The 57,332-nt window shown below is 60.0% G+C and carries 49 protein-coding genes, 2 tRNA genes and 1 pseudogene (1 of these 52 running past the window's edge); 28 read left to right on the top strand and 24 right to left on the bottom strand.

Translation table 11 applies throughout. The features are described from left to right. From BN1125_RS19185 to BN1125_RS16930, 8 genes are all read right to left on the bottom strand, one after another. Positions 1–14, bottom strand: partial view of a hypothetical protein gene (locus BN1125_RS19185; RefSeq protein ID WP_156993500.1) — the start only. Its footprint begins 124 nt before the window's first position; only the first 14 of its 138 coding nucleotides appear in the window; its start codon is at positions 12–14; its stop codon lies beyond the left edge, outside the window. Then, positions 7–1,746: a glycoside hydrolase family 9 protein gene (locus BN1125_RS16960; RefSeq protein ID WP_042013726.1), complete on the bottom strand. Its 1,740-nt coding sequence runs from the start codon at positions 1,744–1,746 to the stop codon at positions 7–9. The genes BN1125_RS19185 and BN1125_RS16960 overlap by 8 nt, the downstream gene beginning before the upstream one ends. 114 nt (positions 1,747–1,860) lie before the next feature. Beyond that, on the bottom strand, positions 1,861–2,853 hold the full coding sequence (locus BN1125_RS16955; protein WP_042013723.1) for an ABC transporter ATP-binding protein: 993 nt from the start codon (positions 2,851–2,853) through the stop codon (positions 1,861–1,863). Between the two features lie 11 nt (positions 2,854–2,864). Next, complete coding sequence (locus tag BN1125_RS16950; protein ID WP_042013721.1) at positions 2,865–3,884, bottom strand: ABC transporter ATP-binding protein; 1,020 nt, start codon at positions 3,882–3,884, stop codon at positions 2,865–2,867. Further along, positions 3,881–4,810, bottom strand: a complete 930-nt coding sequence (locus BN1125_RS16945; RefSeq protein ID WP_042013720.1) for an ABC transporter permease — start codon at positions 4,808–4,810, stop codon at positions 3,881–3,883. The genes BN1125_RS16950 and BN1125_RS16945 overlap by 4 nt, the downstream gene beginning before the upstream one ends. 1 nt (position 4,811) lies before the next feature. Beyond that, on the bottom strand, positions 4,812–5,795 hold the full coding sequence (locus BN1125_RS16940) for an ABC transporter permease (protein ID WP_042013718.1): 984 nt from the start codon (positions 5,793–5,795) through the stop codon (positions 4,812–4,814). Between the two features lie 118 nt (positions 5,796–5,913). Further along, the gene (locus tag BN1125_RS16935) at positions 5,914–7,599 is read right to left on the bottom strand and encodes an ABC transporter substrate-binding protein (protein WP_042013716.1); all 1,686 of its coding nucleotides are present in this window, start codon (positions 7,597–7,599) and stop codon (positions 5,914–5,916) included. A gap of 421 nt (positions 7,600–8,020) precedes the next feature. Next, positions 8,021–11,458 (bottom strand): ATP-binding protein, encoded by a 3,438-nt coding sequence (locus BN1125_RS16930; protein ID WP_042013714.1) that lies wholly within the window; start codon positions 11,456–11,458, stop codon positions 8,021–8,023. Positions 11,459–11,707: 249 nt separating this feature from the next. Between BN1125_RS16930 and BN1125_RS16925 the strand changes: the two genes are divergently transcribed. Next, positions 11,708–11,783 (top strand) — tRNA-Gly (locus tag BN1125_RS16925). A 57-nt stretch (positions 11,784–11,840) separates the two neighbouring features. Continuing rightward, positions 11,841–11,914, top strand: a tRNA-Cys gene (locus BN1125_RS16920). A 51-nt stretch (positions 11,915–11,965) separates the two neighbouring features. Here BN1125_RS16920 and BN1125_RS16915 read toward each other — a convergent pair. Continuing rightward, on the bottom strand, positions 11,966–12,259 hold the full coding sequence (locus BN1125_RS16915) for a hypothetical protein (protein ID WP_042013713.1): 294 nt from the start codon (positions 12,257–12,259) through the stop codon (positions 11,966–11,968). Between the two features lie 212 nt (positions 12,260–12,471). On the opposite strand from BN1125_RS16915, the gene BN1125_RS16910 reads away from it, so the two are divergent. From BN1125_RS16910 to BN1125_RS16870, 9 genes and pseudogenes are all read left to right on the top strand, one after another. Further along, positions 12,472–12,672 (top strand): YbfA family protein, encoded by a 201-nt coding sequence (locus tag BN1125_RS16910; RefSeq protein WP_042013712.1) that lies wholly within the window; start codon positions 12,472–12,474, stop codon positions 12,670–12,672. Between the two features lie 434 nt (positions 12,673–13,106). Beyond that, positions 13,107–13,370, top strand: coding sequence for a BufA1 family periplasmic bufferin-type metallophore (locus BN1125_RS16905; protein WP_034523690.1), 264 nt, complete (start codon positions 13,107–13,109; stop codon positions 13,368–13,370). Between the two features lie 72 nt (positions 13,371–13,442). Beyond that, positions 13,443–14,291, top strand: a complete 849-nt coding sequence (gene bufB, locus BN1125_RS16900) for an MNIO family bufferin maturase (RefSeq protein ID WP_042013711.1) — start codon at positions 13,443–13,445, stop codon at positions 14,289–14,291. Further along, positions 14,284–15,036 carry an HvfC/BufC N-terminal domain-containing protein gene (locus BN1125_RS16895; RefSeq protein ID WP_042013709.1) on the top strand — a complete coding sequence of 251 codons (753 nt, stop codon included), beginning with the start codon at positions 14,284–14,286 and terminating at the stop codon, positions 15,034–15,036. Before bufB ends, BN1125_RS16895 begins: the two co-directional genes overlap by 8 nt. Then, on the top strand, positions 15,033–15,476 hold the full coding sequence (locus BN1125_RS16890) for a DoxX family protein (RefSeq protein WP_042013707.1): 444 nt from the start codon (positions 15,033–15,035) through the stop codon (positions 15,474–15,476). Before BN1125_RS16895 ends, BN1125_RS16890 begins: the two co-directional genes overlap by 4 nt. A gap of 97 nt (positions 15,477–15,573) precedes the next feature. Beyond that, positions 15,574–16,056, top strand: a pseudogene (locus tag BN1125_RS16885) (GNAT family N-acetyltransferase). Positions 16,057–16,286: 230 nt separating this feature from the next. Next, on the top strand, positions 16,287–17,531 hold the full coding sequence (locus tag BN1125_RS16880; RefSeq protein ID WP_244268518.1) for a methyl-accepting chemotaxis protein: 1,245 nt from the start codon (positions 16,287–16,289) through the stop codon (positions 17,529–17,531). 161 nt (positions 17,532–17,692) lie between these two features. Next, positions 17,693–18,235, top strand: coding sequence for a DUF3332 domain-containing protein (locus BN1125_RS16875; RefSeq protein WP_042013706.1), 543 nt, complete (start codon positions 17,693–17,695; stop codon positions 18,233–18,235). An 87-nt stretch (positions 18,236–18,322) separates the two neighbouring features. Then, positions 18,323–19,696 carry an HD-GYP domain-containing protein gene (locus BN1125_RS16870; protein ID WP_042013703.1) on the top strand — a complete coding sequence of 458 codons (1,374 nt, stop codon included), beginning with the start codon at positions 18,323–18,325 and terminating at the stop codon, positions 19,694–19,696. A 77-nt stretch (positions 19,697–19,773) separates the two neighbouring features. Here the strand turns inward: BN1125_RS16870 and BN1125_RS16865 are convergent, their stop codons facing one another. From BN1125_RS16865 to BN1125_RS16840, 6 genes are all read right to left on the bottom strand, one after another. Then, positions 19,774–20,832 carry an FUSC family protein gene (locus BN1125_RS16865; RefSeq protein WP_042013700.1) on the bottom strand — a complete coding sequence of 353 codons (1,059 nt, stop codon included), beginning with the start codon at positions 20,830–20,832 and terminating at the stop codon, positions 19,774–19,776. A gap of 62 nt (positions 20,833–20,894) precedes the next feature. Then, entirely contained in the window at positions 20,895–22,673 is a 1,779-nt protein-coding gene (locus BN1125_RS16860; RefSeq protein WP_042013697.1) for a bifunctional molybdopterin-guanine dinucleotide biosynthesis adaptor protein MobB/molybdopterin molybdotransferase MoeA, read from the bottom strand. Continuing rightward, the gene (gene mobA, locus BN1125_RS16855; RefSeq protein ID WP_042013696.1) at positions 22,670–23,314 is read right to left on the bottom strand and encodes a molybdenum cofactor guanylyltransferase MobA; all 645 of its coding nucleotides are present in this window, start codon (positions 23,312–23,314) and stop codon (positions 22,670–22,672) included. The genes BN1125_RS16860 and mobA overlap by 4 nt, the downstream gene beginning before the upstream one ends. Beyond that, a complete protein-coding gene (locus BN1125_RS16850) occupies positions 23,286–23,981 on the bottom strand; it encodes an ABC transporter ATP-binding protein (protein ID WP_042013694.1) in 696 nt (231 codons plus the stop codon). Before BN1125_RS16850 ends, mobA begins: the two co-directional genes overlap by 29 nt. Positions 23,982–24,015: 34 nt before the next feature. Beyond that, on the bottom strand, positions 24,016–24,717 hold the full coding sequence (locus BN1125_RS16845; RefSeq protein WP_005334828.1) for an ABC transporter permease: 702 nt from the start codon (positions 24,715–24,717) through the stop codon (positions 24,016–24,018). A gap of 64 nt (positions 24,718–24,781) precedes the next feature. Beyond that, entirely contained in the window at positions 24,782–25,615 is an 834-nt protein-coding gene (locus tag BN1125_RS16840; protein ID WP_042013692.1) for an ABC transporter substrate-binding protein, read from the bottom strand. Between the two features lie 250 nt (positions 25,616–25,865). Between BN1125_RS16840 and BN1125_RS16835 the strand changes: the two genes are divergently transcribed. Then, positions 25,866–27,221: a sigma-54-dependent transcriptional regulator gene (locus tag BN1125_RS16835; protein ID WP_042013691.1), complete on the top strand. Its 1,356-nt coding sequence runs from the start codon at positions 25,866–25,868 to the stop codon at positions 27,219–27,221. 25 nt (positions 27,222–27,246) lie between these two features. Continuing rightward, positions 27,247–29,349, top strand: a complete 2,103-nt coding sequence (locus BN1125_RS16830; protein ID WP_042013689.1) for a sensor histidine kinase — start codon at positions 27,247–27,249, stop codon at positions 29,347–29,349. A gap of 79 nt (positions 29,350–29,428) precedes the next feature. Here the strand turns inward: BN1125_RS16830 and BN1125_RS16825 are convergent, their stop codons facing one another. The 3 genes from BN1125_RS16825 to BN1125_RS16815 all read right to left on the bottom strand — a co-directional run bounded on the left by BN1125_RS16825 (position 29,429) and on the right by BN1125_RS16815 (position 32,754). Further along, positions 29,429–30,295 carry a helix-turn-helix transcriptional regulator gene (locus BN1125_RS16825; protein WP_156993509.1) on the bottom strand — a complete coding sequence of 289 codons (867 nt, stop codon included), beginning with the start codon at positions 30,293–30,295 and terminating at the stop codon, positions 29,429–29,431. Between the two features lie 15 nt (positions 30,296–30,310). Continuing rightward, positions 30,311–31,168, bottom strand: a complete 858-nt coding sequence (locus tag BN1125_RS16820; RefSeq protein WP_042013686.1) for a formate dehydrogenase accessory sulfurtransferase FdhD — start codon at positions 31,166–31,168, stop codon at positions 30,311–30,313. 104 nt (positions 31,169–31,272) lie between these two features. Beyond that, on the bottom strand, positions 31,273–32,754 hold the full coding sequence (locus BN1125_RS16815; RefSeq protein ID WP_042013685.1) for a HEPN domain-containing protein: 1,482 nt from the start codon (positions 32,752–32,754) through the stop codon (positions 31,273–31,275). 252 nt (positions 32,755–33,006) lie between these two features. Between BN1125_RS16815 and BN1125_RS16810 the strand changes: the two genes are divergently transcribed. From BN1125_RS16810 to BN1125_RS16775, 8 genes are all read left to right on the top strand, one after another. Beyond that, complete coding sequence (locus tag BN1125_RS16810; protein ID WP_042013684.1) at positions 33,007–33,561, top strand: DUF3305 domain-containing protein; 555 nt, start codon at positions 33,007–33,009, stop codon at positions 33,559–33,561. Continuing rightward, on the top strand, positions 33,554–34,147 hold the full coding sequence (locus BN1125_RS16805) for a DUF3306 domain-containing protein (RefSeq protein ID WP_042013682.1): 594 nt from the start codon (positions 33,554–33,556) through the stop codon (positions 34,145–34,147). The genes BN1125_RS16810 and BN1125_RS16805 overlap by 8 nt, the downstream gene beginning before the upstream one ends. Positions 34,148–34,250: 103 nt before the next feature. After that, positions 34,251–35,999: a 4Fe-4S dicluster domain-containing protein gene (locus BN1125_RS16800; protein WP_042013680.1), complete on the top strand. Its 1,749-nt coding sequence runs from the start codon at positions 34,251–34,253 to the stop codon at positions 35,997–35,999. Between the two features lie 10 nt (positions 36,000–36,009). After that, a complete protein-coding gene (locus tag BN1125_RS16795; RefSeq protein WP_042013679.1) occupies positions 36,010–36,630 on the top strand; it encodes a TorD/DmsD family molecular chaperone in 621 nt (206 codons plus the stop codon). A 77-nt stretch (positions 36,631–36,707) separates the two neighbouring features. Then, positions 36,708–36,911 carry a transcriptional initiation protein Tat gene (locus tag BN1125_RS16790; protein WP_026457913.1) on the top strand — a complete coding sequence of 68 codons (204 nt, stop codon included), beginning with the start codon at positions 36,708–36,710 and terminating at the stop codon, positions 36,909–36,911. Between the two features lie 23 nt (positions 36,912–36,934). Then, the gene (locus BN1125_RS16785; RefSeq protein WP_042013677.1) at positions 36,935–39,814 is read left to right on the top strand and encodes a formate dehydrogenase subunit alpha; all 2,880 of its coding nucleotides are present in this window, start codon (positions 36,935–36,937) and stop codon (positions 39,812–39,814) included. Between the two features lie 4 nt (positions 39,815–39,818). Further along, a complete protein-coding gene (gene fdh3B, locus BN1125_RS16780; RefSeq protein ID WP_042013676.1) occupies positions 39,819–40,478 on the top strand; it encodes a formate dehydrogenase FDH3 subunit beta in 660 nt (219 codons plus the stop codon). Beyond that, positions 40,475–41,446, top strand: coding sequence for a formate dehydrogenase subunit gamma (locus tag BN1125_RS16775; RefSeq protein WP_042013674.1), 972 nt, complete (start codon positions 40,475–40,477; stop codon positions 41,444–41,446). Before fdh3B ends, BN1125_RS16775 begins: the two co-directional genes overlap by 4 nt. A gap of 220 nt (positions 41,447–41,666) precedes the next feature. On the opposite strand, the gene BN1125_RS16770 is transcribed toward BN1125_RS16775, so the two are convergent. After that, the gene (locus BN1125_RS16770; protein ID WP_244268515.1) at positions 41,667–42,527 is read right to left on the bottom strand and encodes a substrate-binding periplasmic protein; all 861 of its coding nucleotides are present in this window, start codon (positions 42,525–42,527) and stop codon (positions 41,667–41,669) included. A 175-nt stretch (positions 42,528–42,702) separates the two neighbouring features. On the opposite strand from BN1125_RS16770, the gene BN1125_RS16765 reads away from it, so the two are divergent. Then, positions 42,703–44,418 carry an NAD-dependent malic enzyme gene (locus tag BN1125_RS16765; protein ID WP_042013673.1) on the top strand — a complete coding sequence of 572 codons (1,716 nt, stop codon included), beginning with the start codon at positions 42,703–42,705 and terminating at the stop codon, positions 44,416–44,418. 84 nt (positions 44,419–44,502) lie between these two features. Here BN1125_RS16765 and BN1125_RS16760 read toward each other — a convergent pair whose 3' ends face one another. Both BN1125_RS16760 and BN1125_RS16755 read right to left on the bottom strand, forming a co-directional pair. After that, positions 44,503–44,844, bottom strand: a complete 342-nt coding sequence (locus BN1125_RS16760; RefSeq protein ID WP_042013671.1) for an RT0821/Lpp0805 family surface protein — start codon at positions 44,842–44,844, stop codon at positions 44,503–44,505. Further along, positions 44,841–46,304, bottom strand: coding sequence for a Hint domain-containing protein (locus tag BN1125_RS16755; protein WP_042013670.1), 1,464 nt, complete (start codon positions 46,302–46,304; stop codon positions 44,841–44,843). The genes BN1125_RS16760 and BN1125_RS16755 overlap by 4 nt, the downstream gene beginning before the upstream one ends. A 306-nt stretch (positions 46,305–46,610) precedes the next feature. Between BN1125_RS16755 and BN1125_RS16750 the strand changes: the two genes are divergently transcribed. After that, positions 46,611–47,849, top strand: coding sequence for a uracil-xanthine permease family protein (locus tag BN1125_RS16750; RefSeq protein WP_042013667.1), 1,239 nt, complete (start codon positions 46,611–46,613; stop codon positions 47,847–47,849). Positions 47,850–47,968: 119 nt separating this feature from the next. Here BN1125_RS16750 and BN1125_RS16745 read toward each other — a convergent pair whose 3' ends face one another. Continuing rightward, positions 47,969–48,412, bottom strand: a complete 444-nt coding sequence (locus BN1125_RS16745; RefSeq protein ID WP_042013665.1) for a GNAT family N-acetyltransferase — start codon at positions 48,410–48,412, stop codon at positions 47,969–47,971. Positions 48,413–48,562: 150 nt separating this feature from the next. Here BN1125_RS16745 and BN1125_RS16740 point away from each other — a divergent pair, with 150 nt between their 5' ends. After that, positions 48,563–49,063 carry an SRPBCC family protein gene (locus BN1125_RS16740; RefSeq protein ID WP_042013664.1) on the top strand — a complete coding sequence of 167 codons (501 nt, stop codon included), beginning with the start codon at positions 48,563–48,565 and terminating at the stop codon, positions 49,061–49,063. Positions 49,064–49,268: 205 nt separating this feature from the next. On the opposite strand, the gene glk is transcribed toward BN1125_RS16740, so the two are convergent. Beyond that, on the bottom strand, positions 49,269–50,237 hold the full coding sequence (glk, locus tag BN1125_RS16735) for a glucokinase (RefSeq protein WP_042013662.1): 969 nt from the start codon (positions 50,235–50,237) through the stop codon (positions 49,269–49,271). A 350-nt stretch (positions 50,238–50,587) separates the two neighbouring features. Between glk and BN1125_RS16730 the strand changes: the two genes are divergently transcribed. The 4 genes from BN1125_RS16730 (at position 50,588) to BN1125_RS16715 (ending at position 56,668) form a co-directional block, all read left to right on the top strand. Further along, a complete protein-coding gene (locus BN1125_RS16730; RefSeq protein WP_042013661.1) occupies positions 50,588–51,442 on the top strand; it encodes a MurR/RpiR family transcriptional regulator in 855 nt (284 codons plus the stop codon). A 174-nt stretch (positions 51,443–51,616) separates the two neighbouring features. Further along, positions 51,617–53,056, top strand: coding sequence for a pyruvate kinase (gene pyk, locus BN1125_RS16725; protein WP_042013660.1), 1,440 nt, complete (start codon positions 51,617–51,619; stop codon positions 53,054–53,056). Positions 53,057–53,268: 212 nt separating this feature from the next. Further along, positions 53,269–54,045: a beta cell expansion factor BefA gene (gene befA, locus BN1125_RS16720; protein WP_042013659.1), complete on the top strand. Its 777-nt coding sequence runs from the start codon at positions 53,269–53,271 to the stop codon at positions 54,043–54,045. A 250-nt stretch (positions 54,046–54,295) separates the two neighbouring features. Further along, positions 54,296–56,668, top strand: coding sequence for a YgiQ family radical SAM protein (locus BN1125_RS16715; RefSeq protein WP_042013656.1), 2,373 nt, complete (start codon positions 54,296–54,298; stop codon positions 56,666–56,668). 201 nt (positions 56,669–56,869) lie between these two features. Here the strand turns inward: BN1125_RS16715 and BN1125_RS19180 are convergent, their stop codons facing one another. Further along, entirely contained in the window at positions 56,870–57,196 is a 327-nt protein-coding gene (locus BN1125_RS19180; RefSeq protein WP_156993488.1) for a hypothetical protein, read from the bottom strand. Positions 57,197–57,332 lie beyond the last annotated feature (136 nt).

Raw genomic sequence — 57,332 nt, 5'->3', positions numbered from 1 at the left:
ACGATCTCAATCATGGTGGCCTCCCTGCACGCTCTGCCAAGTGATGGCAAGGGCAAACCAGGCGGCGTGGGGGATCCACTGCTCGCCCCAGCGCCAGTTCTGATCCAGCCGATCCTTGTACTCCTGCGGGATAAAAGCCACGTCGTTTTCGTCATCGAATCCGGCGGTGATGCCGTTGCTGATGCCCCCCTGCGCATTGGGATACCCGGCGGTATAGGCGGGGTTGTTGATGCCGTGGCCCGCCAGCATGCAGGCGTTGAAGGGGTTCTGCCCGAGGATCCAGTCGAGCTGGTGCTGACCGTAAGTGAGCAGCGGCTGGCTCTGGCGGGGGAAGTGACGGGCGCCAGCAAAGGCCATGGTCGCCAGCGAGGCGAGGCGGGCATTCTCCCCCTGCCACCAGTAACCGGACTCGTTGTTGTGGGGCATAAAGAAGCTGACGCGCGGCGCTTCATCCACCCCTTTCACATATTGGCGGGCGAGGGAGAAGGGGTTGCCCGCGCGGGCGCAGAGCGCCAGCTCGGCGGCCAGCGCCTGCTCCACCACGGTTTGTACCCGGGCCTTGTGCCCCTGATCTGGCTCTACGCCCAGATATTCCAGCAGCGCCAGCACCGGCAGCCCCGCCTCGACGGCGTGGTAGTAGGGGCGCGAGCCATCCTCGTTGGCCGACCAGTAGTGACCCAGCTCCGGATGGATGCGCTGGCGGGCGCAGAGTTTGCTGGCGCGGGCTCTCGCCTCGGTCAGCCACTCGCAGCCGAACGTGCGGGTCAGCTCCACTGCCGCCAGCAGGGCGCAGTAGTCGTCGATGATGTTCTCGCAACCATCGTCGAGATAGGCGAGGTTGTGCTCACGTAGATGCAGGTAGCCGCGTTTGGCCGCCTCGGCGTAGCGGCTGGCATCGACGTCGCCGCTGACGCTCTCGCGGGCGGCGCGGGCCAGCGCGGCGATGGCCATGCCACCCCCTTGGCGAAAACCCGCCTGCCAGTTGGCGGACTTGATCCCCTGCTGGGTGGCATAGGCGCACAGCTCGCGCTGGGCGGGGTCCTTGCTCCACTTGTCGAACAGGGTCATGAAGAAGAAGCCCGACTCATCCTGCATCCGGCAGAGGAAATCGGCGCCGTGCAGCGCCTCGTCATTAAGCCGCTTACAGAGGTTTACCCCGTCGATATCACGGCGTGGGGCCAGCAGTTCGCGGCATTTGAGCAGGGCCCACACCACCATGGGGGTCTGCTGGGGATTGAGGTAGTTGGCGTAGGAGAGGTGGCTCAGGTACTTGCTCATGTCGCCGCTGGCATCGAACCAGCCACCGTGCACATCTTTGTGCTGCTCGGTGCCAAACAGGCGGGCGTTGCGGTCGGCTCGATCGAAGGTGCCGCTGGCACGCTGCCCCTTGAAGTAGTGAATGACGTCGGAGAGGCAGCGGCTGGTCAGCAGATCCTGGCCGATAGTGAAGGGGGCGGATGGCACAATACGTTCCGTGGTGCCAGCATGGGTGCTGACGATGACCACTGCCTCCAGCCGATAGTGGCCGGGCTCCTTGAAGGCGGAGAAGTCGGCACGCCAGTAAGCGCGGCCTTGCCAGCCGGGGACGCTACCTGCCGGTTGCAGCGGGGTTTCAAACTGGATCTGGCCATCAGCAAGGCGTTGCAGCCTGACATAGCCGCCGAGATCAGGGGTGGGGGAGGCTTGCAGCAGGGCGACCTTGTGCCCGTTGCACTCGTATCCCACCTGATTGATCAAGAGTTCCATCAAGGTATTACTCCTGTGGTGCACCGCCGGGCGGTGAGGCACATCACGGGGCTGTGGCCACCGCGTAGCGAGGCATGGCCGGACAGTGCTGTCCGGCCGCGATAAGGCTCACTCTCACTCGTAGAGGTAGCAGCGTACGAAGTGGTTGTCGGTAAGCTTGGTGATGGGGGGCAGCGCCTCCTTGCAGCGGGGCATTGCCTGATTGCAGCGCCCGGCAAAGGGGCAACCGCAGGACTCCGGCGTCCAGAGCGGGATCTCCCCCTTGCAGCCCCCCTCCAACTCGGCGTGGATACTCTTCTCGGGGTCTGGCACCGCCGAGATGAGCAGCTGGGTGTAGGGGTGCTGCGGGTGGTGCAGGATCTCGTCCACCTCACCCCACTCCACCATGTGCCCCACATACATCACAGCCAGATCTTCCGCCACATAGCGGGCGGTGGCGATGTCGTGGGTGATGTAGAGCATGGAGACGCCGAGCTCGTTCTTCATCTGCTCCATCAGGTTGAGGATGCCGATGCGAATGGAGACGTCGAGCATGGAGGTCGGCTCGTCCGCCAGCACAACCTCCGCCTCCACCGCCAGATTGCGGGCGATGTTGACCCGCTGGCGCTGGCCGCCGGAGAGCTGGTGCGGATACTTGGCCGCCGTCGCCTTGGCGGGGGTCAGGCCGACCTTCTCCAGCAGGGCGTAGACCATGTCGGGCAGCTCTTTCTTGTCGATCACCTTGCTGTGCAGCAGCAGGGGGCGGGCGATGTGGTGATAGATGGTGTGGGTCGGGTTGAGCGAACCGAACGGATCTTGCCACACCATCTGCACGCTCTGGCGATAGTCCAGCAGGGCGGTGCCCTTGTTGAACTCCTCCAGATCGTGGCCGCGATAGAGGATGCGCCCGGCACTGAGCTTGTACATCTTGGCGATGATCTTGGCGATGGTGCTCTTGCCGGAGCCTGACTCCCCGACCACCGCCAGGGCGCGGCCCCGGTGCAGGTTGAAGGTGATGTCGGAGAGCGCCCGCATCTTGCCACTCTTGATGGCATTGGAGTTGATGGGGAAGTCCTTGTAGAGGTGCTGGACTTCGATGATGGGTGCATCGGTTTTGGCGATTTGCATGACAGACATCCTTAACAGCCAGCGGCCTTGGCCAGATAGATCACGGAATCTTGTTGCAGCCCCTGCTCTTCATAGAGGTGGCAGGCGGTCTGTTGCCCGGGGCGGATCTCGGCCAGTTTGGTGTACTCCTGACGGCAGCGATCGTGCACCTTGTTGCAGCGGGCCTGAAAGCGGCAGCCTACCGGCACCTCCAGCAAGTTGAGCGGGGTGCCCGGGATCCCCTCCAGCACCTTCTTCGGCCCGTGCAGGGGCGGGAAGGAGTTGCCCAGCCCTCTGGTATAGGGGTGCAGCGGCGCGGTCAGGATCGCCTTGGAAGGAGCCACCTCGACCAGTTCACCGGCATACATGATGCCGATGCGATCGCAGAACTCCACCATCAGGGAGAGGTCGTGGGTGATGAACAGAATGGAGAAGTTGAACTTCTCTTTCAGGGCATAGACCTTCTGCAGGATCTCCCGCTGTACCACCACATCGAGCGCCGTGGTCGGCTCGTCCATGATGAGCAGCTCGGGGTTGAGCGCCATGGCGATGGCGATCACCAGTCGTTGGCGCATGCCGCCGGAGAACTGGTGCGGGTAATCCTTGAGCCGGCTCGGGTGGATGTCGACGATGGTGAGCAGCTCCTGGGCGCGCTTGATCGCATCAACGCGGGTCATGCCGGGGTTGTGGGCCAGCAGCACGTCGCAGAACTGCTCCTCCATCCGCAACACCGGGTTCAGGGCGTTCATGGCGGACTGGAACACCACCGACACCTGTTGCCAGCGGTAGGAGCGCAGCCGCTCGTCGTTGTAGTGGAGGATATTCTCCCCCTTGAACAGGATCTCGCCACCGCTGATGTAGGCGGGCGGCTTGTGCAGCCGGGCCACCGAGAAGGCGACGGTGGATTTGCCGCAGCCCGACTCTCCGGCGAGACCGAAGATCTCGCCCTGTCTGATATCGAAGCTCACCGAGTTGACGGCGCGCACGTCGCCATTCTCGGTGATGTAGTCGACGCAGAGATTGCGTACTGACAGCAGGGGATGCTTGTTCATGCTGTCTTCTCCTGTCCTGCTATGGATGTCGCGGCCGGGGTGGCAACTGGCGCGGCGAGTTTCTTCCAGCGGCTCAGTCCTTTGTGGGAGCGCAACTGCGGGTTGGCAATCTCGTCGATGGCGAAGTTGAGCAGGGCCAGACCGGCACCCAGGGTGGCGATGGCGAAGCAGGGGGCCAGGATCTCCCACCAGGCGCCGACCAGAATGGCGCTGGAGGTCTGGGCGTTGTAGAGCATGATGCCCCAGCTCACCACGGTCGGGTCACCAAGCCCGAGGAACTCCAGGGTCGCTTCGGTCACGATGGCGTAGATGATGGAGCCGATGAAGCTCACCCCGATGATGGAGATGAGGTTGGGCAGGATCTCCACCAGAATGATGCGCCAGGCCGGCTCACCCAGCACTTCGGCCGCGATGACGAACTCTTTCTCCCGCAGCGCCAGGGTCTGGGCACGGATGACCCGCGCGCCATAGGCCCAGGAGGTTAACCCTATTATCACGGCAATCACCGTCGGTGACGCCTCCCCGATAAAGCTCGCCAGCACCAGTAGCAAGGGGAGGTTGGGGATCACCAGCACCACGTTCATCAGGAAGGTGAGGCACTCATCCACCAGACCGCCGAAGTAACCGGCGGTGATGCCGATGGCGACCGCCAGGGTACAGACCAGCAGGCCTGCACTGAAACCCACCAGCAGCGAGATGCGGGCACCGTGGGCGAACTGGGCCCAGATGTCGTGGCCCATGCGGGTGGACCCCATTACGAACTCGGCACTGGGGGGCTGGTGGGGGCGGGCCACCCGTTTGGTCGGCTCGTTGCTGGCCAGGAGCGGGGCAAAGATGGCCATCAGCACGAAGGCAACCACGATGGCAAGGCCGCAGGCCGCTTTGCGGTTGCCCAGCAAGATTTTGAGAATGGTCGGCATACGCATCTTATTTGCCTCCTGAACGCAGACGGGGATCCAGGAAGACGTAGAGCATGTCGGCCAGGAAGTTAAAGGTGAGCATGGTGATGGTCATGATGAGCAGCTGCCCCTGAATGAGCGGGTAGTCGCGCGCCAGAATGCCCTGATAGAGGGTCAGCCCCAGCCCCGGGTAGTTGAAGATAACCTCGGTGATGAGGGATCCACCGATGACGAAACCGAGTGCCATGGAGAGCGCGGTGACGCTCGGCAAAATGGCGTTGCGGGCACCGTAGTTGAAGATCACCCGGTTGCTGGAGAGCCCCTTGGCCTTGGCCATGGTGATGTAATCCTCGCCCAGCAGGTTGATCATGTTGTTGCGCATGGTGATGAGAAAGCCCCCCACCTGCACCACGGCCAGGGTCAGCACCGGCATGATGGCGTGGGTCATGATGCTCTTGATGTGTGCCCAGCCCCAATCAGCCTTGATCTCCGGGCTGTAGGCGTAGCCGATGGGCAGCCATTCGAGGCTGACCCCGAACAGGAACAGGGCGAGCAGGGAGACCACCACCGGCGGAATGGCCTGCATCACCAGGGTGAGCGGGGAGAGAATGCTGTCCATCCGGCCGCCGCGATACCAGGCGGCGAAGATGCCGACGATGGAACCGATGGAGAAGCTCAGAATGGTGGAGGTGCCGACCAGAAACAGGGTCCAGCCAATGGCTCGGCCCAGCACGTCAGAGACCTGCTGCGGGTAGAAACGCACCGAGGTGCCGAGATCCCAGGTGAAGACACTCTTCACATAGGTGAGAAATTGAGTGCCGATTGGGCCGTCAACAAAACCGAAGGTGGCTTTGAGGGCTTCCAGGGCGGCGGGTTCCATCATGGCGCCAGCGCGGGCAAACATCACGGAGACAGGATCCCCAGGCATGGCTCGGGGTAACAGGAAGTTGATGGTGGCGGCGACCAGAAAGGCCACCAGGTAGAAGGAAAAGCGTCTCAGTATGAATCCCATGATAGTACCTTTTACTGCAAGCCTGCCCCGCGTCGGGTATAGCTACCCCAACCCCGGCAGAGCCGGGCAAGAAGGGGATTAACGGGGAAGAGGGCCCCCCGCAGGGGGCCGGGATTGTTTAGCTGTTTGGCTTGAGGGACAACACGTGCAGCAGACGCTCAGGGGTGTCCGGGTGGAGCTGAGGCTTGGCGACCGGGTTATCGGCACTGAACCAGCCGTTGAAGCGCTTGGTGCTGTACTCATACCAGGTCGGGTTGTTGAAGACCGGAATGATGGTCTGGTTGGCACCGACACGATCCTGGATGGCGAACATGATCTCCTTCTGCTTGGCCGCATCGGCGGTCTGGGTGAAGTCATCGATCAGCTTGTCGAGCTCGGGGTCCTTGTAACGGGGCGCGGCGAAGCGGTTGCCACGGTCACCCATGTTGCGGGAGTGGAACGCGGTCTCGAAGTACTTGTGCGGGTTGGCACCGGCAAAGTAACCCTGCAGGGCGACATCGAAGTCACCGGTGATCAGGTTCTCGGTCCAGACGGTCGCTTCCGGGGTGGCGGTCTTGGCGTTCAGGCCCAGCGCCTGCAGCCCTTCTACACCAATCTGAACTGTGTTGACCCAGTCGGTCCAGCCGTTCGGTACCAGTACCTTGAACTCGATCTTTTTGCAGCTCGGAGTGTCGAGGAACTTGTCGCCGTCACAATCCTTGTAGCCTGCCTCTTTCAGCAGGGCCTTGGCGGCTTCCAGGTCGAACTTGTTGTACTTGCCGTACTTGGTGTCCACTTCCGGGTTGTTCCAGGAGTCAAAGGCTTTGCCCAGACCTGACGGATACTCGTTGACGGTGGGGTAGCCGTAGCCCGCGATGTCCACCATGGACTGGCGGTCCATCGCCATGGAGAAGGCGCGACGGAAGTTGATGTCGTTGAAGGCTTCGTTGTTGCCCGGGTTCTTGGTCTGGAAGTTGACGTTGAAGGCGACTGTGCCGGAGGCCGGGAACCAGTATTTGTTGTTCTTCGGATCGTTGCCGACATAGAGGCGCTCGATATCCGGTACGAAGGAGCCGAACCAGTCGATGTCACCCTTCATGACGGCAGCCAGCACCTGGTCATTGGTGGCCATTTGCGGCATGCGCAGACAGTCGATGGCGAGGTTGGCGTTATCCCAGTAGTGCGGGTTGCGGCACTGGGTGTAGAGCTGGGCGGAGAAGTTGTCCACCTCGGTGAAGGGGCCGGTACCAACCGGCTTGTCGTTGGTGAAGGCTACCGGATCTTTCACCGATTTCCACTGATGCTCCGGCACGATGGGCACCAGCACCAGATCATTTACCACGTTGGTGTTGACCTCGGTCAGGTCGAATCTGACCTTGTTGGGGGCCAGCTTCTCGACGCTCTTGATCTGGGTCCAGATTGAGCGCTCGTCCAGTGCCTTGTTGGCCTTGACCAGATTAAAGGAGAAGAGGATGTCATCGGCATCAAAGGCTTCGCCGTCAGACCACTTCACGCCGTCACGCAGATCGAAGGTGACGGATTTCAGGTCATCGCTGAACGCATAGTGGGTGGCCAGACGATAGACGGGTTTGCCCCCTTGCATATCGTTGAAGATCACCAGTGGCTCATAGATGAAGTGACGGGTGGTGTGCAGCAAGCCCGCTTGCAGGAAGGGGTTGAAGTTCTTGACCCAGGCGGTTTCCTGTTGTGCGACCATGGTCAGCACGGTTTTATTGTCTGCGGCCATGGCGTTACCGGCAGCGCCGGCAAGCATCATAGTGCCCAGCATTACAGCGGTAGAGATTTTGGATACTTTGGCAAGCATATGTTTTCCTTTCTTATTTTTTGGCATTCCCGAGCCCGAGGGTTCGCCTTGTTTTGTGTGAGCACCGATTTCGCATGCTGAGGAAGTCGGCCCTCCATGTTGGTCGGGCTGTGCACCCTTGTCGTTCTGTTTTCCAACGCCCTTAGCAAACCAGAAGTAACAGGAAAACAACAACTATTGATTTCGTTGTTTTCGTAAAAATTGACGGTGTTACGTCAATCTCGTCAAAATAGATTTTTATCTGTTTAAAATCATTCGCTTAAATTATTTGCTCTTGCGTAAAAAGTGGCTGTGAAAATGGCGTATATGACAAATTTGTGAATTGGATCTGCTCTCGGTTTAGGGGGTTGTGCGGGGCTTTGTTTTGCGTAAAAAGAAACCAGATTGCCAATTGTGATCCGGCGCCCGCTAGGGCGCCGTGTCACGGCTTGCGGTGGGCGAGTTGACGCAGGGTCTGTGCGCTGTGCTGCAACTGCTGGCGCTGGTGGTCATTGAGCGGGCAGTGGCCCAGCACATACTCGGTGGTGGCCACTACCGTCTTCCAGCGTGGCGACTTGGGCAGGGTGTCCAGATTCAGGTATTTGTCGAGGGTACGGGTCTGCGGGCTGGATCTGTCCATATAGACCCGCCACAGCTTGCTCTTCTCTGCCAGCACGATTTTGCCCTTGCCGGTACCCTGCTGCCAGGCATCCAGGGTGAGCTGCATGGTCTCTACCAGCGCCCGGCGCAGCGGCTCGTCATCCTGCTGGCGAATGAGGTCGTCGGCCAGCGAACGGAACTCGCCGCCAAGGCGGCTCAGCTCGCCCAGCAGCTGTTCATCTTCGATGATGGCTTGCCGTGAGAGGTTCTTGAGGGCGTTCTCCAGCGCCATCACCCGATTCTCATCCTGACGCAGCTCGGTACTCAGAGTGAGGGCGAAAGCGGTCTGTCCTCCGAGCGCGATGGGCAGGGCACGGGCGTTGAGCACATCTTTTTGCCCGGCCACCAGAAATTCCAGATTATGTTCCCGCTCGCTGGCGAGATCGGGCCACTGCTGTTGCAGCGGGGTGGCGAGCCACTCATTGAGGGGCTGCCCTTCCATGGCTTCCGGCTCCTGTCCCAGCAGGCGCGCCAGCACCCGGGAAGCAAACAGCACTGTGCCCTGCTCGTCGATAAAGATCATGGGGTCGGCCCCTTCGCCGAGCAGGGCCAGCAGCCGCTGTTGATCCTGATGGAGTCGCTCCTGCAGAGTGAGGCGATGTTCGATCTCCTGCTTCAATAGCCGGTTCTCTACCAGCGAGGCGCGTCCTGCCTTGGCCTCCAGTAGCGCCTTGACCCGGGCAAACAGCTCCTCCTTGCAGAAGGGTTTGACCAGATAGTCGTTGGCTCCGGCTCCAAAGCCCTCCTCGATATCCTTGGGCTGGTTGAGGGCGGTGAGTAGCAGCACCGGCAGCATATCTTTCGGGTGTTGCTCGCGCAGGCGACGGCAGACGTCAAAACCGGAGAGGGTCGGCATCATCACATCCAGCAGGATCAGGTCCACCGGCTCCTCGGCAAGCTTGGCCAGCGCATCGTGGCCGTCACTGCTGGGCAGGATGCGGTAGCCGCAGGGCTGCAGCAGATGGCGCAGGATGTGCAGGTTGATGGGCTCGTCATCCACCACCAGAATGAGCGGCGCCCCGTCGGGGGGAGGGGGCAGATCGTCGCTCTCCCAGTCTGGCAGGATCAGCGGTTGCTGGCGCACCAGCTGATGCTCGATCTGGCGGCTGCCCTGCGTCAGATTGGTCGCTTTGCCGGTGGCAAGGGGCAGGGTAAAGGCGAAGGTAGAGCCGACGCTCGGCTCGCTCTCCACAAACAGCTCGCCCCCCATCAGGTGCACCAGCTGGCGGGTGATGGAGAGGCCAAGGCCTGCCCCCTGCTTGCTCACCTCCGGGCTCATCTGTACCAGCGGCTCGAAGATATGTTCCAGATGGTCGGGGGCGATGCCGATGCCGGTATCCGTGACCTTGATGCGCAGGACGTTGTTCTCGACGATGGCACTGAGCACCACCTTGCCCTGCGGCGTGTACTTGATGGCGTTACCGACCAGGTTATAGAGCACCTGTTCGAGTCGTTGCTCGTCGGCCAGCACCTGCGGCAGTTCAGCCGGGCTGATATCCACCAGGGTGAGGGGTTTGGCCTGCACCAGATGCTGGCAGAGATCCAGCACCAGCCGGATAACTCCTTTGGATGAGACGGGCTGGGGATGGATCTCCAGCTGGCCGTAGCGCATCTGGTGGTAGTCGAGCAGATCGTCCACCAGGCGAGCCAGACCGTCGGCACTCTTGCTGATGAGGCCGAGCTGCTTCTGTTGCCCTTCGGTCAAATCCTGCTGGCTGGCGAGCATCGACTCCGCCATCCCCTTGATGCCGTGAATGGGTGTGCGCAGCTCGTGGGAGGTGTTGGCCAGCAGTTCGTCTTTCAACTTGTCGGCCTGTTGCAGGCTGAGGTTCTGCTTGTGGGTCAGCTTGACTTGCTGTTGCAGCTCCTGGGTTTGCTGCTCGATCAGTTCGATTTTGTCCTTCACCGAACGCTGCATATGACGAAACGCCTCGGCCAGCCGGTCGATATCATCACCGGTACGCTCGATGGCGATGGGGTGATCCAGCGCGCCGTCGGCCACCTGCTCGGCCGCTTCGGTCAGGGAGCGCAGCGGTGCCGTGATAGAGTGGGAGAGCCAGCGGGAGAAGAGGATCAGTAGTAGTACCGAGCCCGCGCCCAGCACAATCACCAGGGTTTCCAGTTGACGAATGGGGCGGTAGGCTTCGCTCACCGAGATTTCTGCGATGAAAGCCCACTCGGTATCAAACACCTCCACCTGGGTGTAGGCAGCCAGCACTTCGTCGTCATGGTAGGAGAGAAACTGGCCGACCCCCTGCTCGCCGGAGAGGGCCTTGGTGATGAGGGGGGGCTGTAGCGGCCGGAAGTTGGGGCTGAAGCTGTTCTCGACGCTGAATTGTGGTGCCAGCCAGGCATCGGCACGCATCCGCTTGTCGGGGCCTATCAGGATGGTCTCGCCAGTGGCGCCGAGCCCCTCGCGCTCAGCCATGATCTGATTGAGCTTGTCCGGTCGCAACTCGAAGATCACCACGCCGCGCACATAGTCGTACTGCATCACGGGGGCGGCCAGGTAGGCGACCACCTGGCCGGTCAGCTCGTTGCGGCCAAAATCGGTGAACTCGAAGATCTGCTGCGGCTTCTGGCCACCGTCGAGGCGGCGTTTGATCTTGGCGAAGGTCAGGCCCAAGCCGCTGCTCTGATAGGGGCCGGAGAGCAGGTTGGTGGCAAAGTTGGCCTGCTTGGTGACCGAATAGACCACATCACCGTTGAGACCCACCAGAAAGATGTCGCTGTAGTGAGACTTGCGCACCATGTCGGCATAGCCGCGATGAAAGCGCTGGTGGACCCGGCCATACATCTCGTCAGCGAGGATAAGCGCCGTGATGGAGGGTTCGATCGCTACCTGACTGTCCGGTTTGCGCAGTTGATCCCAGGAGCCGGGCAGATAGCGGGCCTGGGCGCGGCTGCGGGCCTCCTGCGGCGTGGTGCCCAGCTTCTCGAAGGCTCCGGTAAAGCCATAGAAACGACCGATACTGTTGCCGGCGAAATCCTGCTGGGAGAAGTTGATGATCTGCTCTTTGAGGTTGTTGAAGTAATCCTCGAGCTGACTCTTTTTGATGTTGCGAACGGAGACCAGATGGTTAGAGGTCTGGGTGGTGAGATCCTTTCCGTGGCTGTAGAGGAAGAAGAGGGTGATGACCAAAAATGGCACCATGCCCAACATAAAAAAAGCCAGCATTAACTGCGGCCTGAGTCCACGAAGCGTGAAGATCCCTTTCATCTTGTGATTTTCAATTGAGAATCCGGTTATTAAGCTGCACAAGTCTCGAACGAAAGCGTAATCATTTCAACGGCATTATCCCAAATTCGCCTGGTGGGTCACAGCCGGGTGGAGAGAATTGCAGCAAGGCGTTTAAACCCTGAGCAAACAGTCTGCATCAGGGCTGAAAATGTGAAAAAGGGGTTGTGCTGGCGCTCGGGGTACGTATAATGCGCCTCGTTGTCAGGCAACTGGCATGAAGGCAGTGACGCGGGAATAGCTCAGTTGGTAGAGCACGACCTTGCCAAGGTCGGGGTCGCGAGTTCGAGTCTCGTTTCCCGCTCCAATCGTCCATCGCACCAACGATGGAACTCACTTTCAAGACAATCAGTCTTGTCAGCATGGCGCGTTAGCAAAGCGGTTATGCAGCGGATTGCAAATCCGTTTAGTCCGGTTCGACTCCGGAACGTGCCTCCATCTTATTCCTGTTTTACCAAGTCATCTTTCTTGGATATCCCTGGATCCAGGTCAGTACCCCTGCTGCACCAGCAACTGTTCGCAACCAGCCTGTTTCCACTCCCGCTCAAGATAGTGGCTCACATCCGCCATGTTTTGTCCCCGATATTGAAACTGCAGCTCTGCGCTATGCTGGCCGAGATCCGCCATCCGTTGTTTCAGGGCGCCACATTGCCACAGGCTGACGGTGGGTACACCCCGTTCGGCCAGCACGATGGCATCTTCCCGATTCAGTTGCCACTCCTCCAGTTGTGCCCGTGTCAGGGCTATCATCAGCACCAGCAGTGCCACTTCTGAAAGTTTCATATGTATCTCCATTCAGCATGTTTCCCCCCTGATAACTGTGGCAAAGCGCACGATTTTCGCAAGTTTGTTAAATGTTGGTTAATGACGTAACCCGTTTTCAGTATTTCCCGTTTTTCGCTTTTTTTTATAAAAAAAATGCGTTCCTGATGTAGTAATCCTACATGGCGTGGGGTAATCTTTGCTCAGTGGTCTTACCAGTAAGGAATTGCATCATGTTTCATCCCTTTTCCCTGACTCAGATTATTCTTCGTCGCATTTATGTATTGCTGGTGGGCATTCTGGCGTTTCCGGTGATGCTGTTTCGCAGCGATCGGGCGCGCTTCTACAGCTATCTGCACCGGTTCTGGAACAAAACCAGCACCAAACCGGTTTGGCTCAAAATGAGCGAGCGTGGCGAACAGATTTTCTACTAAACCCCATTCGCACCATGTGCAAAAAGAGACAGCGTTGGCTGTCTCTTTTTTTATCTGCTTGCCGCAAGTCTTGGCTCCCAACATTAGCCCGCGCGTTGGTTTATTGTTTCTCAAATGTTGCCCATAGCCCTTCCTGTTGGCGGGGCTTTTTTATGTTTGAAGCACCTCTTTTGATGGTGGCGGTGAAGAGGAGTAACGAGAGGAGATGTGTCGTGTGGAGCTTTTTTTGTTCATAGATTGGTGGTTGGAGTGAAAATTTTTATCTGGAAATAGGCATTTAAAATCAATCAACTAAAGATCTTTTTTACGTTTTTTAATTCTTTTTTTTGTTTTTTTGAAAGGGAACGTCCCGTTTGCCGGTTCTATTGCAGGTACCCGGTTGCGACAAATCGGGGATATCAGCAACATCCAACGACATCAAAAGGAACATGAACATGAATGTTAAAAAAAGCACTGCTATCGCCTCCGCCATGACCGGTCTGCTGGCGCTGGGCGCCCAATTTATCGCGGCACCAGCCATGGCTGCCGAAGAGAAAGAGAAGTGCTACGGCGTGGTCAAGGCCAGCAAGAATGACTGTGCGACCAAGAGCAGCTCCTGCGCCGGTACCGCCAAGGAAGATGCTCAGGGTGATGCCTTTGTGGTGATGCCCAAAGGGCTGTGCGAGAAGCTGGTAGGCGGTTCGCTGCAACCCAAGTAAGAGACATCGGGCAGGGGATGGCCAACGGGTCGCCCCCTGCATCTTCTCTGATTGGCGAAAGCGAGTCTTGCGATGAACCCTTTGATTGGTATCGGACTACGCACTCCCCATTACGACGAGATCCGGCATACCCTGCCGACAGTCGGTTGGCTGGAGGTGCACAGTGAAAATTACTTCGAACGGCACAGCCACGGTTTTCAGGTGCTCGCCGAACTGGCGCAGCACTACCCCGTCAGTCTTCACGGCGTTGGTATGTCCCTCGGTTCTGCCGACCCGCTCGATCCGCACCATTTGCAGCAGTTGTTGACACTGGCCGCGGCGATCAAACCGGTACGGATCTCCGAACATCTCAGCTGGGGCAGCATTGGCGGGCGTTATTTCAACGATCTGCTGCCGGTGCCCTATACCCGCGCCGCCCTGCGCAACATGAGCGACAAGATCCAGCAGGTACAACAGACCCTGGGTTGCCGCATGCTGATTGAAAATCCCTCCTCCTATCTGCAACTGGCCGGGGAGATGAGCGAGTGGGAATTTCTGGCCGAGCTGCAGCAGCGCAGCGAGTGCGGCATCCTGCTCGACCTCAACAATCTCTATGTCAGTGCCTTCAATCACGGTTTCTCTTGCGATGAGTATCTGGCGGCGATCGATCTCGCCACCGTCGGGGAGATCCATCTGGCCGGTTATACCGAGAAACAGCTGCCGGAAGGCTCCCTCTATATCGATACCCACAGCGCCCCTGTGGTGGAGCCGGTCTGGGAACTCTATCGCCAGATCTGTCGCAAGCAGGCCATTCCCACCCTGATTGAGTGGGATCTCGAGATCCCGCCGCTGCCGGTCTTGCTGGCAGAGGCGGCGCAGGCCAGCGCCATTCTGGATGAGGCGCGCGCCATGAGTGCGCCACGGGAGGTAGCTCATGGCTGAACTGGCACGGCTGCAACAGCATTTTGCCGATGGTCTGCTGGGGGCGCCTGACGCCATTGCCCCTCACATCAGCTCCCGGCTCTTTCCTGCCGAATCGGTGCTGCAGGTCTATCGCAACCACTTCATCCTGAGCCTTGGTGAGGTGCTGGCGAGCAGTTATCCCGCCGTCAGGGCCATGGTCGGGGACGACTTTTTTGCGGCGGCGGCCCGTGGCTTCGTATTGGCCGAGCCACTCAGGGAAGGGAGCGTCATGCACTATGGCGCCGGGTTTGGCCAATGGCTGGCCCGCTTGCCAACCACTACCGGATTGCCCTGGCTGGAGGCGCTGGCGCAGTTCGAGTGGCAGCTTGAGCGTGCCAGTCTGCTGCCGCTGGAATCCCGCTGCTGGCCAGCCGAACGTCTGGCCGCATTATCGCCGCAACAATGGGAGCGGCTGCGGCTGTTGCCAGCCACAGACCTGCTGCTGGTTGCCAGCGACTATCCGGTGCTGGCCCTGTGGCAGATGGCGCTGCACGGTGGTGAAGCGGTGGAGGTGCTTGATGCCCCCGTCTGGTTGGCATTGAAGAAACAGCCGGATTGCCGGGTTGTGCCCTTGCCCCTGACGGCGGGTGAGTGGGCGTTGTTGCAGGGTTGTCTCGCTGGTACGGCGCTGGTCGAGCTGCTGGCGGTCGACCCTGCGGCCAGTGAACATCTCACTCGCCTGATAACCCTTGGTCTGCTGGTGGATATGGAGGTAATGCCATGATGGCAAACAAATGGCTGGCGCTGGCCAGCTCGAGTGGTGATTTGCCGCGCTGGAGCAGCGCCGGTGTGCTGTTGCTGGCGCGGCTGTGGATCGCCTCGGTCTTTATCACTTCAGGCTGGCTCAAGCTGACGGCGTGGGATTCAACCCTCTATCTGTTTGAATCCGAGTATCAGGTGCCCCTGCTGCCCTGGTTGTGGGCTGCTTATCTGGGTACGGCGACCGAGCTGCTGTTGCCGCTCTTCCTGCTGGCGGGGCTTTTTACTCGCCCGGCCGCCTTGCTGCTGTTTGGCTTCAATCTCATGGCGGTGATCTCCTACCCGACCCTCTGGGCGGGTGGCTTTTACGATCACCAGCTGTGGGGCTGGATGCTGCTGACCCTGATTATCTGGGGCGGCGGTGTGCTGAGCCTGGATTATTGGCTGACACGTCGCAACCATTGATTTATCAGTGATTTCCCCAATCACAAAGAGCGCCACAAGGCGCTCTTTGTCATAATGACGGCCGGCGAAATTTCCCATGAGAGAAAAGGAGCAGCCAATGATCATTCGTCAGGCAAGGGCCGCAGATATTCCCGCAATGGTGGCGCTGCGCATGGAGCTGTCTTGTGAGGTCGGTGAGCTGGTGACGCCGCAGGCAGACCCGGCCTTGTGGCAGGCCACCCTTGACTACTTTACCCGGGCGATGAGTAAAGAGAGTGCTTTATCCTGGCTGGCTGAGGCCGATACGCAGGAGGGCGGCAAACAGATCGTGGCGGCAGGGACGCTGGCATTATTTGAACGGCCGCCCTATCCCGGCAATCTGGCGGGGATGGAGGGGTATCTGCTCAATATGTATACGCGGCCACAATAGCGCCAGCAGGGGATCGCCACGGCGCTGCTCGATGCCATAACGGCCTTCGCCAGAGCGCGTCAGCTGGGCAAGGTGTGGCTCCATGCCAGCGAGCAGGGGCGCCCTCTCTATGAGCGGATCGGCTTTGTCGCCAATCCGGCCTATCTGGAGTGGCAACCGGTGGTGGAGTAAGGGTTGCAGCTCTGCATGAGTGGCGCTTGGTCGGTGAATTTGATTTACAGCAATAAATATGGCGTCAGATGGGATCGCGGCAACGCCGCCAACTATGCTGATGGAGCACGCCACCATTATCTTATTGATCCACTGCGTGGTTTGGCCATGGTGGGTGCCAGTCTGGAGGATAAGTTTCGATGTTCAATAGCAAACTGAAAGCCGAGTTGCAGCAGTGCTAGGATCAACTTCTGGAACAGCAGGGATTTTTTGACGCTGTGCACGGCAGCGTGGCGACCATCACCTTTACGCCGGATGGCACTGTGCTGGCCGCCAATGATCTCTTTCTCAACGTGGTGGGCTTCAGTGCGACCGAGGTTATCGGTCAGCATCACCGCCTCTTATGCGACAAGCAGCATGCCCAGAGCATCGACTATCAGCAGTTTTGGGCGGATTTGAAGCAGGGGCGTTCCCGCTCCGGGGTGTTTCAGCGCTTCAACAAACGGGGTGAGGCGATCTGGCTGGAGGCGACCTATTTTCCTGTCAAGTTGCGGGGCGTGGTGACCAAGGTGATCAAGATCGCCGCCGATATTACCGAGCACCACCTGCAACTGCTCAGCCAGCAAGCGGTGGTGACGGCGCTGGATCGGTCGCTGGCGGTCATCGAGTTTACCCCCAGCGGGGAGGTGATTGCTGCGAACGGCAACTTCCTCCATACCATGGGCTATACCCTGGCGCAGGTGCAAGGCAAGCATCACCGTATCTTCTGCGACGATCAGTTCTATCGCGAACAGCCCCACTTCTGGGATGAGCTGGGCCGTGGCCAGTACAAGTCCGGTCTCTTCTGCCGTCAAAACAGCCACGGCAGCAAGGTGTGGCTGGAGGCGACCTACAATCCGATCCTCAATGAGAATCGCAAGGTGGTGAAGGTGATCAAGTTCGCAAGTGACATCACCGAGCGGATCAACAAGAGCGATGCGGTGCGCGAGGCGGCCATGCTGGCCCACGATGCGGCGCGGGAGACCCTGAGCTGCGCCGAGCGCGGCGCGGGTCTGCTCTCCTCGGTGGTCGATACCTCCAGCCTTATTGCCAGTCAGCTGACTCACAGCATTGGTCTTATCAACCAGCTCAACGAGCAGTCGCGCAGCATCGAGGCGATCGTCTCCACCATCAGCAGCATCGCCGATCAGACCAACCTGCTGGCCCTTAACGCAGCTATCGAGGCGGCGCGGGCGGGGGATCAGGGGCGCGGTTTTGCGGTGGTGGCCGACGAGGTTCGCCAGCTGGCGGCCCGCACGTCTCTCTCTACCGACGAGATTGCCAAGGTGGTACAGAACAACCGGGAGCTGACCGCCAAGGTCACCTCCGAGATGTCCGACGTCGCCAGCAGCGCCGAGCTGGGCAAGCAGCAGGTGGGCGAGGTGGATGAGGTGATGAGCGACATCCGCCGGGAGGCGAACAACGTCTCCAGCACCGTCTCTGGTCTGGCCATCTGAACACCCTGACTTCCTGCCATGCCGGGGCATTGACTCATATTTGAGCAGTCAGTGCCCCAATCTGAACCCCTCCTGTATCGTCCCGCCATTGTGAATTGTCCTCTTCTGGCCCCTTGATTAGGCTTGCCGCCTCATTTATTTCAGAGCAGAAACAGAACACGATGGCATTACAACAGAAGGGGCGGGCAATGGCCCTGCTGGTTATGGTCGCGAGCATGGGTCTGGGCGGCTGTATGGGGCAGATGGGGCTTTCCGGCATGGTCACCAAGGGCAACCTGAGCGTGGTGGATAACCGCTACGCTCGTGCCGGGGTCTTTATGCTGCTCTCCCCTGTCTACGGTCTGGCCGCGACCGCTGACCTGTTCGTCTTCAATACCATCGAGTTCTGGTCTGGCAAGAACCCCATCACCGGCAAATCTCCGGCTGTGGTGGACATGAAGGCCAATCCGGTGATCAAGGTGAACCAGCATCTGGATCCGGCCCTCAAGAAAGTGCCGCTGGCCATGCTGCCACAAGGGGTGCGCGAGGTAGAGATCAGCTACCCGGACGAGCATACCGCCCAGATGGAGGTGCACTATCTGGATGGCCACCGCAGCATGATGCGTGGCGAGTTGATGGATATCTACTTCGATGGCCGCTTTGTCTCTACCCTGAGCCGTGCGGAGCTGGAAGAGCGGGCTAATCAGGGCAAGGCTGCTGCCTAAATTCAACTGAATCCAGATCGTTCCAGCTTCAGATGGGGTATACCTAATCTGCTGGCAAAATCGCCATGATGTCTAAGGGAGTAGACTATGACGGTGAATGGATTGCGATTGGCGGAGTTGATTGGTTCCCTCAGTCATGCGCTCGATATGACCGAGGGGCAACCAAGAGGACACTGCATTCGCTGCTGCTGGATAGGTTCCCGTCTGGGGGAGCGGCTGGGACTGGACGCCCGGCTGCGCCATGATCTCTACTACACGCTCCTGCTTAAGGATCTTGGGTGCAGCAGCAATGCCGCCCGTATCTGCGAGCTCTATCTCACCGACGATCTTCACTTCAAGCGCGACTTCAAGCTGGTGGATGGCTCCCTCTCCGAGGTGGTCAACTTCGTACTGGGCCACACCGGCCTGCAGGCCGATTTGCTGGGGCGCTTTCGCAGCCTGTTTCACATCTTTCGTAATGGCGATCAGATTGCCAACGAGCTGATCCACACCCGCTGCCATCGCGGCGCCGATATCGCTCGCCAGCTGCGCTTCAGCAATGAGGTGGCCGGTGGCATCCTCTCTCTTGACGAGCACTGGAATGGCAAGGGGCGACCGCAACAGCTGGCCGGTGATGCGATCCCGCTCTTTTCCCGCATCGCCCTGCTCTGTCAGGTGGTGGATGTGTTTCATGCCGCCGCAGGCCCGCAGGCCGTGCTCAAGGAGCTGCGCGGGCGCAGTGGCAGCTGGTTTGATCCCGAGCTGGTCAGGCAGTTCGAAGCCATGGCCGATGAGTATTTCTGGCAAGGGCTGGCGGACCCCCAGCTGGCAGAGTGGGTGTTTAGCCATGCCTCCGGACAAGGGGAGGTGGCGCTTGACGAGGACTATCTGGACGAGATCGCCGCCGCTTTCGGTCAGGTGGTTGACTCCAAGAGCCCCTACACCGCAGGTCACAGCGGTCGGGTGGCGCTCTATACCGACATTCTCGCTACCCAGATGGGGATCCCGGAGTCACGGCGGCGCTGGCTCAAGCGGGGCGCCTTGCTCCATGATGTGGGCAAGCTCGGGGTGAGCAACGCCATTCTCGACAAGCCGGGCAAACTCGATGCGCAGGAGTGGGCGGCGGTGCAGATGCATGCCGCCTACACCGAGGAGATCCTGAGTCGTATCGGTGCCTTCGAGGAGCTGGCGCAAGTGGCGGGCGCCCACCATGAGCGGCTCGATGGCAAGGGCTACCCCAAGGGGCTGAAAGGGGACGAGATTACCCTTGAGACGCGCATCATCACCACAGCCGACATCTTCGATGCCATCACCGCCAAGCGCCCCTATCGCGGCGCCATCCCTATGCCGCAGGCGCTGGAGATGATGGCGGAGAATCTGGACACCGCGATAGACCCCGACTGTTTTGCCGCCCTGCAGGCGGGTATTCAGGATTTCTCCCTCTACCTCACCACCGAGCAGCCGCTGGCCAATGCCAGTTAAGATTTGCTGCCTTCATGGCCCAAACGGCCAGTCAGACAGCAAAACGCCCCGCAACTGCGGGGCGTTTTGCATTGGGTCTAGTCCGGCTGCTTGCGATGGGGCGGGGTGAGGATCAGTCCCAGCAGGCGGCGCAGGTGGGTGAGCTGTTCGGTCAGCTGGACGTTGAGCCAGAGGTAACCATTGATGGCGGCCTCTGCGTTGGGCGGCAGCGATACCTGGGTCGCCACCTCGTGCAGGCGGGCGATGGCGGCATCCGCGCCACGCCCGTCACCGGTTTGCATCATCAGGGCAAGCTGGTTGATCGCCTCTTCGGTGGCCAGATGGCAGGCGTGCAGTTCGCGGGTACTCTGCATCAGAAAGTGGCTCTCCCGATCGTTCCAGTAGGTGTTGGCCAGCATCTCCAGAGTGCAGAGGGTGTTGCGCATGGTGACCTGCACCGCATCAAACAGGGCGACGCTGTGGCGCGTCTCCTTGGCCGCAGGGGCCAGCAGGGCCCGCAGTTTGCCGGTCTGTGCCAACAGTTGGGAGAGATTGTGCTTGAGGTGCGGGCGCTCCAGCACATTGGGGGAGAGGTGAGTGTGATAGAGCCGCCCCGACTGCTGCAGGATCTGGTGCAGTTGCAGCCGCCAGTGGCTGTAGGCCCGCTGGGAATAGATGCTGCAAAAGAGCAGCGCCAGCAGGGAGCCCAGTATCACGTCGGCACTGCGCCACAGCGCCGTCTCTATATCCCCCGGCATGGCCCCCATGGTGACTCCCAGGGTGACGCCGATCAGCAGCCCCACATAGGGGCGCTTGCCGAGGGCCAGATAGCCGCAGAGAAACATGATGCACCCGCACCAGATCAGGGTAAGCGGTAGCGAGTAGATCTCGAGATAAAGCGCCACGACCCCGCAACTGGCGCCGAAGATGGTGCCCCCCACCCGCTGCAGGGCGCGGGAGAGCACATTGCCCCAGAACGAGATGGGGCCCATCACCACCACCAAGGTTATCAGCGGCCAGGTGCTCTCCGGCAGTTTCAGCTCGCGGGTCAGCAGAAAGGTGAGCATAAAGGCGAGCGCAATGCGCAGGCCATGGACGATCCGGTAGCGGCCATAGACCAGCAGATCGAGTCGGGAGAGGGGGGCATCAAGACGCACGGTCTGCCTCCTGTCAGGTGGGGGACGGGGCGCCGTGCATCCGGCCGACGCCCCGTCGGGATTTAGGCCAGTCGTCCCTGCAGGGGGTGGATCCAGACCCGCTCGCCAACGGCGATCCCGGGTTGATCCGGTACGATTTCAATCAGGCAGTTGGCATCGCTCATGGAGCTCAGAATACCCGAGCCCTGTGGCCCTGTGGTGCGCACCCGCAGCTGGCCGTTACGGTCCTGATGAAAGATGCCGCGCAGAAACTCGGTGCGCCCCGGGCGGCTCTTCATTTTCTCGTCTGCCAGTGCCGAGAGGCGCAGCGGCTGCCACCGCTTGCCTTGCAAGCGGGCGATGGCGGGCTCGACAAACTGCAGCACGCAGATCATCGCCGCCACCGGATTGCCCGGCAGGCCGAAGAAGGGGGTCTGCCCCAGCTTGCCAAAGGCGAGCGGGCGACCCGGCCGCATCTGGATGCGCCAGAAATCAATCTGGCCGAGCTCCGCCAGCACCAGCTTGATAAAGTCAGCATTGCCCACCGAGACTCCGCCCGAGCTCAACACCAGATCGGCGCTGGCGGCGGCCTGCTCCAGCTGCTGGCGCAGAATGGTCTTGTCATCGGGAATGATGCCAAGGTCCATCACCTCGCATCCGGCGGCGCGGATCAGGGCCATCAGGGTGAAGCGGTTGCTGTCGAAGATATGGCCGGGGGCGAGCTGCTCGCCCGGCGCCTGCACCTCGTCGCCGGTACTGAACAGCGCCACTTTCAGCGGGGTGCGCACCGTGAGACAGGCCTGACCGAGTGATGCTGCCAGCCCCAGCTGGGGGGCGCCCAGCCAGGTCCCGGCCGGGATGGCGACCGCACCTTTGGCGAGATCTTCGCCGGCCAGGCGCACATTCTGCCCCGCCCGGATCGGGGCAGTGACCGTGACCCACTCACCTTCAATCAGCGTCTCTTCCCGCATCACCACGGTATCCACACCGGGGGGCAGCGGGGCACCGGTCATGATCTGCACCGCCTGACCGGCCAGCACAGGCTCGTGGCGCTGCTGGCCCGCCAGCACTTCCCCCACCAGTTGCCAGCGACCGGCGGCCAGATCGTCGCTGCGAAGGCCGATGCCATCCATCGCCGAGTTGGCGTGGGGCGGCACATTGATGGGGCTTATCAGATCGGCGGCCAGCACGGCGCCGTGGCACTGGGCCAGCGGTTTGTCGCTGCAGGCCGTGCTCGGGGTGAGGGCCGCCAGAATGGCATTGCGGGCAGCCTCTACCGAGAGAAAGCCCTTGCCCGCCTCCGGCTCCTTGCTCTGGCAGCCGTCAAGCCAGCGGCAGACGAAGTCGGCAATGGCCGCCAGATCGTTGATATCGAGGCGGGGCAGGCTTGTCTGCTGTTGTTCGCCACTCTGTTGGGGCTGATCGCTGGCCAGCGCGATGATGTCGCCGTCTTCGGGGAAGAGCAGCGGCTTGCCAATCTCGGCGCGGTGCAGCTCGATTTTCGGGAAGTGTTCATGCTTGAACCCCTCGACCAAGAGCAAGTCGAGGCTGGTTTGATCGAAGCTGGCCAGCAGCTGGCGAAAGTCGGCTTCGGCCAGCTCGGTTTCGCCGTGCGTTGTTTCAGTAATGCGCGCATGGCGGCGGCGGGAGGCGACCATCATCTGTTGGGCGCCCGCCTTGCGCAGGCGGTAGCTGTCCTTGCCCGGCTGGTCGATGTCAAAGTCGTGGTGGGCGTGCTTGAGCACTCCGATGCGCAGGCCGCGATCCACCAGCAGGGGGATCAACTGCTCCAGCAAGGTGGTCTTGCCGGTGCCGCTCCAGGCGGCGAAGCCGAGCAGGGGAAGAGTGGGGGCCGGGGTCATGACGTGACTCCTAGTTGGGGGGCGATAGCCGGGGCAAGCAGACGGGCCTCGTAGGCGGCCAGCTCGGCAGGGCTGTTGAGATTGATAAAGGCATCCGGCTGATCGGCAAAGCTCACCACCGCCATATTGTGGCGGGCAAACCAGATATCGATTTTGCGTTCACCCTCTGCCAGTGCGGCGGTGAGGGAGGGGAGCAGGGATTTGTGCAGCAGGGCCACCACGGGTTGCAGCCAGTCGCCATCGTGGGCAACTACCAGCTCGGTATCCGGGGTCAGGGCGGCGCGAAAGCGGCTCATCAGATCCAGCGGCAGTGCGGGGCCGTCGCAGGGGACAAACAGCACCCAGTCGTGACGGGCGGCGGCAAGACCCGCCTGCATGCCCGCCAGCGGGCCGAGATAGTCGGGGTTGTCATCGCTGATGACCGGGGCCAGCGCCTGATAGCGGGTCTGACTGCGGTTGGCGTTGATCAGCACCTCATCCACCTGGGGGCGCAGGCGAGCCAAAACGTGGTCGATAAGAGGGCGTCCCGCCAGTGTTACCCATCCCTTGTCCTCGCCCCCCATCCGGGTGGCGCGGCCTCCTGCCAGGATCACGGCTGATACGGCAACGGGATCAGAGTGGCTGTCGCTTTTTGAAGTCATGTCGCTCGATGATTTTTAAAGGGGTCGTCTCTTGCAGCTGGCCACGGGCGAGGGTCCATTGCCGCTCGCACAGGTCGGTCAATGCATTGCTCTGGTGGCTGATGACCACCAGGCCGCTGCCATGTTCCCGCAGATCTTGCGCTAATGCGGCCATCAGGGCAATCGAATGTGTATCCAGATTGGCGGTGGGCTCATCCATCAGCAGAAAGGCCGGTTGCAGCGCCCAGGCGCGGGCCATCGCCAGCCGTTGCCGTTCGCCACCGGAGAGAATACTGATGTGCTCCCGTGCCAGCCCCTCCAGCTCGACCCGGCGCAGCGCCTCGAACACCCGGATCTCGCTGCCGAGCTGTTTATCGAGCGCCCAGGCCACGTTGTCGTGCACGCTGCGATCGAACAGATAGGGGGTTTGATGCAGATAGGTGACCCGGCCCGGCCCCAGATCCCGCTTGAGCAGCCGGTTGCGCAGCCGTTGCCAGCGTCCCGGCAGGTTGGTGTAGCCGCGAGTGGGGGTGAGCAGCCCCGCCAGGATCTTGAGCAAGGTGGTCTTGCCCACCCCGTTGGCCCCGTGCAGCCAGATGGCATTCCCCGGTGCGATGGCGAGCCGGTCAATCTCGAACAGCTGGCGCTCGCCAAAGCGCATGGTGAGTTGCTGGGCGGTCAGGGCCATGGGGTACTCCTGTTGATACACAGTGGGGGCATGGTCAGTTCTTCAGATAGCTGTGGCCGCGACACGCCGTCAGCAGCAGGTTGAGCAAGAGGGCGAGGGTGAGCAGCACTATGCCGAGCGCCACCCCCTGGGTGAAAGCCCCTTTCTGGGTCTCCAACGCGATGGCGGTGGGGATATTGCGGGTGAAGTGCAGGATATTGCCCCCCACCATCATGGAGCAGCCCACCTCGGTGACGATGCGGCTAAAGGCGCCGATGATGGCGGCCAGCAGGCCAAAGCGGCACTCGTGCATCAGGCCGATCAGCGCCTTGGGCCAGGAGACCCCGAGGGTCAGGGCGGTCTCCCAGGCGCGCCGATCGCTCTGGACAAATGCGGCGTGAGCCATGGTGGCGATCACCGGAAAGGCGATCAGCATCTGCCCCACCACCATCGCCTGTTGGGTAAAGAGCAGCTTCCAGTCACCAAAGGGGCCGGCCCGCGACAGCAGCATATAGAGCAAGAGGCCAATCACCACGGTCGGCACCGATTGCAGGGTATTGATGCAGGAGAGCCAGAGCCAGCGGCCGGGCAGCGGCAGATAGGCCAGGGCAAAGCCCAGCAGCAGCGCGGGCAGCAGCACCAGCAGCAGGGCGATGCCGGAGACGGAGAAGGAAACCCCCACCACCTGCCACAATTCGGTGTCACCACTGAACAGCAGGGCGAGGGCCGCTAACGTCGTGTCGATCAGTGTCGGCATCAAACCTCTCTCTCATGGTGCAGGGGGAGGGCCATCAAGGTCATCGCAGGGGTTAGCGTTGCCATTATTTCCCGTTGGCATCCGCCACAAACAGCGCCTGACCGGCCACCTTGAAGTCGCCGATCAGCTTCTGGCCATGCTCGGAGACCAGCCAGTTCTTCAGGGTGCGTGCCCCTTCGGTGTTGAGATCCGGGTAGCGCTTGGGGTTGACCAGGATCACCTGATAGGGGTTGAACAGGCGCTTGTCACCCTCCAGCAGCACGGCGAGATCCAGCTTGCTCTGATAGGCGAGCCAGGTGCCACGGTCGGTCAGGGTGTAGGCGCCCAGCTCCGAGGCCATGGTCAGGGTCGGGCCCATCCCCTGGCCGATGGATTTGTAACCGGCAAACTCGGGTTTGACGTCAGCGGCTTGCCACAGGGTCTTCTCCTTGATGTGGGTGCCGGACTCGTCACCGCGGGAGATAAAGGTCTGGCCCTGATCCTTGATGGCTTGCAGCCCCTTGGCCGCGTCGTGCTGCTTGGCCAGAGCCGCCGGGTCTTTCGCCGGGCCGACGATGACGAAGTCGTTATACATCAGGTGTACCGGCTCGATGCCAAAGCCCGCGTCAACGAACTTCTTCTCGGCAGAGGGGGCGTGGGTCATCACCAGATCCGCGTCGCCATTTTCGCCCATCTTCAGGCTCTGGCCGGTGCCAGCCGCCATCACCTGCACCGGATAACCGGTCTCCTTGGTGAATTGGGGCAGCAGCCAGCCCAGCAGACCGGACTGCTCGGTGCTGGTGGTGGTGGCAAGGCGGATCGGGGGCTTGGGGTTCGCGGCCTGGCTGGTGCTGCTCAACAGCCCCAGCAGCAGAACGGTGGAGAGCAGCCGGAGAAAGCGAAGGCGCATTGTGATCATGGTTGTCAGAGAGTCCGGTTGATGGCGAGAGCGCTAAACTAAGCAAGCAGGGTGCCAGCTTGAGTAAAAACCGTTTATGACCTGTTTTTTGATGTAAAAACCGCTTGTTAAGCAGATTAATAGCGTGATCGCCGCACCGCTTTTGTTAATCGGGCTTGGCGGATAGAGGCGACTCGGGACAAAATGTCCCACAGTTTATAAGGTCGCCGGGACAATCCCGGAACCTGGCCGAACCCGAGGTATTTTTTTCATGACTGTCCCCGCCAGCAGTTGGTCTGCCCTCTCATTGCTGATCCTTGATGATGAACCCGGCATGCGCAGTTTTCTGGCCAAGGCGCTGGCCAAGCGCTTCGCCCAGATAGAGACAGCCGCCAGCGTGGAGGAGGCGGAAGCCCTGCGCTGCCGCCTGCATTTTGATCTCATCATCGCCGATATCCGGCTGCCGGGGCGCTCCGGTATCGAGTGGCACGAGGCCATCGAGCCCGGCACCCGCCGCAGCGACATCATCTTCATGACCGGCTTTGGCGATATGGAGACGGCCCTCAAGGCGCTGCGCCTTGGCGCCAGCGACTTTATCCTCAAGCCCTTCAATCTCGAGCAGATGCTGCAGGCGGTGGACAGGGTCATCGAGCGCCGCCAGATGGAGCGGGAGAACCTGCTGCTGCGCCGGGAGGTGAGCAAGCTGTTCCCCCCTACCCTGATCGGCGACAGCGCCAAGACCCGCGAGCTCAAGACCCTGATTTCCCGGGTCGCCCCTTCCAATGCCGCCGTGCTGGTGGAGGGGGAGTCCGGCACCGGCAAGGAGCTGGTGGCCCGCGCCCTGCATCAGCTCTCCGGCCGGGCAGGGGCCTTCGTGCCCCTCAACTGTGCCTCCATCGCCCCGGAGCTGCTCGAAAGCGAGCTGTTTGGCCATGTGCAGGGGGCCTTTACCGGCGCCCGCAAGGGGCGTGATGGCCTGTTCCGGGTCGCTCATCAGGGGACGCTCTTCTTGGACGAGATCGGCGAGATGCCGCTCGCCATGCAAGCCTCCCTGTTGCGGGTGCTGGAGCAGAAGGCCATTCGCCCGGTGGGGGCCGAGCGCGAATTGGCGGTGGATGTGCGCATCGTCGCCGCCACCAACCGTAACCTCAAGGCCGAGGTAGAGGCGGGCCGCTTTCGCGAAGATCTCTTCTATCGCCTCAACGTAGTAGCGCTGCCGGTCGCCCCCTTGCGGGATCGCATCGACGATATCCCCGCGCTGGTACACCACTTTACCCGCCAGCTCACCGCCGAGATGGGGATGGGCTCCTTGAGCTGGACCCACGAGGATGTGGTAGCGATGCAAGCCTACCCTTGGCCCGGCAATGTGCGGGAGCTGCGCAACCTCATCGAGCGCTGCCTGCTGCTGGGCAAGCCCCCGGCGGAATACTGGCAGAGCAGCAAGCCCGCCGAACTGGGGGCGAGCGAGGAGGGCTACCCGCTGGCGTGGCCGCTGGCAGAGGTGGAGAAGGCCCACATCCTGCAAGTGGTGGCGAGCCATGATGGCAACAAGTCGGCCGCCTCCCGGGTGCTCGGGGTAGCGCGCAAGACGCTGGATCGCAAGTTCAAGGAGTGGGCCATCGAATGATAAAGGGTGATCGGATGGGGTGGCGATGAAACTGACCCTGCTCTCCCGCTGCATACGGGCCCTGTTGCCCAGCTGCGTGCGAACCAAGGTGCGCTGGCGCCTGCTGCTGCTCACCTCGGTGCCCATCATGCTCACCCTGGTGGGCATGATCGCGCTCACTCTCTACTGGACCCTCACCTACAGCTGGCAGAACCTGCTTACCACGGTGCGCAGCGATCTCGGGGTGGCCCACCATGCCATCACGGTGCAGCAGCAGCGCCAGACCGAGCATCTCGAGCATTTGCGCGATGCCTGGGCCTTTCAGCTGCGGCTGCGCGAATCGCCGGATCAGCTGTATGACTGGGTGATGCCGCTGGCGGCCAACTATGGCCTCGATTTTCTGCGTTTGCGCCGTGGCCCCGAGCTGGAGCAGCTGACGGCGCAGGAGCGCGCCGCCCTCACGGCCGGACGCAGCACCAGTCACTTCGTGCTCTGGTCGCAGCAGGAGATGCTCGCCCTCTCCCCGCAACTGGCCAAACGGGCCGTGCTGTGGCAACGGGATGGCACTAAAGCGATGGAGAACAGGGGGTTGATCAGCTTGTCACTGACGCCGGTGATGGGCCGCGACGGATCGCTCTGGGCCGTGCTGGAGGGGGGCGAGCTGATTAACGGCAGCACCCGGCTGGTGGACGAGATCAAGGGGCAGGTGTTCGCCAAAAACACCCTGCCGGATGGCGGCGTCGGCACCGTCACCCTGTTTCTCGACGATCTGCGGGTAAGCACCAATGTGCCGGTCAGCAGCAGCCGTCAGGTTGGGCGGGCGGTAGGCACCCGGGTCTCGGCCCCGGTGCGCGAACAGGTGTTGGGGCGGGGGGAGATGTGGATCGATCGCGCCTTCGTTCACGATGCCTGGTATGTCTCCGGCTACGAGCCGCTGCTTGGCACCAATGGCGAGCGGATCGGCATGCTCTATGTCGGTTTTCTCGAGTGGCCCTTTATCCGCACCTACCTCACCAATCTGGTGGAGCTGGGCTCTGGCGTGGTGCTGCTGTTGCTGCTCTCCGGCCTGCTGGTCTATCGCGGTGCGCGGGATCTCTTCACCCCCATCGAGCGGATGCACAAGGTGGTGCGGCAGGTGCAGGCCGGGGAGTCGGCTCGCATCGGTGAACTGGCCCTCGACCCGGATCACGAGCTGGCCCTGCTCGGTCGCCAGTTCGACGCCATGCTGGACAGGCAGGAGGCGCACCAGCAGCAGATGGCCCGCAGCGCCGACGAGCTGGAGCAGAAGGTGGCCGAGCGCACCCAAAGCCTCGAGCTCAAGACCGCCGAGCTGGAAGATCATATCCAGATGCTGACCGAGGCGCGTCAGCAGTTGCTGATCAGCGAGAAGTTGGCGGCCCTTGGCGAGCTCTCGGCCGGGGTGGCCCACGAGATCAACAACCCCTTGGCGGTGATCCTTGGCAATGTGGAGCTGATGAAGCTGGAGCTGGGGGAGGCGGCCGAGCCGGTTAGTGAGGAGCTGGCGCTGGTGCTGGCCCAGATTGAGCGCATTCGCGCCATTACCCGCAGCCTGCTTCAATACTCCCGCCCCGGCGACTATGAAACTGCGCCGGTGTGGCAGCATCTCAATCCCATCATCGAGGAGAGCCTGACCCTGGTGCGCTCCGCCCTGCGTCAGCAGCAGATTGAGCTGGTGGCCGATCTCAAGGCCCAGCAGCCCATCGAGGCGGATCGCCAGCAGCTGTTGCAAGTGCTGATCAACCTCCTGGTCAACGCCAGCCACGCGCTGGGGGAGCAGGGGGAGATCCGGGTCGAGAGCCGCGACTGGTGCGATGAACTGGGTCAGCTGCGTGGGGCCGAGGTGCGGGTCATCGACAACGGCAGCGGCATCGAAGCGGCCATTATCGACAAGATCTTCGACCCCTTCTTCACCACCCGCGCCACCGGCACCGGTCTGGGGCTGGCCCTGAGCCACCGCATCATCAGCCGCTGGGGCGGCGAGCTCTTGGTCGACTCCACCCCGGGGCAGGGGAGCTGCTTTACCGTGCGGCTGCGCAGCCACGCCCTGCTGCCCAGCGGCAGCGAGCCCGCGAAACTGGAAGGGTGGCGCATCGCCCTCAATGCCGAGGGGCGTGAGACAAGCGATTGATGCTGTTATAAAAAGGCCCGTGATAAACACAGCCCGTCAACATAGTTGGCGGGCTGTTTTGTCGGTGGGTGGTGCTAATTTACTGCGGACTCCACACCAGCTTGCCGCTCTGGGTAAGGTCATAGCCGCCGAGGCGGGCCGCCAGCTCGCGCCCCTCGGGGGATTGCAGCCAGCCGATCAGCTGTTGCAGCAGGGTGCGAAAGAAGACCCCTTGCGGCATCACCAGATCGAAACACTCCTGCGACAACGGCATAAAGCCGAGGCCAAACTCGGTGGCGGTGCTCTGGGCGCCGGGCCCGACATCGGCATCGCCACGGCTGATGGCGGCGGCCAGCTCCCGCTCGCTGTTGACCTCGAGGGTGCGCTCCAGCCGGGTCAGCGACTCCCCTTGCGTTTGCAGCCACTCCTGCAGGGCGCGCTGGCTGCCTGCCCCCTCCTGACGCATGGCCCAGCGCCAGTCGAGCGCCTCTTTCGCCTCCTTGGGTTGCAGCCCTTGGCGCAGCACCAGCCCCTGTACCCGGCGAAAGCCATGAACGATCACCCATTGCCGGTGGCCCTGATACTGCTGCACCAGCGCCGGGTGGCGCAGGTGGGCCTCTTCGGCCTGCCCCCAGTGGATGGCTACGATCTCCACATGGCCGCGCGCCAGCATCGCCAGCCCCTGACGGGTGCCGCACGGGGTGTAGCCTACCAGTGCCTGGGTGCCGAGCTGCCGCGCAAGCGTGCTGCAACCATAGTGCAGCAGCACATCGTCCGAGCCCGCCAGCAGCAGCCGGTCGTTCATCACCCCCTCGTGGCAGCTGCCGAGCAGCCAGCGGTCGAGCAGGGAGCGGGGAAACAGCCACTTGCCGGTCGCCTTGGTGGCGGGGATGCGCGCCTCGTTGGCGAGCTGGTAGACCTTCTTCTCGTTGAGATCGAGGTATTCCGCCACCTGCTTGACGTTCATAAACTCGTTCATGACTTAATCCCGCATCCCGCGACCAGCCGGACTGGGCGCCAGCACCGGCGGCTTCTCGTCCAGCACCATATGGTCGTGACCGCTGAATACCTCGAAGTGGCGCCCCTTGGCGCGGGCAATCATGGTGATGCCGAGCTGGCGGGCCAGATCCAGCCCCATCTGGGTAACGCCGGAGCGCGATAGCAGCACCGGAATGCCCATCTGCGCCACCTTGATCACCATCTCCGAGGTGAGCCGCCCCGTGGTGTAGAAGATCTTGTCGTGGCCAGCCTCGCCGCGCATCCAGAGCTCGCCGGCCAGGGTATCCACCGCATTGTGGCGCCCCACATCCTCGACAAAGGAGAGGATTTCGCTGCCGCGACAGATGGCGCAGCCATGCACAGCCCCCGCCATCTTGTAGGTTTCGTTATGGGCCGACAGCGCCTTGAGCAGGGCATAGAGGGTGCTCTGTTTAAGCTCGGGCGCCGCCAAGAGCACCCCTTCGAGCTTCTTCATCACGCTGCCATACATGGTGCCCTGACCGCAGCCGGAGGTGACCGTCTTCTTCTCCAGTGACTTGTCGAGATCGGCGGCCTGCTGGCTGCTCACCACGGCGGCGGCCTCGCTCTCCCAGTCGACGATGACCGACTCGATGGCCGAAATATCCTCGATAAAGCCCTGATTTTTAAGGTAACCCAGCACCAGCGCCTCGGGGCGGGCCCCCAGCGTCATCAGGGTTACTATCTCCTTCCAGTTGAGGTAGACCGTCAGTGGCCGCTCACAGGCGATTTGGCGGGTGTTCATTGTGCCCTGTTCATCCATCACCTCGACGGTCATGGTGAGCTGGGCTGCGGCATTGCTTTTGATAAAGGTCGGTGTCATGGGTCCCTCGCGACCGGTTGCTGGGATCTAAGGGGAGGGATACAGCAAGTTTTGTTCCAGATTTTTTAGGAAATACTGGTTTGAGTAGGTTAAAATAAGTTGTTCTATTTTATTTTTTCTAAGTATATCGGTAGCTTATTTTTATAATCATCCCGTTTCAATCCGAATGAATAAAAATAACGGATCGCATTGTAGATAGTTTCGCGACAAAATTTTAGGGGGCAAAATGATAGCGACTCAGTGAGTCCCGAACCATGTACAATTTGACTTCTTGCCTTATAAATCTCTTGTGCTTTGCTCTCAAAAGAAGCTCTGTCTTTTTCATTGTATAATTTCCCAACCCGCAGTCTAAAATTTTCTGTGACTCCGCTATAGGAGTTGTGTTTTGAAAGTACTACTTTCTTGTCTCGGTATGATTCAATGAGCTTATTTATATCGTTTATAGTGTTTTCAATCACCTCTTCAGATGTATTATTTAAGGTGGCTTCAATCATATCTATTAGTTTTGAATCTTGGCTTTTCTCACTGTTAGTATTCTCTCCATAATTCACAAGTGACTCTATAGCTGTTACGCATTTGACTATCTGTGACTCTTTATTGTCTTCGACAAATGCATCACTATACCAATTTATTGAATTTACAATGATGTCAATAACTCTTCTTTTTTTACTAAAATCCGAAGCTAATGCCATCAAGCTTAATATGACCTCGCTATCTTTTTGGTATTCGTCATTACACAGGCAGTCGAGAAGGTTTTTCCAATAGTTTTCACCATCAGCTTTGTTGTATAAAAACCTTAAAGTGTCTGATTTGCTTCTTTCGTTTCTATGGTTAAAAACGAGATAAAAATCATATGTGTTTCTTATCTTTGCGTTGGATGCAATGCAAGGGGAAAATGGGGTTTCTTTATGATTTATAAAATGACAGTCAAAGTTTATAAAATTGGCTACAAAAGAATTTATTTTCTTTGCACGATCTAACCCAAGCTTAGGGCTTATTTTTTCCTTTATCTTTATTTTTATAAAGGCATTGAATGAAAGATGACGGTCAAATTCATAATGTTTCTTATCAGAATCACTTAAATCATTGTCTTGTGATAATTCAATTGATATTGAGTTAGATAATATTATCCCCTGGGTTAGTCCTAGCATATGGTATGGAAATCCAAACTCTCTTTTCTTTATTAAATCTCTGCGTATAGAGTTGATTTCTTTAGGAAGTTCTTGGTTTATTAAGTCTTCCAGCGAAGAATCTTCTTGAATACATTGGTTTATCAGCTTGCAAAATAAATTCAACAGAGGGTTTATCAGCTCGGAAGCATAGCAGTTGATATTAGCCTTTTGTTGGATCAACCTAGCTAAGGCTCTAACTTTTTGATCAATAGCTCTAGAGCGATATAGCTGACGTACTGCTATCTTGGTTGTGTCATTAATAATTTGGTGGGAATTTATTGTATACAGAATCAATCCATCATTGTGTTGCTGACAGCAAAACTCTTCTGGTGATTCCTGAAATTTTTTGTGATTGAAGCAAAACTCATCAACAATCTCTATAACTTTATTTTTTAGTTCTGGTGTGATACGCATTTTAATTTTCCACAATGGTTTGCTTGCATTATTCCATAGGGCTGCCAATACGAATAGCAACGCGCATTCGAACGGTCGCGTATTGGAATTGCAGCGTATCGTGTTCGCCTTGATGGAACACTCAATCCGGCCTTGGCCCCACTCTTGCTATGTCTTATCCCATTGATGGCCGTGGCCGCCATAAATCTCCTGCCGTGAGCCGCCCCGAACGGGGTGGATCACGGGGGAGGGCGGCCCGGCAGAGACCTTCTGATGGGAGCCGTGACAGTGCAAGACACCACCAATACCTTGCCCCCGCAGCGCTGGCTGCAACTGGAGTTAAAGGCCATCGACAGTCAGGTTGGCCGCTGGCAGAGCCGTCGCTTCGAGATAGCGGCGCTCCATCCCGCCGAGCCCGAGGCTGCTGGTGCCTTACCCCTTACTCTGTTTCGCGATGAGCGGGGGGATTATCGCTTCAATCTGAGCTCCGGCTCGCCCCGCCTCTTTGTGACCGGAAGCCGCGTGGACAGTGGCTTTGTGGCCGATGGCCTGACCCTGAGCCAGACCGTGGCCGCCGCCTATATGGATGGCGAGCGGCAGGTGCTCTCCTGCCCGCTGCCCGAGGCGCTGCAAGCCTGGGTGGAGGCCTTTATCGGCCGCCACGGCGAGCTGCTGGAGGCCCGCCGCAAGGGCAAGAAGGGCAAGGGACGGGCGCAGGATCAGCTGGGTGTCGATAACCAAGATCAAGCCAGCTGTGGCGCCGTTAAGGCCACCGGCCCCGATGGCCGTGAGCGTGGCAGCGACAGCGGAAATCGCGCCCATGAGTGAGTTCCTAAAGCGCTGGTCGTCTCGCAAGAGTGAGGCGCGCAAGCATCAGGTATTGCAGCCGAGGGAAGAGGCCATTCCCGAGGCTGTTACCGTGTCAACCGAAAGCAGTGGCGAAGCTGAAACTCCAGATACTGCGCTGGATAGCCCCGTAGTCAGCACTGACAAGGGGAGCTGTGAATCCCTTGCCGTTGAGGGGGCCGAGAGTGGCAAACCGCCGCTAACAACGGCCCAGCCGGGCAAGGCCAAACTCCCCGACAAGGAGGCGCTGCGGGCCATGTTTCGCAGCCACAAGCCGGATGGGCTCGACGACTACACCCAGGATTTCAGCCAGCCCGAATTGCTGCCTGCGGCCCTGACCGCTGGCCTGCGCAACTGGCTGGTAGATCAGGTAACCGCCCCGGACAGCGAATCGGCCAATCCGGCCAGCGGATCCGCTGAACCGGTGGCGATTGTCAGCGAACCTGCCGCCGACGAGCTGGCTGATAACCATTCTCAAACCCACACCGACGATCGGGACATTTTGGTTTCCTCTGGTGGACAAAATGTCCCAACCAAAGGTGGGGAAATGGAACCTTCAGGATCCTGACTCCCTGTCAGTCACTTTTTTTCCGGGGGAGTTGGCTCGCCTCTTGCTCTCTCGGCTTACCAACAAGCGCCCATCCCATGAGGTGGCGCGCACAGGAGCGTATGTGAGCACTGAACAAACATTGCCAAATCTGGCCTCCAATCTTGCCCATGGGGCGGGGGCGGCCGCGCATAACGCGCGCGCCTATGCCCTGCAGCATACGGTCAAGACCGACAACCTGATCCCGGCCACTGTCTCTTACCGGAGTCAGGGGCGCCTGCTGCTGGTCGGCCCGGAAGATCGCATTCGCCGCGCTGCCAGCCTGCTGCCTGCCGGGGTGAAGCCCACCCTGCTGGTGACCGAAGCGGTCCACGATGCCGAGGCAGCAGATCTCGAGACCATTTTCGATGCCACCGCATCCCTCGCGGCCCTGACCCTGCGCGAGCCGAGCCTGACAGGGTATCTCGGTCAGTTCCAGCTCACCGGCCTCAATGGGCAGGGTGAGCGGGTTAACCTGGCGGCGCTTTGCTTCCCACAACAAGGCTTTCCACACCAAGCGGCTGCTGTTAGTGAACAGCCACGCGAGCCACGCTTTGATCTGGTGGCCGATCTGGGCCGCGCCCCGCTCTTTGCGCTGGAGCGTCCGCCGGTCGGTTATCTGCATCTGGCCGATGACCAAGAGCTGGCTGAACGGCTCGCCGAGCTCTGTGCGCTGACCGGTATCTTCGACAAGCCGCGCTATTTTCGCCTCGACCCCGAGGCCTGCGCCTTTACCGCCCGCGGCGTGCCCGGTTGCAGCCGCTGTCTCGACGTCTGCCCGACCGATGCACTCAAGCCCATCAATGGCCGCATCCAGATCGATCCCCATCTCTGTCAGGGCTTCGGCAGCTGTGCCTCCGCCTGCCCGACCGGGGCGATTGCCTATCACCAGCCCGATGCCAACACCAGCGGCGACTACCTGTTCCGATTGCTCAAGCACTACCGGGAGGCGGGGGGCGAAGCGCCTCAACTGCTCATCGCCGGTGAAAACGAGCGCGATTGGGTGGAGGCTGAACTCACCCGCCTGCCCGCCAACTGGCTGCCGGTCTGGGTGGAGGAGAGCGCCAGCTTAGGCATCGAGAGCTGGTTCGCCGCCCTCGCCTATGGCGCCAGCGCGGTGCGCATTGCGCTGGGCGAGGATGCCCCCGCCAGCGTCCGTGCGCTGGTTGAGCGGGAGCTGGCCAGCGCCGCCGTGCTCTTGGCGGGCGCGGGTCTTGCTGCCGATCGCATCGCCCTGTTTAACCCGGATGCTGGTGAGCCTGTTTCCGGCCAGCCAGCCGTTGCCCTGCTGGACAAGCCGCTGAAAGGGGATAAACGGGAAAACCTGTTTACCGCCTTCGATGCCCTCTGGCAGGCCAATGAGGGGAGCCGCGAGCCGCTGGCAGTGCCTCATGGCGCCCCATACGGCAGCGTTGAATTGAAAGAGGCTGACTGCACCCTCTGCATGGGCTGCGTGGCGGTCTGTCCGAGCCGCGCCCTGCATGCGGTGGGCCACACGCCGGGCCTCAATTTTATCGAGCAGGATTGCATCCAGTGCGGCATGTGCGAAAAGGCGTGCCCCGAGCAGGCCATCGTGCTGATGCCCCGCCTGCAACCCGTGCCTGAGGCGAGGCGCGCCGTGCAGAGCCTGAAAGCCGAAGAGGCCGCCTGCTGCATTCGCTGCTCCAAGCCGTTCGCGCCCGCCTCGATGATCCGCCGCATCCAGCAGAAACTGGCCGCTCACTCCCACTTCCAGAACGAGGCCGCCCAGCGGCTGCTGATGTGCGAGGACTGTCGGGTCAAGGATGTGTTTGCGGCGCTGGCGGCAGATCCCGCCGCCCAGCTCAAGATATAAGGGGCCAGTGATGAGTGAACAACATAACGAAAAGGCTGGCGAACTGACCATGATCGAACTGGAACAGAGCAGCGCCGATCTCTACGCCCTGCTGGCAAGCCTCTGGCGCGCCGCCCCCCGTGGTGAACAGCTCGCCTGGCTGCAAGGGTTGCAGCCGATGCCGGGCCTCTTTGCCAGAGGGCTGGGGCTGGTGCAGCTGGCGGCCAGCAGCCACCACGAGCATGCGCTTGCCGAGGAGTATCAGGATCTCTTTATCGGGCTGGGGCGCGGGGAGATCGTGCCGTTTGCCTCCTGGTATCTCACCGGCTCCCTGATGGAGCTGCCGCTGGCGGTGCTGCGCGCAGATCTGCAGTCGCTCGGTTTCGAGCGCCAGAGCGGAGTGTGCGAGCCGGAAGATCATCTGGCCGCCCTCTGTGAGGTGATGGCAGTGTTGATTGGCGAGCAGCACCCGGAGCGTAACCGCTTCTATGAGCGCCACCTTGCCCCTTGGGTTCTCGCCTGCTGCCGCGATCAGCAACAGGCGAAAGGGGGCAGCTTCTACCGGGCGGTCGGCGCCCTTGCCGAAGATTTCTTCAAGCTGGAAAACGAATTGCGCCTGCCGTTTGGCGCTCGGGTGGTCACTCGCCCATAACCATATGACAGATACCGTTCGTAGCCATGTCGGCCACCGGGCCGGCCATAACAAAAACAAGCGTCGGAGAGAACAAGATGAGCGATGACAAGCTGCAAGATCCGTCACGTCGTAACCTGATCAAGGGTGTCGGCGTGGTCGCCACCATAGGCGTATTGGCCGGTGCCACCGGCCGGGTAGTGGGCAAAGAGGTGCTCACCCACGATACCGAGCCGGACAAGGGCTATCGGGAGACCCCCCATGTTCACGACTTTTATCGCACCCTGCGCGGCACTGACTAAGCCGGATCAGTGAAGGAGAACTCATGAAACTGACAAAACGTGCCGAGCCGGCAACTTCCGCCGATCAATCCAGTGCCGCCACCTCCCGTGGTCAGGGGCTGACCCGCCGCGCCTTTATGGTCAACTCCGGCCTGGTGGCCGGTGGGACCGTGGCCGCCGGCTGGCTGGCCCCTGCCATGATGCAGCGAGCCGAGGCCAACACCGTGGCCGCCGACGTGCCGGTCGAGGTGAAGCGTACCATCTGCTCCCACTGCTCGGTGGGCTGCGGCGTCTATGCCGAGGTGCAGAACGGCGTCTGGACCGGTCAGGAGCCGGCCTTCGATCACCCCTTCAACCTCGGCGGTCACTGCGCCAAGGGGGCGGCTCTGCGCGAGCATGGCCACGGCGAGCGTCGCCTCAAGTACCCGATGAAGCTGGTGGGGGGCAAGTGGCAGCGCATCAGCTGGGATCAGGCCATCGAAGAGGTGGGCAATGAGGTGCAGCGTCTGCGCAAGGAGTCCGGCCCCGACAGCATCTTCTGGCTCGGCTCCGCCAAGCACTCCAACGAGCAGGCCTATCTGTTTCGCAAGATGGCGTCGCTTTGGGGCACCAACAACGTGGATCACCAGGCGCGTATCTGCCACTCCACCACAGTCGCGGGTGTGGCAAACACCTGGGGCTACGGCGCCATGACCAACAGCCTGAACGACATGCACAACAGCAAGTCGATCATGTTTATCGGCTCCAACCCGGCGGAGGCCCACCCGGTCGCCATGCAGCACATCCTGCTGGCGAAAGAGCGCAACGGCTGCAAGATCCTGGTGGTCGACCCGCGCCGTACCCGCACTGCCGCCAAGGCGGATATGTACCTCTCCCTGCGCCCGGGCACCGACGTCGCCTTTATCTGGGGTATGCTCTGGCACATCTTCAAGAATGGCTGGGAAGACAAGGAGTTCATTCGCACCCGTGTCTTTGGCATGGACGAGGTGCAAAAAGAGGTGGCGCGCTGGACCCCGGCGGAAGTGGAGCGGGTGACTGGCCTGAACGAAAAAGAGGTCTATGGCGCCGCCAAGTTGCTCGCAGATAACCGTCCGGGTTGTGTGGTCTGGTGCATGGGGGGGACCCAGCACACCACGGGCAACAACAACACCCGCGCTTACTGCATCCTCGAGCTGGCCCTCGGCAACGTGGGCAAGAGCGGGGCGGGCACCAACATTTTCCGCGGTCACGACAACGTGCAGGGTGCCACCGACTTTGGCGTCACCTCCGACTCTCTGCCAGGCTACTACGGGCTGGAAGAGGGGGCCTGGAAGCACTGGGCCCGGGTGTGGGATGTGGATTTCGAGTGGCTCAAGGCCCGTTTTGACAACAAGGCCTACAACGGCAAGCTGCCGATGAACAACAACGGCATTCCGGTCTCCCGCTGGGTGGATGGGGTGCTGGAGAACGCCGATCTCATCGAGCAGGGCACCAATATCCGCGCCATGTTCTACTGGGGCCATGCGGTCAACTCCCAGACTCGCGGTCCCGAAATGAAGAAGGCGATGCAAAAGCTCGACATGATGGTGATCGTCGACCCGTATCCCACCGTTGCCGCCGTCATGAACGATCGCACCGACGGCGTCTACCTGCTGCCGGCCACTACCCAGTTCGAGACCTATGGTTCCGTCACGGCTACCAACCGCTCCATGCAGTGGCGCGACAAGGTGATCGAGCCCCTGTTCGAGTCCAAGGTCGACCACGAGATCATGTATCTGTTGAGCAAGAAGCTGGGCTTTGCCGATGAGCTGTTCAAGCACATCAAGGTGGAGAATAACCAGCCGCTCTTGGAAGACATCACCCGCGAGTACAACCGTGGCATGTGGACCGTCGGCTACACCGGCCAGAGCCCGGAGCGCCTCAAGGCGCACCAGCAGAACTGGCACACCTTCCACAAGACCAGCCTCAAGGCCGAGGGCGGCCCGGTCAGTGGCGAAGTGTACGGTCTGCCCTGGCCCTGCTGGGGTACCCCGGAGATGAAGCATCCCGGCAGCCACATCCTTTACGACACCAGCATTCCGGTCTCGGAAGGGGGCGGCGGTTTCCGCGCCCGTTTCGGTATCGAGTATCAGGGGGTGTCACTGCTCGCCGAAGACTCCTGGCCCAAGGGGAGCGAGGTAGAGGACGGTTATCCCGAGATCACCGCCGACCTGATGAAGCAGCTCGGCTGGTGGGATGAGCTGACCGAGGCCGAGAAGAAAGAGGCCGAGGGCAAGAACTGGAAGACCGACCTCTCTGGCGGTATCCAGCGGGTCGCCATCAAGCACGGCTTCGTCCCCTACGGCAACGCCAAGGCGCGCTGCGTGGTGTGGACCTTCCCGGATCAGGTGCCCAAGCACCGCGAACCGCTCTACACCCCGCGCCGGGATCTGCTGGCCGACTACGCCACCTGGCCCGATGCCAAGAGTCTGTGGCGCCTGCCGACCCAGTACGCCTCGGTGCAGGAAAAAGACGTCAGCAAGGAGTTCCCCATCATCCTCACCTCGGGCCGTCTGGTCGAATACGAGGGGGGCGGTGACGAGACCCGATCCAACCCCTGGCTCGCGGAGCTGCAGCAGGAGATGTTCGTCGAGATGAACCCGGCGGATGCTAACGACGTCGGCGTGCGCGACGGTCAGGATGTCTGGGTCGAGGGGCCGGAAGGGGGCCGCGTCAAGGTGAAGGCGCTGGTGACGCCGCGGGTCAAAGCGGGGCTCGCCTTTATGCCGTTCCATTTCGGCGGCCACTTCGAGGGCAAGGATCTGCGATCCAAATATCCGGAAGGGTCTGACCCCTATGTGCTGGGGGAATCGGTCAACATAGTCACCACTTATGGCTATGACCCGGTTACCCAGATGCAGGAGACCAAGGTCACCCTGTGCCGTTTTCGCAAAGTAGGAGCCTGATCCCATGGCCAGAATGAAATTCATGTGTGACACCAAGCGCTGCATCGAGTGCAACGGCTGTGTGACGGCGTGCAAGAACGAGAACGACGATGCCCTCGAGTGGGGCATCCAGCGCCGCCGGGTGGTGACCCTCAACGACGGCCTGCCGGGGGAGACCTCCATCTCGGTCGCCTGCATGCACTGCACCGACGCCCCCTGCATGGCGGTCTGCCCGGCCGACTGCTTCTATCACACCGACGACGGCATAGTGCTGCACAACAAGGATCTCTGCATCGGTTGTGGCTACTGCCTGTTTGCCTGCCCGTTTGGTGCCCCCCAGTTCCCGAAGACCGCCGCCTTTGGCGATCGGGGCAAGATGGACAAGTGCACCTTCTGCGCCGGTGGCCCGGAAGAGGATCACAGCGAAGCGGAGCGCCAGAAGTACGGCGCCAACCGCATCGCCGAGGGCAAGCTGCCCATGTGTGCCGAGCTCTGCTCCACCAAGGCGCTGCTGGCGGGGGATGCGCAGGTGATCTCCGATATCTTCCGCGAGCGGGTTGCCTATCGCGGGGCCCCTCATGCCGCCTGGGGCGGGGATGAGCAGGATCTGTTCCATGACGCCAGCCAGCCGCGCGATGGCAGAGGCAAGGGGCTCAAGCTTGGCAAGCAGGAGGGCGGCCAATGAGACACTGGCTGACAGCGCTGCTGACAGCCTTCCTGCTGTTCAGCGCGCCTGGTTTCGCCGATGCCCAGAAGGAGACGATCGGCTTTGCCGGCGCCGACTACTGGCGGGCGGTGAAGGACGGGCAGGAGGGAACCACCACCTCCCGCTCGCCGGAGCACGGGGTACTCATCTCGGTGCCGGGCCAGCTCTGGTTCGAGGTGAAGACCAAGTGGGTGTCGCCGCTCGGTGCCATCGCCATCTTTGGATCCTTGGCCATGTGCGGTCTGATGTACCTGATCGTGGGGCAGACCAGGCTCTCCAAACCGCGCACCGGGCGCAAGCTCAAACGCTGGAGCCGGATGGATAGGGCCCTGCACTGGACCACGGCGGCCATGTTCCTCACCCTGGCAGGATCCGGGCTGGCCATCATCTACGGCAAGTACTTCATCAAGCCGGTGGTGAGCCTCGGGGTGTGGGAGAACTGGATCTGGTTTGCCAAGGTGTTCCACAACTATGTGGGGCCGCTCTTCTTCCTCTGCCTGATGGGGGTGCTCATCAAGTGGTTCCGCCACAACATCGTCAATATGGTGGATGTGCAGTGGTTCATGAAGTTTGGCGGCATGCTGGGCAAGCACAAGGGGAGTCACCCCTCGGCAGGCTTCTCCAACGGCGGCGAGAAGGCGATCTTCTGGCTGCTGATCTGGTTTGGCAGCATCGTCGTGGCGACCGGGCTGTTCCTGGACTTCCCCATCTTCGGCCAGCTGCGCCGCCAGATGGAATGGGCCAGCTTTATCCATATCGTAGGCGCCTTGATCCTTATCTGCGGTTTCATCTTCCATATCTACATGGGCCTGTTCCAGCTGGAAGGGGCGCTGGAGGGGATGGTGACCGGCGAGGTGGACGAGACCTGGGCCAAGGAGCACCACGACCTCTGGTATGAAGAGGTGAAGCACACCCTCGATGAGCCCAAGGCGGGCAAATCAAGCTGATGGTCGACAAAGAGTAAAGGGAAGGGGCGCTGAGGCGCCCCTTTTGATGGCGGGTCGTTCAGGATGACAAAGGGTGAGAAAGTATGGCGGGCCGCGAGACCTGCACCTGCGCTATTTGGTGGTATTGCGGGAGTTGGGCTGGCGGCTGACAAGTATCACGGCGGTGGCTGCCACAAGGAGCACCCGCCGTTGTTTTTTCCTCCCGATGACCTCAATACGATCAATAGGCCTCTCGGGCCAGCCGCTCGAAGTAGGTCTGATAACGTCCGCTGGCGATGGCCTGCTGCAACCGCTGATTGAACTGAGCCCGCAACTTGGCTGAATCAGGCATCTTGCGCGGGAACATCAAGAAGCTGTCGTTGCGCAGAAAGGGGGTCTGACTGTGGGTGATGCGTGCCGCGCTGGCGGGATCCAGGCTGCGCAGCACGGCCAGACCGACCCGCAGCTCTTGCGGATAGAGGTCGATCCGCCCGCGCAGCAGCTTGCCGAAATTCTGTTTCACGTCGGTAACCCGCTGCTGGCTCACCTTGTCATCGGCCACCATCTTGTCCAGATCGGGCCCGTAGCTATAGGCGATATCGCCCCCCAACCGCATGCCTGCGATCTGCTCAAGGCGCTCGGCCTGCAACTGCCGTGATTTGAGGGAAAAGAAGACAAACTGCTCCTGCAGTACCGCGTCGCTGAACAGAAAATCCTGCTCCCGCTCCGGTTTGTGCATCCAGACGGCGGTGGCATCGTAGAGCTGGCTGTTGGCCGCCAGCGAATAGACCCGACCCCAGGGGGCGAAGTGGAACTTCACCTCATAGCCCGCCTCCTTGAACAGATCGCTGATGAGGTGAGCCACGGGTCCGTGCTGTTTTGATCGCTCGGAGACGAAGGGGGGCCATTCACCGACAATGATATTGAGCATCCGGCCCGGTGCGGCGAGAGCCGACTGGCAGGTCAGAAACAACCACAGAGCAAGCAGCGGGATCAGGCGCATGGCAAGAAGAAGGGGGCGCAGGCTGGCAGAGGCGAGGGCATCAGGGTCACTCCCGGCTGTGATGCTGTAAAGGGGCTGGGTTGTCCGCAATGCTAGCATGAGTCATATTCCTTGCTGCCGATATTTTGTCACCGGAGGGCTGTGTCAGGGGATTTTGGCCGCAGGGTATGGCCAAGCTCACAAAACCGAACGATTAAACGTCATATGATTGATTTCATTATGAGTATTACTCTCCTGCCGAACGGCAATTTCACGTAAATCAAAGAGAATGACTATGGCTACCGGACAATATCTGCTGTGGAAAGATGCTCAGGGACAGGCTTTTCGCCCCGTTGCACTGACCGGCACCGATCTGCTCAACAATCGATACCTCAACAAGGGCACTGCCTTCACCGAACAGGAGCGGGCCGATTTTGATCTCGATGGTTTGCTGCCACCTCAGGTACAAACCTTTGAAGCCCAGCTCGAGCGAGTGTATGAGGGGTTCAAGAGCGCTTGCAGCGATATCGAGAAGTACCAGAACCTGCGTGCCCTGCAGGATCGCAACGAGACTCTCTTCTATGCCCTGTTGTCACGCCATGTGGAGGAGATGACTCCCTACATCTATACCCCGACCGTGGGCAAGGCATGTCAGGAGTTCAGCCACCGCTTCCAGAAGCCGCGCGGCCTCTACATCACCCCGGACAATGTGGATGACATGGGGATCCAGGCCCGCCACTTCGATGCCAAATCGATCCGCATCATCGTCGTCACCGACAGTCAGGGCATTCTGGGGATCGGCGATCAGGGCGTTGGCGGCATGGGGATCCCCATCGGCAAGCTGGCGCTCTATACCCTGGGGGCCGGGATCCATCCCGCCTGCTGCATGCCCATCGCGCTGGATGTGGGCACCGACAACCAGAAACTACTCGATGATCCCATGTACCTTGGCCGCCCCCACAAGCGCATTCGCGGCAAGGAGTATGAAGCGTTCATCGACAAGTTCGTGCAGGGGGTCAAACGCCACTTCCCCAATGCGGTGCTGCAGTGGGAAGACTTCAGCAAATCCAACGCCTTCAACAATCTGGCCCGTTATCAACAGTCACTGCCGTCATTCAACGATGATATTCAAGGTACGGGTGCCGTGGTGCTGGCAGGTATTATCGGCGCGGTCAAGGTCAAGGGGGAGACCCTGGGCCAGCAGAACTATCTGGTGTACGGCGCCGGTGCCGGTGGGGTCGGGGTGGCGGATCAGATCTGCGCGGGGATGATCCGCGAGGGTATGGATCCGCAGGCGGCCCGCGATCGCATCTACATTCTGGATACCCAGGGACTGGTGTGCGACAACCGGGACGGGCTCGACGAGTACAAGCGCCGCTATGCCAAGCCGGGGCTGCTGCTGGCGGGCTGGGATATCGAGGTGCCCGGCAAGGCTAATCTGGCCGATGTGCTGCGTCATGTGCCCATTACCGTGTTGCTGGGGACCAGCGGCTCGGGCGGTGCCTTCAAGGAAGAGCATATCCAGTTGCTGCAAAAGCACTGCGAGCGCCCCATGGTGTTCCCGCTCTCCAACCCGACCGCCAATTGTGAAGCGCTGCCGGAGGATATCTACCGCTGGAGCAAGGGCAAGGCTATCGTCGCCACCGGCAGCCCGTTCAAGGATGTCGCTTTTGAGGGCAAGGATTACCGTATCGGTCAGGGCAACAACGTCTTTATCTTCCCCGGAGTGGGGCTGGCGGCGATTGTCAGCCAGATCCGCGAGATCACCCCGGATATCTTCACCACCGCCGCTTTTGCGCTGGCCGAATGCGTGAGCGAGGAGGATTTGGCACAGGGCTCCGTCTATCCGCGTATTCGCGAATTGCGCAACATCTCGGTGCATGTGGCCACCGCCGTGCTCAAAGATATCGTGCGCAAGGACCCCTCCCATCCGTTGATTGGGCAGGCTCTGCAGCAGCATATCCTCAACCACATGTGGGAGCCGGTCTACCTGCCTTATCGCCGGGTATGACCGCGTATCCACCGCCCGGATAACGGGTCGGCCAAGATGACAAGGGGGTCGCGCTGCGACCCCCTTCGTTTATCCCGTCACGTACTAAGTGCGTAGTGGTCGCCAGCGCCCTTGCTGATTGCGGCAGGCGGTATCCTGCCACTGCTGGCTGGTCTTGCCGATATAGAGTTGCTCGCGATAGTTGCGACACCACTCCCCGCTGGTATGGCGGAAGGTGCGCAGCGGCGTGACGCTGCCCGAGTGACGATTGGCAGGATTGAACCAGGTGAGGCTCTGCCCTTTGGTGCGGGTTTCCAGCGCCTTGGCAAGGGCCTGATTGGCCAGTTGCACATCTGCCTTATCCATCTGATGGTAAAGCGGCGGCGTGTCTACCGTGGCGCAGCCAGTGAGGCCGAGCAGGAGGAGTGGTAACAGATTGCGCATCATGGTTGCCCCTGTTGACGAAAGCCGTTGTCAAGCAGAGCACGTTCTTGCTCATCGGTAAGCACTTGCTGGCGATCATCGACTGTGCCGTCACCTCTGAGCTTGTTGCCGATGGCATCGACGGCATCTACACCGTTGTCATCGACTGTGCCGTCACCTCTGAGCTTGTTGCCGTTGTCATCGACGGCATCCACGCCGTTGTCATCGACTGTGCCGTCACCTCTGAGCTTGTTACCGTTGGCATCGACGGCATCCACGCCGTTGTCATCGACTGTGCCATCACCTCTGAGCTTGTTGCCGTTGGCATCGATGGCATCCAGGCCGTTGTCATCGATGGTGCCATCACCTCTGAGCTTGTTGCCGTTGGTATCGATGGCATCCACGTCGTTGTCATCAACGCCATTGCCAAACCCGCGCCCCCCCCCATGGCGTTCTCCCCCGGCATGTTTTTCTCCACCGGCATGCCGTTCACCCCCCCCATGCCGCTCTCCGCCGGCATGCTCTCCCTGACCCTGATTACCGTGGCTGCTGCTGTCGTTATCACCGCCGCCATCGCCATCGCTGTCGCTGCCGCCATCGCTGCCGCCATCGCTGCCGCCATCGCTGTCGCTGTCGCTGCCGCTGCCGCTGTCGCTGCCGCTGCCGCTGCCGCTGCCGCTGCCGCTGCCGCTGCCGCCATCGCTGTCGCTGCCGCCATCGCTGTCGCTGCCGCCATCGCTGTCGCTGCCGCCATCGCTGTCGCTGCCGCTGCCGCTGCCGCTGCCGCTGTCGCTGCCGCCGCTGCTGTTGCTGCCGCCGCTGCTGTTGCTGCCGCCGCCGCTGTTGCTGCCGCCGCCGCTGCCTCCATCACCCCCTTTGTTATGAACGATCAGCTCATTGGCAATATAGCTGTGGCTGCCATCCAGGATCAGATTGAACAATGCCGTGGTGGGCGGGGCGTCAATCCAGCAGAGCGACTCCACCAGCAGTAATGCTGGTTGGGGTTGCAGCGCCAGATTGCCCGTCACCATGACAGCAGCCGGGCGAATCACTATTTGCATGCCAGTAAATAGCGGCAGCACAGTGAGCTGCGAATTTTCGGCTCGGGTCATGGCCGGTGAGATGGCCGCCCAGCCCCGAGTGGTCAGCAGAGGGTGCTCTGCGGTAAAGAAGGGGGCCCGCTGGTTGATCCCGTAGAGCCTGCGTTTGCCCAGTATGACCCGTTCGACGGCCAGGATCCGGTTGCTGCCGCCATGCTGATCCAGCACCCGTTCACCGGCCCGGAGCGTCTCTATGGGGCGGGTTGACCCATCGGCCATCGTGATGCGGGTACCGGCAATAAAGCAGGACTTGGCATAGGCCTGATTCATTTGCCACTCATTGTGGGTGAAATCATAACTGAACGGGTTCGCAAACAGGGCGAGTGCGATGGCCGAGCCGATCAGCAATCTGCGCTGGCTGGCCTTGAATGGAAGCTGTGACATGGGGACTCCTTGTCCATCAGGGGGCACAGGATCAATTATAGAGCGCCCCCGGGTTCGAGGCATGTTTGACCATGAACACAATAAAGAGGATGGAAAAACGATTGGCGTTCACCACAATAATGCGTAAAATCGCGTACTCGATGCTTGTAGCAACGAATCCCGCCTAAAAAGCCAGTTTCATGCCCTCCCCAAGCAGTAAAAGGTAACGGTTGACGATTTTGTGTTCATGTCGTGCCTTGAAAACGTCTTGTGACAACTGAAAAGTGATAAATATCCCCATCAGCTGTCAAAAAGTTAAGGACATCCATGTTTTCCCTAGTCAAGCAAAGTGTCGCCGGGCTGCAAATTCTGTTTGTCGCCTTTGGTGCCATGGTTCTGGTGCCCCTGCTCACCGGACTGAACCCCGCCATGGCCCTGCTTGGCGCTGGTGTGGGCACCCTGCTGTTCCAGCTCTGCACCCGCCGCCAGGTCCCGATTTTCCTGGGATCCAGCTTCGCTTTTATCGCCCCCATCATCTATGCCACCCAGACCTGGGGATTGCCCTCCACCATGTTTGGCCTGTTTGCCGCCGGTTTCATGTACTTCATTCTGGCTGCGTTGATCCGGGCAAAAGGGATGGGGTTTGTGCATAAATTGCTGCCCCCTGTGGTGATTGGTCCCGTCATCATGGTGATTGGCCTCTCCGTGGCCCAGGTGGCTTGCAACATGGCGATGGGCCGCGCGGGCAGCGAGCAGGTCGTGCCCGCCACCACGGCGCTGACCCTTGCTGGCATCTCGCTGGCGGTCACCCTGATTGCCGCTGTGTTCTGCAAGGGCTGGATCAAGCTCATCCCCATTCTGTGCGGCGTGATCGCCGGTTATGTCTCGGCTGTGTTCATGGGCCAGGTGAGTTTCGATGGCATAGTAAACGCCCCCTGGCTGGCGTTGCCCCATTTCGAAACCCCGGAGATCAACTGGGCTGCTGCGTTGTTCATGCTGCCAGTGGCCATCGCCCCCTGTATCGAGCACATCGGTGGTGTGTTGGCCATCGGTGGCGTGACTGGCAAGGATTACACCAAGGATCCGGGTTTGCACCGTACGCTGGCCGGTGACGGCATCGGCGTTTGCTTCGCTGGTTTCATCGGTGGCCCACCGGTGACCACCTACGCCGAAGTGACCGGCGCCGTGATGATCACCCGCAACTTCAACCCGGTCACCATGACCTGGGCGGCCGTGTTTGCCATCATTCTGGCCTTCTTCGGCAAGTTCAATGCACTGCTCACCTCCATCCCCATGCCGGTGATGGGCGGCATCATGCTGCTGCTGTTCGGTTCCATCGCTGCCATCGGTCTCAAGACGTTGGTGGAGTCCAAGGTGGATCTGGGGCTGTCGCGCAACATCGCCATCGTCGCCGTGACCCTGACGGTGGGTGTCGGTGCCCTGGAGATGAAGATTGGTGACTTCGCGCTGGCCGGTGTGGGTCTGGCCTCCGTGGCCGCCATCCTGCTCAACCTGATCCTGCCGGCGCACTCCGAAGAGGGGGGGATGGAATCCGCCAAGGATTGAGGGACAAGGTAATTGTTCGAATCAAAGGCCACCTCAGGGTGGCCTTCTTTATTGATGCGTTCCGTGGGAGTAAACAGGAGCGCCATAACAGATGAATGATAAGGAGGCGCCGGGGGAAGTCAGGGCCGGGCGTCGCCTGGCCAAGGGGCACTCAGCTTGCACCAGGGGCCGGTAATCTCGCAGTGACCGGTCTCTTCGGTAGTCTGCCAGCCCAGGCGATGGTAAAAGGCCACGGCCGAGGTATTGCGGGTCGCCACCTTGAGGGTGGGTTGGCACTGTGCGTTGGCCAGGCCCTGTTCGAGCAGGGCTCTCCCAATCCCCTGACCGTGCCAGTCGGCGGTGACATAGAGATGATGCACAAAGTCATCGGGTTGCCAGATGGCGATGAAGCCACACAGATATCCCCCTCGCTCTGCCACCCAGATGGTCTCTCCTTGGGTCTGGGTTGCAAAATCGTCGACGCTGAAGCTGGCTGGATCGACCCAGTGAAAGGTGTCCCGACGGCTCTTGAGAAACAGCCTGGCAAGAGGGTCTTTGTCTTCTGGTGCCATGAGTCGGATCATGATGAACTTCCTGTTAACCTGGTTGTGAGGTGGCGATATCCTGCCTTGCAAGGCAAATGATAAGTGTGTGATTAAGGGCTGTTCATTGTATTTATCATGGGGCTATACTGCCGAATCCTTCTGTATGGATGGCGTGAGGATTGTTGATTTATGGACAATAAACAGATTGAAGGCAATATTTTTGTTCCGGCCCACATCGATGAGGTGTGGCACGCCTGGACAACCGAGAGTGGTCTGCGCAGTTTTCTGGCTCCCGAGTGCTTGATGGTGGCCGAACCGAATGGCCCTTTCGAGATCTACTTCAGGCCTGATGCTCCGCTGGGGGAACGGGGGAGTGAAGGGTGCCGGGTCATGGCCGTCATGCCCTATGACCTGCTCAGTTTTAGCTGGAATTTTCCGCCCAGCCTGCCCCATATTCGCCAGCAAAAGACTCAGGTTTGTCTGCGTTTTGTGCCTGAGGGGCAAGGTACCCGGCTCTATTTTCTGCAGACCGGTTGGGCCAATGATCCGGACTGGGATCAGGGTTATGCCGACTTTAGGGAAGAGTGGCTGGAGACCAGCCTGCCACGGTTGCAGTACCGCTTTACCCATGGCCCTATCGACTGGAACAATCCGCCCGACAAGGCGCAGTTGAAGGCGCTGGCCCAGTAATCCCGCCTGTCAGACATAAAAAAAACCGGCCAAAGGGCCGGTTGAAACAGTTCAGGCTTGTCAGGTGACAAACGTATCCAGCGGATGAGAGTCGCTTTACACTCCTTGTGAAGAACAACTCTCTTGGTTACGTGCAGTTACTGTATACCAGTCACACTGAATCGAGGCTGAACCATGGATGATCCCGCCTCTTGCCCCTCTCCAATCAGATGCTGATCCCCATCGACTGGCGCAAATAAGCGCCTGCGCCGAGCAGACCCGGCCCCTCATGGGTGATCAGGAAGACCGGGATCTCCTTGAGGTAGGACTTGAAGCGCCCCTTGTCTTCAAAGGCGACCCGGAAACCGGAACCGGTAAAGAACTCCTGGAAGCGCGGCACTATGCCCCCTGCGATATAGACGCCGCCGAAAGTGCCCATATTGAGCGCCAGGTTGCCGGCAAAGCGGCCCATCAGCACGCAGAAGAGGCTCAGAGTGCGGCGGCAATCGAGGCAGTCGCCCGCCAGTGCCCGTTCGGTGATGTCTTTGGGTTCAAATGGATTTGGCTCACGGCCATCGGATTTCACCAGACCGCGATAGAGATTGACCAGACCCGGGCCAGAGAGGAAGCGCTCGGCCGAGACATGGCCCAATTCGCCACGCATCACCTGCAGCACTGCATCTTCCTCTTCGGTGTTGGCGGCAAAATCCACATGTCCCCCTTCGCCCGGCAGGCTCAACCACTGGTCGCCTGCCTTGACCAGATGAGCGACCCCAAGACCGGTGCCCGCGCCATAGATGGCGATGGGTTTGCCAGCCACCGGCGCGGCGCCGCCCAGCTGGATACGATCTGTTTCTGCCAGCACAGGCACAGCCATCGAAACCGCGGTAAAGTCGTTGATCACTTGCAGGCGTGCCAGCCCGAGATTGCTCTGCATCTCGCTGATGGAGAACTCCCAGCTGTGGTTGGTCATGGCGACCCAGTCGCCATTGATGGGGCAGGCGATGGCGATGCAGGCTTCAGCTACCTCGACCTTGTGTTCCTCCAGATAAAGGCGAACCACGTCTTCAAGGCTGGGATGGGCCAGACCTGAGTAAGTCTTTGCCTGAGAGATAGTACCGGTGGCCAGCTCACACAGGGCCAGCCGCGCATTGGTGCCGCCGACATCGCCGACCAGTGCATGGGGATGCTGCATAACTACTCCTTCGTTATAGGATGGGGACGACTGTGGTGTCCCGAGATTATTGTTTAATGATGACGGCCCATTCTATCCGAGCTCGTTCACACTCACTCACCGGATCGATACAAACGTGCGCCTGCTCACAGTGTTGTTGCTTTGCAACATTTGTAAGCGTTTTCGCGGCAGAGTGACGTTTTGTAACGAAAATTACGAAATAATTAGAGATCAGTCATACTTTGTATGGCAGGCGTTAGTTGCGATAACCGTTTGTCTTGTATAGTCCTTAGCTTGATTGGAAACCTGCTTAGCCGTAGATTTAGTGCAAAGACACTGAAGCTAAATTACAAAAATGTCTGGTGGTGGTGATGAATACCCTTGATAAAATTACGAACAACTTGGAAAGTTTCAGTAAATCAGAACGCAAGGTTGCCGAGGTGATCCTGGCGTCTCCCCAGACCGCTATCCACTCCAGCATCGCCGCCCTTGCCAAGATGGCCGATGTCAGTGAACCGACCGTCAATCGTTTTTGCCGCCGTCTCGATACCAAGGGCTTTCCCGATTTCAAACTCCACCTGGCCCAAAGCCTGGCCAACGGCACCCCTTACGTAAATCGTCATGTGGAAGCGGAAGACGGCCCGGATACCTATACCGCCAAGATCTTCGAATCCACCATGGCCTGTTTGGATGCGGCCAAGAACAGCCTGGATATCTCCGCCATCAATCGTTGCGTCGATATACTGACCCAGTCCAAGAAGATCAGCTTCTTTGGTCTTGGTGCCTCTTCTGCCGTTGCCCGCGATGCCCAGAACAAGTTCTTCCGCTTCAACATCCCGGTGGTGAGTTTTGACGATATCGTCATGATGCGCATGAGCTGCATCAACAGCAGCGAAGGGGATGTGGTGGTACTGATCTCTCATACCGGCCGCACCAAAGCGCTGGTCGAGATCGCCGCGCTGGCCCGCGAAAACGACGCGACCGTCATCGGCATGACTGCCAAGGATTCGCCGCTGGCGCGCGAGTGCAATCTGGTGCTCTCCATGGATGTGCCGGAAGATACCGATGTCTATATGCCGATGGCCTCCCGCATCGCGCAACTGGTGCTGGTGGATGTGCTGGCGACCGGCTTTACCCTGCGCCGGGGGATGAAATTTCGCGAAAATCTGAAAAAAGTAAAAGAGGGATTGCGCGAATCCCGCTTTGACACACCACACTCTTCCTGAATCGTCGGGGGCGTTGGCCACCGGCTGTCTATGCCACCCTCCTTGGTGTAGTCTTGGTGTAGTATTGTAATTTAATAACAAAAACCACCCAGATGGTTTGCAAGCGGGTGCATCGAGCCATGGGCTTGATGGGGCAGAATCTCAAGTCATATCAACTTCATATTGGAGTCTTTCATGCCTAGACGTACAAAAATTGTCACCACACTTGGTCCAGCTACCGACCGTGAAGGGATCCTCGAAGGGATCATCCGCGCCGGGGCCGACATGGTGCGGATGAACTTCTCTCACGGCACTGCTGAAGACCATATCCTGCGCGCCAATCAGGTGCGTGACATTGCTGCCAAGCTCGGTCGTCACGTCGCCATCATGGGTGATCTGCAAGGCCCGAAAATCCGTGTTTCCACTTTCAAGGATGGCAAGATCTATCTGGCCATCGGTGACAAGTTTGTGCTGGATGCCGCGCTTGGCAAGGGGGAGGGGTGTCAGGAGCAGGTCGGTATCGACTACAAGAGCCTGCCAAACGATGTGGTGCCGGGCGATATCCTGTTGCTGGACGATGGCCGTGTACAGCTGAAAGTCGAGAGCGTGGCAGGCACTCGCATTCACACTACTGTGACCGTGGCGGGCCCGCTCTCCAACAACAAGGGTATCAACAAGAAAGGGGGCGGTCTCTCCGCGCCAGCCCTTACCGACAAAGACAAGGAAGATATCAAGACGGCCGCGCTGATGAATGTGGATTATCTGGCCGTCTCCTTCCCGCGCAGTGGTGATGACCTGCGCTACGCCCGCGAACTGGCCCGTGAAGCTGGCTCCAATGCCAAAATTGTGGCCAAGGTCGAGCGTGCCGAAACCGTCGCGACTGATGAGGCGATGGAGGATATCATCCTCGGCTCCGACGCCGTCATGGTCGCCCGTGGCGATCTGGGTGTCGAGATCGGCGATCCCGAGCTGGTTGGCGTGCAGAAGAAACTGATCCGCCACTCCCGTCGCCTGAATCGGGTGGTCATCACCGCCACCCAGATGATGGAGTCGATGATCAACGCGCCGCTGCCGACCCGTGCCGAAGTGATGGACGTGGCCAACGCCGTGCTGGATGGCACCGACGCAGTGATGCTCTCTGCCGAAACCGCTGCTGGTCAGTTCCCTATCGAGACCGTGACCTCCATGGCGAGCGTCTGTGTCGGTGCCGAGAAGCACCCGAGCCTGAACGTCTCCAACCACCGCATGAACTATACCTTCACCTCGGTAGAAGAGGCCGTCGCCATGTCGACCATGTATGCGGCCAACCATCTGGAAGGGGTCAAGGCAATCGTGGCGCTGACCGAGTCTGGCACTACCCCGCTGCTGATGTCCCGTATCAGCTCTGGCCTGCCGATCTTCGCCATGTCTCCCCACAACAAGACCCTGGCTTGGACCAACCTCTACCGCGGTGTCACCCCGGTGCTGTTTGATGGCGATGAGACCAAGCCTGTCTATGAAGTGTGTCGTGATGCCCTGGCCGTGCTCAAGGAGAAGGGATTGCTGCAAAGCGGTGACATGGTGCTGCTGACCCACGGTGACAAGATGGAAACCGTCGGCAGTACCAACACCTGCAAGGTGATGATGGTCGAATAAGCCCGTCCGGTTTTACGGTGTTCAACTAAGGCTGCTCCTCTTTGATGAGCAGCCTTTTTGTTAACCGTTGTCGGGCTATTGGGAGAAAAGGACTCAATGGTTACTTAACTGGCTTCCCCTTCCGAGAATGCGGGAGTGGTGTTCACTGGGTTGTCAGTGGTGGGGGAGCGCACCGGGCAACCCCTGAGACTCGATAATACGGGAGTGAAAAAATGAACAAGCGCAACGGGTTGTTGGCCCTGTCACTGTTGCTGGTGGTGTCACCCAGCCATGCAGACTGGGAGAAGCTTAAGGCCGCCGCCGCCGATCTTGGCACCGCCGTGAGTGAGACCAGCAAGGAGGTATGGCAGGACGTCAGCGATTTCTCCAAAAAGAGCTGGGCCTCCATCTCTGCATGGGGTGAAGAGGCGTTCAACACCGCCGGGGTCTGGACCGACAAGAGTATCGCCACCGGCAAGGCGTGGCTGAAGGTGGCCGACGAAAAGCTCGACGAGATGCTCGAACCCACAACGCCGGAGGAGGCCAGACTCGCCCTCAACACCATGGCCGACACGGCACTGGTGCGACTGTTCAATGAACAACCTTCAGCCAAGCTGTTGTTTGACAAGGCGTATGGCTATGCAGTGTTCGATTCGCGCAAGTTCTCCCTGATGCTGCATACCAATCAGGGCGCGGGGGTGGCCATCAATCGTAACAGTGGCCAGCACACCTATATGAAGATGTTTGGTGCGGGGCTGGCAGCCGGTATCGGCGGCAAGTTCTATCAGCAGGTGATCCTGTTTGAAGACCAGGCCCGCTTCGACAGCTTTGTCAGTCAGGGCTGGGAAGCCACCTCCGAAGTGGGGGTGGTGGCGGGCAAGAAGAGCGCAGAGCTCAGCGGCAAGTACAACGGCGGCATGGCCATCTACCAGATCGGCGAGAAGGGATTGCTGCTTGATGCCAACATCTCCGGCTCCAAATACTGGATCGACAAGGATTTGAGTCAATAATCATTCAGGCGGTGAGCCGCCGGTTTTTGCCCTGCTCACTGTGAATCCTTGTCTGCTATCGTTGCAGTCAAAGCGCGCCCGCATTCGTCCAGCGGGCGTCCTTGTTGGTGGCGTGGTGAGGATGGCGTGGTGAGGGTGGCGTTGGATGGCAAAGGGCCTTTTCCCGCGCGAATGCTGAGGACAAAAAGCCATCGCTCCCCTTGGCCGCAACCGGTATAATGCGCGACCCGAATTTTTCCAGGTGTTCAACATGCAGCCGGTACCCAACCTTTTCTCCTATCCCCGCTATTGGGCCGAGTGCTACGGCACGGCGCCCTTCCTGCCCATGTCCCGCAAAGAGATGGACAAGCTCGGTTGGGACAGCTGCGACGTCATTCTGGTGACGGGGGATGCTTACGTGGATCACCCGAGCTTCGGCATGGCGGTCATCGGCCGGATGCTGGAAGCGCAGGGCTTTCGGGTCGGCATCATCGCCCAGCCGGACTGGTCATCGAAGGATGACTTTATGCGTCTGGGTAAACCGAACCTCTTCTTCGGGGTGACCGCGGGCAACATGGACTCCATGATCAACCGCTACACCTCCGACAAGAAGCTGCGCCACGACGACGCCTACACCCCGGGGGATGTGGGCGGCAAGCGGCCGGATCGCGCGACTCTGGTCTATACCCAGCGCTGCAAGGAGGCCTTCAAGGAGGTTCCCGTCGTTATCGGCGGCATCGAGGCATCCCTGCGCCGCATCGCCCACTACGACTACTGGTCCGAGACCATCCGCCGCTCCATCCTGCTCGATGCCAAGGCCGATATCCTCATCTACGGCAACGCCGAGCGGCCGCTGGTGGAAGTGGCTCACCGCATCGCAGCGGGGGAGACCATCGACACCATGCAGGATATTCGCGGCACTGCCGTGATCCGCAAGGAGCCGCTGCCGGGCTGGAAAGGGGTGGATTCGAGCAAGCTCGACCAGATTGGCCGCATCGATCCCATCATCAACCCCTATATGGAAGGGGCCCCATGCTCGGATGACGCAACTGAAGCGGCCCCTGCCGCAGCGCCTGCGGCCCACACTGAGCAGGAAGCCCAACCGGTGCTGGTGCAGCCGGCCAAGCCCAAGCCGTGGGAAAAAACCTATGTGAAGCTGCCAGCGTTCGAGCGGGTGAAAGAGGACAAGGTGCTCTACGCCCACGCCTCGCGCATTCTGCACCACGAGACCAACCCCGGCTGTGCCCGCGCCCTGTCGCAGGCCCACGGCGATCGCATCGTCTGGGTCAATCCGCCCGCCTTCCCGCTCGAAACCGAGGAGATGGACGGCGTATTCGGCCTGCCCTACCAGCGGGTGCCGCACCCCGCCTATGGCAACGAGAAGATCCCGGCCTTCGAGATGATCAAGACCTCGGTCAACATCATGCGCGGCTGCTTTGGCGGCTGCTCTTTCTGCTCCATCACCGAGCACGAAGGGCGCATCATCCAGAGCCGCTCGGAAGAGTCGATCCTCAAGGAAATCGAAGATATCCGCGACAAGGTGCCGGGCTTTACCGGCGTCATCTCGGATCTCGGCGGCCCTACCGCCAACATGTACAAGCTGCGCTGCAAGAGCCCCAAGGCCGAGCAGACCTGCCGTCGCGCCTCCTGTGTCTGGCCCACCATCTGCCCGCACATGGATACCGACCACAGCCCGACCATCAACCTCTATCGCAAGGCGCGCGACCTCAAGGGGATCAAGAAGATTCTCATCGCCTCCGGCGTGCGTTACGACATCGCGGTGGAAGATCCCCGCTATATCAAGGAGCTGGCCAAGTACCACGTCGGTGGCTACCTCAAGATCGCGCCAGAACACACCGAGGAGGGGCCGCTCTCCAAGATGATGAAGCCGGGCATGGGCAGCTACTACCAGTTCAAGGAGCTGTTCGACAAATACTCCAAAGAGGCGGGCAAGCAGCAGTACCTGATCCCCTACTTTATCTCCGCCCACCCGGGCACCACGGATGAAGACATGATCAATCTGGCGCTCTGGGTCAAAGAGAACCGCTTCAAGCTCGATCAGGTGCAGAACTTCTACCCGTCGCCGCTCGCCAACGCCACCACCATGTATTACACGGAGAAAAACCCGTTAAACAAGGTGAGCCGCACCGGAGGCGATGTGTTTGTCGCCAAGGGCGAGCGCCGTCGCCGCCTGCACAAGGCGCTGCTGCGCTACCACGACCCCGCTGGCTGGCCGATGATCCGCGAAGCCCTGCTCGCCATGGGCAAGGGCCACCTGATTGGCAATGGCCCCGGCTGTCTGGTGCCGCCGGAAGGTCGCAACGAGCGTGCCGCCAGCGGCAAGGGGATGAAACCGGCCCTGACCCGTCACAGCAACATCAGTCACCAGCGTGGCAATGGCACAGGCAACAAGCCGACCGGTGGCAAGCCGGTGGGTTCCCAGTTGCAAAAAGGGGCGGCTAACGGCAAACCGGCTACACAGGGCGAAGGCAAGAATGCGGGTAAGGGTAAACCTGCCGGAAAACCCGCCCATAAGGGTAAAACCCCGACCCGCGCAGGCTCTGCCAAGCCAGGGGCCAAACCCGCCGCTCAAGGCGGCAAGCCTGCGGCAAAAGGGAATAGTGCCAAGAGACCGGCGCGGTAAGTGTTCCTGACTGGAAAGCGATAGAAATAAAAAAGGCGACCAGATGGTCGCCTTTTTTTCTACCTTGGCCACGATTAGCGCAGTGTAATCGTCGGTTTACCGAGTGATGAGCAAACCCAGGCCTGCACCTTTTTGATCGCTGTTAGCCAATCTGTATTATGAGTGCTCGAATACGCTGCGCTATTCGAGTCTACGGCCCTGTTAGTCAATGGCATAAATATTTCTAAAATAAAATTTACTAGACCATTTACCTGGCTCCCTTATCGGGTCCCAAGATGTAATTTTGACTTCTCTACCTATTAGTGCTTTAGCTTTCTCGGTTATTCTACCAAGCTTATCAAATATAGATGTTTTCATGTACCAATGCTCACCGGTGGCCAGAAGTATTGATGTACAATACGAACCATTATATAGAACTTTTTCATCTACTCGAACTAGCCGTGATGTATTTGTGACATGAAGGCTGTTGCCGGATTCATAAGCCTCCTTCATTTCACTATTAATAAGCGCATTTAGTTTATTGTTCAATACTTCTATCTCTTCAGAAAACTTGTCTGCCCTATCCTTTTCACGAGCAGCTTCATCAACCGCACGTTGTCTTATCGTGTTAAACTCTTCAAGCCTTTTCTCATACGATGAAATTGTCTTTCCTGATTACCCATGA

This window comes from Aeromonas fluvialis, assembly GCF_000819885.1.
Lineage (GTDB): Bacteria > Pseudomonadota > Gammaproteobacteria > Enterobacterales > Aeromonadaceae > Aeromonas > Aeromonas fluvialis.
The sequence above is the reverse complement of the archived record's forward strand: the minus strand, read 5'-3'. Positions and strand labels throughout refer to the sequence as shown.

Excerpts from the sequence above, each read along its gene's own strand:
- BN1125_RS16960 (WP_042013726.1), bottom strand. The coding sequence starts at position 1,746 with ATGGAACTCTTGATCAATCAGGTGGGATACGAGTGCAACGGGCACAAG.
- BN1125_RS16955 (WP_042013723.1), bottom strand. The coding sequence starts at position 2,853 with ATGCAAATCGCCAAAACCGATGCACCCATCATCGAAGTCCAGCACCTC.
- BN1125_RS16950 (WP_042013721.1), bottom strand. The coding sequence starts at position 3,884 with ATGAACAAGCATCCCCTGCTGTCAGTACGCAATCTCTGCGTCGACTAC.
- BN1125_RS16945 (WP_042013720.1), bottom strand. The coding sequence starts at position 4,810 with ATGCGTATGCCGACCATTCTCAAAATCTTGCTGGGCAACCGCAAAGCG.
- BN1125_RS16940 (WP_042013718.1), bottom strand. The coding sequence starts at position 5,795 with ATGGGATTCATACTGAGACGCTTTTCCTTCTACCTGGTGGCCTTTCTG.
- BN1125_RS16935 (WP_042013716.1), bottom strand. The coding sequence starts at position 7,599 with ATGCTTGCCAAAGTATCCAAAATCTCTACCGCTGTAATGCTGGGCACT.
- BN1125_RS16930 (WP_042013714.1), bottom strand. The coding sequence starts at position 11,458 with ATGAAAGGGATCTTCACGCTTCGTGGACTCAGGCCGCAGTTAATGCTG.
- BN1125_RS16915 (WP_042013713.1), bottom strand. The coding sequence starts at position 12,259 with ATGAAACTTTCAGAAGTGGCACTGCTGGTGCTGATGATAGCCCTGACA.
- BN1125_RS16910 (WP_042013712.1), top strand. The coding sequence starts at position 12,472 with ATGTTTCATCCCTTTTCCCTGACTCAGATTATTCTTCGTCGCATTTAT.
- BN1125_RS16905 (WP_034523690.1), top strand. The coding sequence starts at position 13,107 with ATGAATGTTAAAAAAAGCACTGCTATCGCCTCCGCCATGACCGGTCTG.
- bufB (WP_042013711.1), top strand. The coding sequence starts at position 13,443 with ATGAACCCTTTGATTGGTATCGGACTACGCACTCCCCATTACGACGAG.
- BN1125_RS16895 (WP_042013709.1), top strand. The coding sequence starts at position 14,284 with ATGGCTGAACTGGCACGGCTGCAACAGCATTTTGCCGATGGTCTGCTG.
- BN1125_RS16890 (WP_042013707.1), top strand. The coding sequence starts at position 15,033 with ATGATGGCAAACAAATGGCTGGCGCTGGCCAGCTCGAGTGGTGATTTG.
- BN1125_RS16875 (WP_042013706.1), top strand. The coding sequence starts at position 17,693 with ATGGCATTACAACAGAAGGGGCGGGCAATGGCCCTGCTGGTTATGGTC.
- BN1125_RS16870 (WP_042013703.1), top strand. The coding sequence starts at position 18,323 with ATGACGGTGAATGGATTGCGATTGGCGGAGTTGATTGGTTCCCTCAGT.
- BN1125_RS16860 (WP_042013697.1), bottom strand. The coding sequence starts at position 22,673 with ATGACCCCGGCCCCCACTCTTCCCCTGCTCGGCTTCGCCGCCTGGAGC.
- mobA (WP_042013696.1), bottom strand. The coding sequence starts at position 23,314 with ATGACTTCAAAAAGCGACAGCCACTCTGATCCCGTTGCCGTATCAGCC.
- BN1125_RS16850 (WP_042013694.1), bottom strand. The coding sequence starts at position 23,981 with ATGGCCCTGACCGCCCAGCAACTCACCATGCGCTTTGGCGAGCGCCAG.
- BN1125_RS16845 (WP_005334828.1), bottom strand. The coding sequence starts at position 24,717 with ATGCCGACACTGATCGACACGACGTTAGCGGCCCTCGCCCTGCTGTTC.
- BN1125_RS16840 (WP_042013692.1), bottom strand. The coding sequence starts at position 25,615 with ATGATCACAATGCGCCTTCGCTTTCTCCGGCTGCTCTCCACCGTTCTG.
- BN1125_RS16835 (WP_042013691.1), top strand. The coding sequence starts at position 25,866 with ATGACTGTCCCCGCCAGCAGTTGGTCTGCCCTCTCATTGCTGATCCTT.
- BN1125_RS16830 (WP_042013689.1), top strand. The coding sequence starts at position 27,247 with ATGAAACTGACCCTGCTCTCCCGCTGCATACGGGCCCTGTTGCCCAGC.
- BN1125_RS16825 (WP_156993509.1), bottom strand. The coding sequence starts at position 30,295 with ATGAACGTCAAGCAGGTGGCGGAATACCTCGATCTCAACGAGAAGAAG.
- BN1125_RS16820 (WP_042013686.1), bottom strand. The coding sequence starts at position 31,168 with ATGACACCGACCTTTATCAAAAGCAATGCCGCAGCCCAGCTCACCATG.
- BN1125_RS16815 (WP_042013685.1), bottom strand. The coding sequence starts at position 32,754 with ATGCGTATCACACCAGAACTAAAAAATAAAGTTATAGAGATTGTTGAT.
- BN1125_RS16810 (WP_042013684.1), top strand. The coding sequence starts at position 33,007 with ATGGGAGCCGTGACAGTGCAAGACACCACCAATACCTTGCCCCCGCAG.
- BN1125_RS16805 (WP_042013682.1), top strand. The coding sequence starts at position 33,554 with ATGAGTGAGTTCCTAAAGCGCTGGTCGTCTCGCAAGAGTGAGGCGCGC.
- BN1125_RS16795 (WP_042013679.1), top strand. The coding sequence starts at position 36,010 with ATGAGTGAACAACATAACGAAAAGGCTGGCGAACTGACCATGATCGAA.
- BN1125_RS16790 (WP_026457913.1), top strand. The coding sequence starts at position 36,708 with ATGAGCGATGACAAGCTGCAAGATCCGTCACGTCGTAACCTGATCAAG.
- BN1125_RS16785 (WP_042013677.1), top strand. The coding sequence starts at position 36,935 with ATGAAACTGACAAAACGTGCCGAGCCGGCAACTTCCGCCGATCAATCC.
- fdh3B (WP_042013676.1), top strand. The coding sequence starts at position 39,819 with ATGGCCAGAATGAAATTCATGTGTGACACCAAGCGCTGCATCGAGTGC.
- BN1125_RS16775 (WP_042013674.1), top strand. The coding sequence starts at position 40,475 with ATGAGACACTGGCTGACAGCGCTGCTGACAGCCTTCCTGCTGTTCAGC.
- BN1125_RS16770 (WP_244268515.1), bottom strand. The coding sequence starts at position 42,527 with ATGCTAGCATTGCGGACAACCCAGCCCCTTTACAGCATCACAGCCGGG.
- BN1125_RS16765 (WP_042013673.1), top strand. The coding sequence starts at position 42,703 with ATGGCTACCGGACAATATCTGCTGTGGAAAGATGCTCAGGGACAGGCT.
- BN1125_RS16760 (WP_042013671.1), bottom strand. The coding sequence starts at position 44,844 with ATGATGCGCAATCTGTTACCACTCCTCCTGCTCGGCCTCACTGGCTGC.
- BN1125_RS16755 (WP_042013670.1), bottom strand. The coding sequence starts at position 46,304 with ATGTCACAGCTTCCATTCAAGGCCAGCCAGCGCAGATTGCTGATCGGC.
- BN1125_RS16750 (WP_042013667.1), top strand. The coding sequence starts at position 46,611 with ATGTTTTCCCTAGTCAAGCAAAGTGTCGCCGGGCTGCAAATTCTGTTT.
- BN1125_RS16745 (WP_042013665.1), bottom strand. The coding sequence starts at position 48,412 with ATGATCCGACTCATGGCACCAGAAGACAAAGACCCTCTTGCCAGGCTG.
- BN1125_RS16740 (WP_042013664.1), top strand. The coding sequence starts at position 48,563 with ATGGACAATAAACAGATTGAAGGCAATATTTTTGTTCCGGCCCACATC.
- glk (WP_042013662.1), bottom strand. The coding sequence starts at position 50,237 with ATGCAGCATCCCCATGCACTGGTCGGCGATGTCGGCGGCACCAATGCG.
- BN1125_RS16730 (WP_042013661.1), top strand. The coding sequence starts at position 50,588 with ATGAATACCCTTGATAAAATTACGAACAACTTGGAAAGTTTCAGTAAA.
- pyk (WP_042013660.1), top strand. The coding sequence starts at position 51,617 with ATGCCTAGACGTACAAAAATTGTCACCACACTTGGTCCAGCTACCGAC.
- befA (WP_042013659.1), top strand. The coding sequence starts at position 53,269 with ATGAACAAGCGCAACGGGTTGTTGGCCCTGTCACTGTTGCTGGTGGTG.
- BN1125_RS16715 (WP_042013656.1), top strand. The coding sequence starts at position 54,296 with ATGCAGCCGGTACCCAACCTTTTCTCCTATCCCCGCTATTGGGCCGAG.